At 67.1% G+C, this 57,671-nt stretch carries 46 protein-coding genes and 1 tRNA gene (2 of these 47 only partly in view); 16 read left to right on the top strand and 31 right to left on the bottom strand.

What is annotated here, in order from left to right; translation table 11 throughout:
• A protein-coding gene (locus tag O3305_RS06105) for a hypothetical protein (protein WP_269575589.1) crosses the window boundary here: on the top strand, positions 1 to 1,166 show its 3' portion. The gene continues 346 nt to the left of window position 1, outside the view; the window shows 1,166 of its 1,512 coding nt (coding positions 347–1,512); its start codon lies off the left edge, out of view; it ends in the stop codon at positions 1,164 to 1,166.
• A 254-nt stretch (positions 1,167 to 1,420) separates the two neighbouring features.
• Here O3305_RS06105 and O3305_RS06100 read toward each other — a convergent pair whose 3' ends face one another.
• Positions 1,421 to 2,137 carry a murein L,D-transpeptidase catalytic domain family protein gene (locus tag O3305_RS06100; RefSeq protein WP_269575588.1) on the bottom strand — a complete coding sequence of 239 codons (717 nt, stop codon included), beginning with the start codon at positions 2,135 to 2,137 and terminating at the stop codon, positions 1,421 to 1,423.
• Between the two features lie 263 nt (positions 2,138 to 2,400).
• On the opposite strand from O3305_RS06100, the gene O3305_RS06095 reads away from it, so the two are divergent.
• From O3305_RS06095 to mtnA, 5 genes are all read left to right on the top strand, one after another.
• Positions 2,401 to 3,111 (top strand): L,D-transpeptidase family protein, encoded by a 711-nt coding sequence (locus O3305_RS06095; protein WP_269575587.1) that lies wholly within the window; start codon positions 2,401 to 2,403, stop codon positions 3,109 to 3,111.
• A gap of 45 nt (positions 3,112 to 3,156) precedes the next feature.
• Positions 3,157 to 3,774, top strand: a complete 618-nt coding sequence (locus O3305_RS06090) for a methylthioribulose 1-phosphate dehydratase (RefSeq protein ID WP_269575586.1) — start codon at positions 3,157 to 3,159, stop codon at positions 3,772 to 3,774.
• Entirely contained in the window at positions 3,771 to 4,313 is a 543-nt protein-coding gene (locus O3305_RS06085) for a 1,2-dihydroxy-3-keto-5-methylthiopentene dioxygenase (RefSeq protein WP_353739223.1), read from the top strand. Before O3305_RS06090 ends, O3305_RS06085 begins: the two co-directional genes overlap by 4 nt.
• A gap of 118 nt (positions 4,314 to 4,431) precedes the next feature.
• Complete coding sequence (gene mtnC, locus O3305_RS06080; protein WP_269575584.1) at positions 4,432 to 5,061, top strand: acireductone synthase; 630 nt, start codon at positions 4,432 to 4,434, stop codon at positions 5,059 to 5,061.
• Positions 5,058 to 6,104: an S-methyl-5-thioribose-1-phosphate isomerase gene (gene mtnA, locus O3305_RS06075; RefSeq protein ID WP_269575583.1), complete on the top strand. Its 1,047-nt coding sequence runs from the start codon at positions 5,058 to 5,060 to the stop codon at positions 6,102 to 6,104. The genes mtnC and mtnA overlap by 4 nt, the downstream gene beginning before the upstream one ends.
• Before the next feature lie 31 nt (positions 6,105 to 6,135).
• Here mtnA and O3305_RS06070 read toward each other — a convergent pair whose 3' ends face one another.
• Complete coding sequence (locus tag O3305_RS06070) at positions 6,136 to 6,843, bottom strand: hypothetical protein (protein ID WP_184165378.1); 708 nt, start codon at positions 6,841 to 6,843, stop codon at positions 6,136 to 6,138.
• Between the two features lie 112 nt (positions 6,844 to 6,955).
• Positions 6,956 to 8,110 (bottom strand): aminotransferase, encoded by a 1,155-nt coding sequence (locus O3305_RS06065; RefSeq protein ID WP_269575582.1) that lies wholly within the window; start codon positions 8,108 to 8,110, stop codon positions 6,956 to 6,958.
• An 84-nt stretch (positions 8,111 to 8,194) separates the two neighbouring features.
• Here O3305_RS06065 and O3305_RS06060 point away from each other — a divergent pair, with 84 nt between their 5' ends.
• Positions 8,195 to 8,428, top strand: coding sequence for a hypothetical protein (locus O3305_RS06060; protein ID WP_269575581.1), 234 nt, complete (start codon positions 8,195 to 8,197; stop codon positions 8,426 to 8,428).
• Positions 8,429 to 8,638: 210 nt separating this feature from the next.
• Here O3305_RS06060 and O3305_RS06055 read toward each other — a convergent pair whose 3' ends face one another.
• From O3305_RS06055 to O3305_RS06010, 10 genes are all read right to left on the bottom strand, one after another.
• Positions 8,639 to 9,106, bottom strand: a complete 468-nt coding sequence (locus tag O3305_RS06055; protein ID WP_269575580.1) for a hypothetical protein — start codon at positions 9,104 to 9,106, stop codon at positions 8,639 to 8,641.
• A gap of 53 nt (positions 9,107 to 9,159) precedes the next feature.
• Entirely contained in the window at positions 9,160 to 10,002 is an 843-nt protein-coding gene (locus tag O3305_RS06050) for an NPP1 family protein (RefSeq protein ID WP_269575579.1), read from the bottom strand.
• A gap of 396 nt (positions 10,003 to 10,398) precedes the next feature.
• A complete protein-coding gene (locus O3305_RS06045) occupies positions 10,399 to 13,428 on the bottom strand; it encodes a TonB-dependent receptor domain-containing protein (RefSeq protein WP_269575578.1) in 3,030 nt (1,009 codons plus the stop codon).
• Between the two features lie 34 nt (positions 13,429 to 13,462).
• Positions 13,463 to 14,461 carry a glycosylasparaginase gene (locus O3305_RS06040; protein WP_269575577.1) on the bottom strand — a complete coding sequence of 333 codons (999 nt, stop codon included), beginning with the start codon at positions 14,459 to 14,461 and terminating at the stop codon, positions 13,463 to 13,465.
• Positions 14,462 to 14,732: 271 nt separating this feature from the next.
• Complete coding sequence (locus O3305_RS06035; protein ID WP_269575576.1) at positions 14,733 to 16,655, bottom strand: alpha-L-fucosidase; 1,923 nt, start codon at positions 16,653 to 16,655, stop codon at positions 14,733 to 14,735.
• Between the two features lie 14 nt (positions 16,656 to 16,669).
• Positions 16,670 to 18,994 (bottom strand): GH92 family glycosyl hydrolase, encoded by a 2,325-nt coding sequence (locus O3305_RS06030; protein ID WP_269575575.1) that lies wholly within the window; start codon positions 18,992 to 18,994, stop codon positions 16,670 to 16,672.
• Positions 18,991 to 20,415, bottom strand: a complete 1,425-nt coding sequence (locus O3305_RS06025) for a glycoside hydrolase family 125 protein (protein ID WP_269575574.1) — start codon at positions 20,413 to 20,415, stop codon at positions 18,991 to 18,993. Before O3305_RS06025 ends, O3305_RS06030 begins: the two co-directional genes overlap by 4 nt.
• Positions 20,415 to 22,988 carry a glycoside hydrolase family 3 C-terminal domain-containing protein gene (locus O3305_RS06020; RefSeq protein ID WP_269575573.1) on the bottom strand — a complete coding sequence of 858 codons (2,574 nt, stop codon included), beginning with the start codon at positions 22,986 to 22,988 and terminating at the stop codon, positions 20,415 to 20,417. The genes O3305_RS06025 and O3305_RS06020 overlap by 1 nt, the downstream gene beginning before the upstream one ends.
• Positions 22,989 to 25,574: a beta-mannosidase gene (locus O3305_RS06015; RefSeq protein ID WP_269575572.1), complete on the bottom strand. Its 2,586-nt coding sequence runs from the start codon at positions 25,572 to 25,574 to the stop codon at positions 22,989 to 22,991.
• Complete coding sequence (locus O3305_RS06010; protein ID WP_269575571.1) at positions 25,571 to 27,895, bottom strand: beta-N-acetylhexosaminidase; 2,325 nt, start codon at positions 27,893 to 27,895, stop codon at positions 25,571 to 25,573. The genes O3305_RS06015 and O3305_RS06010 overlap by 4 nt, the downstream gene beginning before the upstream one ends.
• Before the next feature lie 242 nt (positions 27,896 to 28,137).
• Here O3305_RS06010 and O3305_RS06005 point away from each other — a divergent pair, with 242 nt between their 5' ends.
• Both O3305_RS06005 and galA read left to right on the top strand, forming a co-directional pair.
• Positions 28,138 to 28,875 carry a GntR family transcriptional regulator gene (locus O3305_RS06005; RefSeq protein WP_269575570.1) on the top strand — a complete coding sequence of 246 codons (738 nt, stop codon included), beginning with the start codon at positions 28,138 to 28,140 and terminating at the stop codon, positions 28,873 to 28,875.
• Between the two features lie 58 nt (positions 28,876 to 28,933).
• Positions 28,934 to 31,846: a beta-galactosidase GalA gene (galA, locus tag O3305_RS06000; RefSeq protein ID WP_269575569.1), complete on the top strand. Its 2,913-nt coding sequence runs from the start codon at positions 28,934 to 28,936 to the stop codon at positions 31,844 to 31,846.
• A 134-nt stretch (positions 31,847 to 31,980) separates the two neighbouring features.
• Here galA and nagE read toward each other — a convergent pair whose 3' ends face one another.
• The 6 genes from nagE to O3305_RS05970 form a co-directional block, all read right to left on the bottom strand.
• Positions 31,981 to 33,690 carry an N-acetylglucosamine-specific PTS transporter subunit IIBC gene (nagE, locus tag O3305_RS05995; RefSeq protein WP_269575568.1) on the bottom strand — a complete coding sequence of 570 codons (1,710 nt, stop codon included), beginning with the start codon at positions 33,688 to 33,690 and terminating at the stop codon, positions 31,981 to 31,983.
• Positions 33,687 to 36,167 carry a phosphoenolpyruvate--protein phosphotransferase gene (gene ptsP, locus O3305_RS05990; protein WP_269576468.1) on the bottom strand — a complete coding sequence of 827 codons (2,481 nt, stop codon included), beginning with the start codon at positions 36,165 to 36,167 and terminating at the stop codon, positions 33,687 to 33,689. The genes nagE and ptsP overlap by 4 nt, the downstream gene beginning before the upstream one ends.
• An 83-nt stretch (positions 36,168 to 36,250) precedes the next feature.
• Positions 36,251 to 37,384, bottom strand: a complete 1,134-nt coding sequence (nagA, locus tag O3305_RS05985; protein WP_269575567.1) for an N-acetylglucosamine-6-phosphate deacetylase — start codon at positions 37,382 to 37,384, stop codon at positions 36,251 to 36,253.
• On the bottom strand, positions 37,381 to 38,427 hold the full coding sequence (locus O3305_RS05980; protein WP_269575566.1) for an SIS domain-containing protein: 1,047 nt from the start codon (positions 38,425 to 38,427) through the stop codon (positions 37,381 to 37,383). The genes nagA and O3305_RS05980 overlap by 4 nt, the downstream gene beginning before the upstream one ends.
• A gap of 37 nt (positions 38,428 to 38,464) precedes the next feature.
• On the bottom strand, positions 38,465 to 39,292 hold the full coding sequence (locus O3305_RS05975; RefSeq protein WP_269575565.1) for a copper homeostasis protein CutC: 828 nt from the start codon (positions 39,290 to 39,292) through the stop codon (positions 38,465 to 38,467).
• Positions 39,259 to 39,335: transfer RNA gene (locus tag O3305_RS05970), tRNA-Arg, on the bottom strand. Before O3305_RS05970 ends, O3305_RS05975 begins: the two co-directional genes overlap by 34 nt.
• A gap of 59 nt (positions 39,336 to 39,394) precedes the next feature.
• Between O3305_RS05970 and O3305_RS05965 the strand changes: the two genes are divergently transcribed.
• From O3305_RS05965 to O3305_RS05950, 4 genes are all read left to right on the top strand, one after another.
• A complete protein-coding gene (locus tag O3305_RS05965; protein WP_269575564.1) occupies positions 39,395 to 40,144 on the top strand; it encodes a queuosine precursor transporter in 750 nt (249 codons plus the stop codon).
• Between the two features lie 4 nt (positions 40,145 to 40,148).
• Complete coding sequence (locus O3305_RS05960; RefSeq protein WP_269575563.1) at positions 40,149 to 40,487, top strand: hypothetical protein; 339 nt, start codon at positions 40,149 to 40,151, stop codon at positions 40,485 to 40,487.
• Positions 40,488 to 40,542: 55 nt separating this feature from the next.
• The gene (locus O3305_RS05955) at positions 40,543 to 41,373 is read left to right on the top strand and encodes an alpha/beta hydrolase (RefSeq protein ID WP_269575562.1); all 831 of its coding nucleotides are present in this window, start codon (positions 40,543 to 40,545) and stop codon (positions 41,371 to 41,373) included.
• Positions 41,374 to 41,578: 205 nt separating this feature from the next.
• A complete protein-coding gene (locus O3305_RS05950) occupies positions 41,579 to 42,880 on the top strand; it encodes a methyl-accepting chemotaxis protein (protein ID WP_269575561.1) in 1,302 nt (433 codons plus the stop codon).
• A gap of 106 nt (positions 42,881 to 42,986) precedes the next feature.
• Here O3305_RS05950 and O3305_RS05945 read toward each other — a convergent pair whose 3' ends face one another.
• From O3305_RS05945 to O3305_RS05905, 9 genes are all read right to left on the bottom strand, one after another.
• On the bottom strand, positions 42,987 to 43,907 hold the full coding sequence (locus O3305_RS05945; RefSeq protein WP_269575560.1) for a hypothetical protein: 921 nt from the start codon (positions 43,905 to 43,907) through the stop codon (positions 42,987 to 42,989).
• Positions 43,907 to 44,323, bottom strand: coding sequence for a hypothetical protein (locus O3305_RS05940; protein ID WP_269575559.1), 417 nt, complete (start codon positions 44,321 to 44,323; stop codon positions 43,907 to 43,909). The genes O3305_RS05945 and O3305_RS05940 overlap by 1 nt, the downstream gene beginning before the upstream one ends.
• A 318-nt stretch (positions 44,324 to 44,641) precedes the next feature.
• Positions 44,642 to 45,307, bottom strand: a complete 666-nt coding sequence (gene purQ, locus O3305_RS05935) for a phosphoribosylformylglycinamidine synthase subunit PurQ (protein WP_269575558.1) — start codon at positions 45,305 to 45,307, stop codon at positions 44,642 to 44,644.
• The gene (purS, locus tag O3305_RS05930) at positions 45,304 to 45,534 is read right to left on the bottom strand and encodes a phosphoribosylformylglycinamidine synthase subunit PurS (RefSeq protein ID WP_184165456.1); all 231 of its coding nucleotides are present in this window, start codon (positions 45,532 to 45,534) and stop codon (positions 45,304 to 45,306) included. The genes purQ and purS overlap by 4 nt, the downstream gene beginning before the upstream one ends.
• Before the next feature lie 166 nt (positions 45,535 to 45,700).
• Positions 45,701 to 46,480, bottom strand: coding sequence for a phosphoribosylaminoimidazolesuccinocarboxamide synthase (gene purC, locus O3305_RS05925; RefSeq protein WP_184165459.1), 780 nt, complete (start codon positions 46,478 to 46,480; stop codon positions 45,701 to 45,703).
• Between the two features lie 104 nt (positions 46,481 to 46,584).
• Positions 46,585 to 47,553, bottom strand: coding sequence for a DUF4349 domain-containing protein (locus tag O3305_RS05920; RefSeq protein WP_269575557.1), 969 nt, complete (start codon positions 47,551 to 47,553; stop codon positions 46,585 to 46,587).
• Positions 47,554 to 47,751: 198 nt separating this feature from the next.
• Complete coding sequence (locus O3305_RS05915; RefSeq protein ID WP_269575556.1) at positions 47,752 to 48,633, bottom strand: DUF4349 domain-containing protein; 882 nt, start codon at positions 48,631 to 48,633, stop codon at positions 47,752 to 47,754.
• Between the two features lie 411 nt (positions 48,634 to 49,044).
• A complete protein-coding gene (locus O3305_RS05910; protein WP_269575555.1) occupies positions 49,045 to 49,962 on the bottom strand; it encodes a hypothetical protein in 918 nt (305 codons plus the stop codon).
• A gap of 173 nt (positions 49,963 to 50,135) precedes the next feature.
• A complete protein-coding gene (locus O3305_RS05905; RefSeq protein WP_269575554.1) occupies positions 50,136 to 50,456 on the bottom strand; it encodes a UrcA family protein in 321 nt (106 codons plus the stop codon).
• Between the two features lie 115 nt (positions 50,457 to 50,571).
• On the opposite strand from O3305_RS05905, the gene O3305_RS05900 reads away from it, so the two are divergent.
• Positions 50,572 to 51,507: a LysR substrate-binding domain-containing protein gene (locus tag O3305_RS05900; RefSeq protein WP_269575553.1), complete on the top strand. Its 936-nt coding sequence runs from the start codon at positions 50,572 to 50,574 to the stop codon at positions 51,505 to 51,507.
• A gap of 89 nt (positions 51,508 to 51,596) precedes the next feature.
• On the opposite strand, the gene O3305_RS05895 is transcribed toward O3305_RS05900, so the two are convergent.
• Positions 51,597 to 52,208 (bottom strand): outer membrane protein, encoded by a 612-nt coding sequence (locus O3305_RS05895; protein WP_269576467.1) that lies wholly within the window; start codon positions 52,206 to 52,208, stop codon positions 51,597 to 51,599.
• Between the two features lie 161 nt (positions 52,209 to 52,369).
• Complete coding sequence (locus tag O3305_RS05890) at positions 52,370 to 52,630, bottom strand: hypothetical protein (RefSeq protein ID WP_269575552.1); 261 nt, start codon at positions 52,628 to 52,630, stop codon at positions 52,370 to 52,372.
• 425 nt (positions 52,631 to 53,055) lie between these two features.
• Between O3305_RS05890 and parC the strand changes: the two genes are divergently transcribed.
• Together parC and O3305_RS05880 are read left to right on the top strand one after the other, a co-directional pair.
• Positions 53,056 to 55,296, top strand: a complete 2,241-nt coding sequence (parC, locus tag O3305_RS05885) for a DNA topoisomerase IV subunit A (protein ID WP_269575551.1) — start codon at positions 53,056 to 53,058, stop codon at positions 55,294 to 55,296.
• A 160-nt stretch (positions 55,297 to 55,456) separates the two neighbouring features.
• Positions 55,457 to 57,073, top strand: a complete 1,617-nt coding sequence (locus tag O3305_RS05880; RefSeq protein WP_269576466.1) for a putative bifunctional diguanylate cyclase/phosphodiesterase — start codon at positions 55,457 to 55,459, stop codon at positions 57,071 to 57,073.
• Here the strand turns inward: O3305_RS05880 and O3305_RS05875 are convergent.
• Positions 57,046 to 57,671: the 3' portion of a CCA tRNA nucleotidyltransferase gene (locus O3305_RS05875; RefSeq protein WP_269575550.1), read on the bottom strand. It continues 562 nt past the right edge of the window; the window shows 626 of its 1,188 coding nt (coding positions 563–1,188); the start codon falls outside the window, past its right edge; it ends in the stop codon at positions 57,046 to 57,048. The genes O3305_RS05880 and O3305_RS05875 overlap by 28 nt on opposite strands.

Genomic DNA, 57,671 nt, shown 5'->3' with positions numbered 1-57,671 from the left:
CGGGCCTGCTGTTCCTCGCCGCGACGATCGGCGACCTGCGCATCTCCAAATTCTGGCTCGAGCCCTGGACGACGACGATGTCGGCCGCCTTCATCTGGCTGGCCTTCGCCGAGGCTGCCGACATGATGTTCGGCGAGCGCCGCCGGCCCTGGCGGCTTGGCGCGCTGCTGATGGCGATCGCGCTGGTCCGCCCGGCCGATGTGGTGGTCAGCGCGGTGATCGGCGGCTTCGCGCTGTGGCGGCCGGTGCTGATCGAGAAGCGCTGGGGCGATCTGGCGAAGGGGTTGGGCGGGGCGGGGGCGGCGCTGCTGCCCTATGTGCTGCTGTACCTCGCAATCTATGGCCCGCGCCTTACCGACTATACGATCCTGTCAGGCGATTACGGCTTCGCCTTTGCCGATCTCGGCTGGAAGGCGAGCATCCTGCTCGTCGATCCCTCGCCCTGGTTCCCCGGCGAGACCGGGCTGCTGCGCGAGCTGCCCTGGCTGCTCACCGGCACGGCGGGCCTGATCCTCGGCGTGATGCGCCTCCAGGGGCCGACGCGCTGGCTGACGCTCTGCATGGTGCTGGTCGCCCTGATCTACACGACGATGATGCTCGCCTATGTCGATCTGGTTCCCAGCGGCATGTGGCGCTTCTTCAACGCGCACTACTTCAAATGGCTGTTCCCGATGGCGGCGCTGTTCACCTGGCTGCTGGTCCGTTGGCGCGATGCGCGCGGGATCGCGGTGGTGGTGGCGCTGGTGCTGCTCGCCAGCTTCCGCATCGTCCCGCGCCCGGCCGAGCCGCAGGAGCCGGCCAAGGCGATCGCCTTCGCCGCGCCGCAAGCGCCCTGGCAGGACATCTATTTCGCCCGCTCGGCGGTGGTCGATGCGAAGGGTGCACAGCGCAGCCCTGCCGATTATCACCAGCTGCCGATGGGCGACCGGGTGATGGCCATCGCCTTCAAGCGCCGGTTCGAGGGGGATGTGCTCTGGTACGGCGTCACGCCTGCCAGCGTCGCGACCTGGCCCAAGGGCAGCGGCAAGGCGGATGTGGTGCTGCCGGGTAGCTGGCCGCAAAGGCCGATCGCGCGCTACGCGACCAAGCTGACCTTCGGCTACCCATGCTGGGCGCCGCCCTTCCCATGCGGGACCGGGCCGGGGCCGGGACTGCCGAAGAACTAGGCGGTGTCGGCGTCCAACATCGGAGTTGGGACGACTCGTGAAAGTACACAAAGTACAGGCCAGGAGCGTGTTCTCGGGTGCCCTAAGTTGACATAGTTCCCGTATTGGCTGCGCATCTCGCAATATCCTTGCGTGCGCGCGATCCTATCTTTCCTACAAAGCAAGGAGCGGCCGGGACCGGGGTCCCGACCGCTCCAGCGAAACATGCGAAATCCTACATTGCAACGGGACAGGAGTGTCCCGGCAATGGGCGCTCAAACCTTGGCGGCGTAGATCATCCGGCCCGGGCCGAGGCGCTCGAACAGCTTGGCCAGCTCGTTCTCGCCTACCGCGAAGCAGCCCTGGCTGCGGCCGAGCTTGCCATGCTTGCCGATCATGTCGGCATTGGCATACCAGGCCGAGTGGACGACGATCGCACGATCGAGCGCGTTGTTGTTGGTCGGGTCGAGGCCGAGCAGGCGCTGCGAGTCGCCATGCTTGCCGACATAATAATCGGCGGTGAGGAACGCGCCTTCGCAGGTCGCTTCCGAATTCACTTCGTTCGAGAAGCGCTGGAGCATGCCGCTATGGCTCGGGTCCGAACCGATGCCGTGCGCGACGAGGAAGCGCTCGACCTGGCCGGTGCCGAGGTTGACGACATGGAAGCGCGGATTGTTCGACGAGGTGGCGAAATCGGCGATCGCGATGCGGTCATGCGAGGCGATGCGCATCGAATGGCGATTGAGCGCGGCGACCGCCTTCTTGAACAATTCGGGGCGGATGCCGTTCGGCACGCCCGGCACCTTGGCGACGGTTGCCAGTTCGGGTGCCTTGGGGATGGGCGGGACCGAGGAGGGGACCGGCACCGGCGCCGGTGCCATCGCGGTGTTGATCGTGCGCGAGGCGCAGGCCGAAACCACCGCACCGCTGGTCATCACCATCGCAGCCTTCAGCAAGGCGCGACGCGTCTGAATCGTATCGAGGCTATCCATCACTATCCAAAGAACCCGCTGCTTTACCCCTTGGGGGAATCTATATCAGACAGATGGTAAGCGGGGCGCTTAACATCTGTCCCAAGTTGCGCGGCTCGCCGCAACGCATGCCCGGTTCGCCGAAGCGGGGCGAAAATCCGGAACATTGCCAGCGATTTGCCCGCGTGAAATATCCGCGATTCGGCAGCGGAGCGAAATTAGGTTAATTTCGTTAAGGAATCGCCCTGAGCCGTCCTGGCTCACCGGATTCGGAGAGCTGTTTGATGCGTTCCGGCGCCCTTGCCGTCCTGCTGCTGGCCAGTGCCACGATCCTTCCCGCCATTCCCGCTACCGCGCAGGTCGCCGCGTCGGACACGATGCAGCTGGCCCCCGATGCGCTGCGCAACGGGCAATGGGCCTGGTACAAGGAGCCGCAGCTGATCAAGGCGAGCACCAATGACTGGGATCCCGTCTCGATCGTGGTCAGCATCCCGGACCAGCGGGCCTATGTCTATCGCGGCGGCAAGCTGGTCGGCGCCAGCACCGTCTCGACCGGATCGGACGGGCACGAGACGCCGACCGGCGCCTTCACCATCCTGCAGAAGAAGGTGTTTCACCGCTCGAACCTCTATTCGAACGCCCCGATGCCCTACATGCAGCGGCTGACCTGGGATGGGATCGCGCTCCATGCCGGCCGTCTGCCGGGCTATCCGGCCTCGCATGGCTGCATCCGCTTCCCCGCAGCCTTCGCCAAGCAGCTCTACGCGCTGACCGAGCTGGGCGGCGACGTGATGGTCACCGATGAGCCGGTGATCACGCCCGAGCGCTCCGGCCCCGCCACCCCGCTGCTGATGGCCGACGCCCGCAATCTGGGCGGCGAGGCGTTCAACATGGTGACGATGTCGGGGCCCGCGCCGCGCCCGCAGCCCGCGACCTTCGTCACCGGCCCGGCGCGCGAGATCGTCCAGCCGATCGGGCGACGAGGCTCGAAATAAATTCTGTAATGCGCGCGTAGCCTTGGATCGGCTAAGCGCGATTCCATGACGATGTCCTTCGAAGATGCCGCGACAGGCCTGGTCGAGGTCGGCCGCCGGCTCGACGCGCGCGGCTGGGCGCCCGCCACGGCCGGCAATTACTCGGTGCGGCTCGACGACGGCAGCATCGCCGTCACCGTGTCCGGCTGGCACAAGGGGCGACTGACGCCCGCGGGCGTGATGCGCGTCGATCTGGACGGCACCCCGCTCACCCCGGGCAAGCCCTCGGCCGAGACCGACCTGCATTTGGCGATCTACCGGCTGTTCCCCCATGTCGGCGCGGTGCTGCACGGGCACTCTCCCGAGGCCGTGGGCATGAGCCGGGCTGCCGCCGACGCCAGCGAATGGGTATTCGCCGGGCACGAGATGCTCAAGGTCTTCCCGGGCAACACCACGCATGAGGCCGAGATCCGCCTGCCGATCGTCGACAACAGCCAGGACATGGCGGTGATCGAGGAAGCGATCCGTCCCGCCTTGCTGGCGCCGAACGCCGCGCCTGCCTATCTTATCCGCAGCCATGGGCTCTATGCCTGGGGCAAGGACCTGGCCGAAGCCGAGCGCGTGCTGGAAGGCACCGAATGGCTGATCGCCGCCGAACTGGCCGAAAGGGCATGGAAACGATGACCCATCTCCGCATCTTCGACGAAGCGGGCGGCGCCCCGCTGACCGATACCCGCGACGCCGTTGCCATCGCCGCCGCACTCGCCCCGATCGGGGTGCGCTTCGAGCAATGGCCCTCGCGCCCGCTCGCCGCCGATGCCGGGCAGGACGAGGTGCTCGAGGCTTTCGCGCCCGAGGTCGAGCGGCTCAAGGCAGAGAATGGCTATCAGTCGGTCGACGTGATCCGCATGGTTCCCGATCACCCCGAAAAGGCGAACCTGCGCACCAAGTTCCTCTCCGAGCATCGCCATTCGGAGGATGAGGTCCGCTTCTTCGTGGAAGGCGAGGGGTTGTTCACCCTGCGCGAGGGCGAGAGGATCTACGCCGTGCTCTGCGAGGAGGGAGACCTGATCTCGGTTCCGGCCGGCACGCGCCACTGGTTCGACATGGGGCCTTCGCCTCGGTTTACCGCGATCCGCCTGTTCACCAATGCCGATGGCTGGATCGCCAACTTCACCGGCGACGCGATCGCGGACCGCTTTCCGCGGCACGAGCCGGCCTGACCTCTACACCGTCATCCCCGCGCAGGCGGGGATCCAGAGTCACGAAGGACATCGCTCTGCCACTCTGGATCCCCGCCTGCGCGGGGATGACGAAGGGAAGAGGGATGACGAGAGTATCATGAAACCCAAAGCCATTCTCCTCGACATCGAAGGCACGACGAGCAGCATCAGCTTCGTTGCCGCCGAGCTTTTCCCCTATGCACGCAAGCACTTGTCGGCATTTGTTGAAGCGAACCCCGAAGTCGCCGCACCGATCCTGGCGCAGGTGCCGGGGGACGATCCGGTCGCGACCCTGCTGCAGTGGATCGACGAGGACCGCAAGGAAACGCCGCTCAAGACGCTCCAGGGCCTGATCTGGGCGCAGGGCTATGCCGATGGCGAGCTCAAGGGCCATGTCTATCCCGACACGCCCGAGGCGCTGCGCCGCTGGACCGAGGCGGGGATCAAGGTGAACATCTATTCCTCGGGCTCGATCGCGGCGCAGAAGCTGATCTTCGGGCACTCGATCGCCGGGGACCTGACACCATTCCTGAGCGGCTATTTCGACACCACCACCGGCCCCAAGCGCGACAGCGATTCCTATACGAAGATCGTCGATGCCCTCGATCTCGCGCCGTCCGAACTGCTGTTCGTCTCCGACATGGTGGCGGAGGTCGATGCCGCGCATGAGGCGGGGCTCCAGGCATTGCTGATCGATCGCGCCGGTGGCGCGGCCGATGTCCATTCTCTCGCGGAAGTGCTCCCATGATCCTCGAAGGCCGTCCGACCCGCTCGATCCGTCGCACCGAAGACGGCAAGGGCGCGGTGATCCTCGACCAGCGCAAGCTGCCCTGGGACATCAAATGGGTCGAGCTGCGCGACGTCGATGCCGCCGCCGTGGCGATCCGCGAAATGTGGACGCGCGGCGCGCCGATGATCGGTGCGACGGCGGCCTACGGCTATGCGATGGCGCTGGCGGTCGATCCGGACGATGCGAGCCTGGCCGCTGCCTATGACAAGCTGTTCGAGACCCGCCCCACCGCGATCAACCTGCGCTGGGCGCTTGACGCGGTGCGCGCGGCGGTGGCCGATCTGCCCGAAGGCGAACGCGCCGAGGCAGCCTTCAAGCGGGCGGATGAAATCTGCGATGAGGATGCCGAACTTTGCCGCTCGATCGGTGAGCATGGGCTTGCGCTGTTCAAGCAGCTGCACGGGAAGAACCCGGATCGCCCGCTCAACATCCTGACCCATTGCAATGCCGGCTGGCTGGCGACGGTTGATTACGGCACCGCCACCGCGCCGATCTATCTCGCGCATGATGCGGGAATCCCGGTGCATGTATGGGTCGACGAGACCCGACCGCGCAATCAGGGCGCGCTGCTCACGGCGTTCGAGCTGCGCAACCACGGCGTGCCGCACACGGTGATCGCCGACAATGCCGGCGGGCTTCTGATGATGAAGGGGCAGGTGGATGCGGTGGTGGTCGGCACCGACCGCGTCACCCGCAACGGCGATGTCTGCAACAAGATCGGCACCTATCTGAAGGCGCTTGCGGCACACGACAATGACGTGCCCTTCTATGTTGCGCTGCCCTACACGACCTTCGACCCGAATACCGAAAGCGGCGCCGACATTCCGATCGAGGAGCGCAGCGCCGAGGAGTTGACCCGGCTCAGCGGGCCGCTGGCAAACGGGGAAATCGGCACTGTCCGGGTAACCGATTCCCCCGCCGCCAATCCAGCATTCGATGTAACTCCCGCACGCCTGGTGACGGGTTACATCACCGAGCGTGGGGTGCTGGACAGGATCTGACCCTGTCCCCCTTGGTATCCGCCGGACGCGCTTAGCGCGGCTCGGTCTTCACCGTCGTCGTAGTGGTCGTCGAGGCTGCCGGACGGGTGACGGTGGTGGTCGTCTTGCGGACCGGCTTCTTCACGACCTTGCGCGTCGTCGTGCGCGACGAGGAATAGGTGCGCGCCGGTTGGGTGGTCGTGGTCTCGATCGTGGTCGCTACCGGCTGGGCCGCCGCGGCACGCGCCGCTGCCGCATCCGCCGCAGCCGACTGGGCGGCTACCGCTGCCGCTTCGGCGCGCGCGTTCGCCGCGGCCGCGTCACTCTGCGCGGTCAGTGCCGCATCCTGCGCGGCTGCGCGCTGGCTGGCTTCCGCGGCGGCATCGGCCGAGGCATTGGCGGCTGCGGCCTGTGCATCGCGGCGCGCGTCCTGCTCGGCGGCGATCTGCGCGCCCTTGTTGCGTTCGGATTCGGCCAGCGCCGCATCGGCGAGACCCGAAGCGCGGCGTGCCTCGTTGATCGTCGAATCGCGGTGGTCGCGTGCCAGCTGGTCCTTGGCGGTGCGCAGCGATTCTTCGGCGCGCGCATAGGCGTCCGGGGCATATTTGTCGGCGCCGGCGGTCTGGGCGGCTTCCACCTTGGCCGTCGCTTCGGCAACGGCGGTGCGCGCGCGGTCGATCCGGCTCTGGGCCAGCGACGGCGTCGCGATCAGGATCGCGGCAACCGCAGCGCCGCGCATCAGGAACTTCATGTTACGCATGATACAACTCCACTTGTCCCGCGGCCCGGCGAACGTGCCGGAAACGCGGCGAGTTGCGCGCGTCACGGTGAAGCGGGTGCTTCCGCCGATGAAACGAAGGTGCGCCGAGTCGTCAGGCCAGCCGGTCGCGTGCCTCGGCGATGCGGGCGATGGCCGCGTCGAGCGTCGCGTCTTCCTTGACGAAACAGAAGCGCAGCACGTTGGTGACGGCATCCTCGGCATAGAAAGCCGAGACCGGGATCGAGGCGACGCCGGCCTCGTCGATCAGCTTGTTGGCGAAGCTGACATCGTCGAGCGCGATGCCCGAGGCGGTGAGATCGATCGACAGGAAATAGGTCGCGGCGCTCGGCAACACGGCGAAGCCTGCGCCCTCCAGCCCGGTGCGCAATCGGTCGCGTCCGGCCTGGAAGCGGTGGCGTGCTTCCTGCACCCAGGCATCCTGGGTGGCGAGGCCTTCGGCAACCGCCCATTGCAGGTTAGGCGGGGTGGTGAAGGTGAGGAACTGGTGCGCTTTCGAAAGCACGCGGGCGATCGCCGGCGCCGCGCACATCCAGCCGACCTTGAAGCCGGTCAGCGCGAAGATCTTGCCGGCCGAACCGATCTTCACGGTACGCTCGCGCATGCCGGGGAAGCCGATCAGCGGCAGATGGCGCGCGCCGTCGAAGGTCACATGCTCCCAGACCTCGTCGCAGATCGCGATCAGGTCATGGCTCACGCAGAAGTCCGCCAGCATCGCCAGCTCGTCGGCGCTGCACATCGTCGCGGCGGGGTTGAGCGGGTTGTTGAGGATCAGCACGCGCGTCTTGCTGGAGACGGCGGCTTCCAGCGCTGCCTTGTCGATCTTCCATTCGGGCGGGCTCAGCCGCACGAACTTCGGCACGCCGCCGGCCTGGCGGATCAGTGGGACATAGGCGTCGTAGAGCGGCTGGAAGCAGATCACCTCGTCGCCGGGCGAGACGCAGGCGAAGATCGCCGCCGCCAGCGCCTCGGTCGCGCCCGAGGTTACCACCACTTCCTCCGCCGCCAGGTTGAGCCCCTGGTGGCGCGCATAATGGTCCGCCACCGCGCCGCGCAGCTCGGGCAGGCCGATCATCGGCGGGTATTGGTTCGACTTCTCGATCACCGCCCTGGCCGCGGCTTCGAGAACCGCTTCCGGCCCGCGGCCGTCGGCAAAGCCCTGGCCCAGGTTGATCGCCCCCGTCTCACGTGCGCGAGCGGACATTGCTTCGAAGATGGTGGTGCCGAGCTGGGCGTAGAGCGGGTTCATGGCCCGAGCTTGTGGCCGCTTGCATCTTTGGGTGCAACCGCCGCATTAGCCTCGCGTTCAGCCTAGCGCCAATAAGGGAAGATCATGACTAAGACCCCGCCCAAGCCGCAGGAAGCAAAGCCGCCTTATCCGATCGAGGAGGCGCCGCACGATCATCACGACGAGGGCAGCGAGGCGCTCCAGGCGGTGAAGGACATCGTCGAGGCCAAGAAGCGCTGGAAGCCCGATGCCAAGCAGATCGGCATGGGCGCCGCGATCGGCATCGGTTCGGCCGCGATCGTCGCGGGCCTGCTCTATTGGCGTGGCGGCAAGAAATAATCTTCCGGGCGACGAACCTGATTCGTCGCCCAATCCTCCGCCTCCGTCGCACCCGGCTCGCCCGGGTGCACGCATCCGGCCACAGCCTCTGCATGCCGTTTCGACCTGAACCCGACAGTTGGGGCGGCATACATCCCTGTGCCGGTGCGGATCGACGCCCAACCCGGTGCCTGACGGACGCCTCGCTTGCGGGGCGTCCGTCCTGGATCGCTAGGAAGCCGGCGGTTGTGCCGGCACCACGTCCGCGCGGATATGGAACAGGTTGCTCTCGATCTCGTCCATATGGACCGGTCCGGGCATGCGATACCCGTCCGCCTCGACCAGCCTGGCCAGCCCGCCCAGCAGCATTTCCTGCCGCACCTTGAGGAACTCGTCGCCGGTAGGCGGCGGTATCGTCGCGGTGACGGCGCAGCCCTTCGCGTCGCAGGAGAAGTCCACCTTCTCGAGCAGCGGATAGGCCTGGCGGACATGCGCGATCACCTTGTCCGGCGGCGTCGGCAGGCTCGTCGGGGCAACAGGTGCGGGGGAGGGGCTTTCTGTTGCGGCGGGGGTAGTGACGACCACCGCGCCCGTGCTGGGCATCGGGGTGCTCTCGGCGCCCCGCTGGGTAAACCAGAAGCCGCCGATCGCGACGATCAGCGCCGTGCCGCCGAGCAGCGGCAGATATTTCGAAGCCATTTGTATCTCGCCGAAAGGTCCGCCCCATGCCGATGGCACGGGGCGGCGCAGGGTCAGCAGATGGTCGAGCCGGTCGGGCAGCCCGGCGAGTTCGCGCCCGAATCGGTGTTCGGATCGAAGCCCGGCGTGATGCTCGAGTTCACCGTCGCGGCGAGGACGCTCGAGAAGCGCGAGTCCTTCAGGTCGAAATTGCCGCTGCCGAAATTATAGTTCGAGATGGCGTTGCGGACGCTGGCCGAGGGGTAGCCGTTCCAGCTCACCAGCGGCTGGATCAGCCACTGGCCGGTGCCGTTTTCGGGCGGCTCGTCGCCATTGTCGGTCTTCGAGAAGCGCCAAAGGTGCGAGAAACCCCAGGTTTCGTAGTGATAGACCATCTTCACGTGCTGGCCGCTGGTGTCGCTCTGGAAGCGCAGCTGCCCGCCGCTGGTCGCGCGGGTTTCCCAGCCGCCGTGGTTGCCGCGGGTTACGCCGACCACGGTGCTGCTTGTGCCCTGGTCGGTGGTCCACACGATCACCGATTCCCAGTCATAGGCGTGCGAGAAATCCGACTGCCAGAAATAGCTGTAGACGCGGGCGCAATAGCCGTTGTTGCAGCGGGCGCGGACATAGACGTTGCTCGTCGTGCGGTAGCTCGCGTTGCGGCACGAGGCCGGCGGCAGCGTGGCGTAGGTCGAGGCGCCGGCGCTGATCGCGCCCGATGCATTGACCGCCGGCACGTTGAAGCAGACGTCGGTGTCGAAATCGATCGCCGGCTGGAAGCGCTTGTCGAGCGCGGTCGCCAGCTCGGGCAGCGGCGCCACCGGTGCGGGCCAACCCTGCGCCTGTGCGGCTTCGGGTAGCAGGATCGTCAGTGTGCCGAGGGCGGCAATGGCCAGTGTTTTGAATTGGCTCTTCATACAATCTCCCAATGCAAGAAAATATGGAGTGAAGTTGCGCCAAATCGCCTTCGCAATTATAGTTGCGAAGTATTTTATTCTATACTTTTAGCGAATCGCGCATGATTTAATTCGCGCGATACTGTGAAACTAATGTTTCAATATTCATATTGCGTTTCTGGTAAGGATATTATTCGTTGGTCCATTCTTTCTGGAAGACGGGTTCCGGTGGTCTGGTCGCGCAATGCCTCGATCCTTCCGCCGGGCGTCCATGGCCTCGAAGGGAAGACGGAAGGTCGGCGATATCCGGACAATTTTTTCGGCGGAGGCGCCATCGAGGCCGGGTGCGCGACGGGCAAATAAAAGGGCCCGCCTTCCGGAGAAGGCGGGCCCTGAGGTTCTAGCGAAGGGCTAGTTTTAGAAGTTGACCGTCGTGCTGAAGGCGATCTGGCGGCCGAGCGAGTCGTACCGGGCCGAGATCGTGTTCGCGCGCGACAGGCCGATGTCATACGAGTTCGGCATGACCGGCGGCGTCTTGTCGAGGATGTTGTTCGCCGCGATCCGGAACGAGAAGCTCTTCTCGACGCGGAAGTTCAGCGACAGATCGAAGTAATCATACGCGTCGATCCGGTAGAAGGTCTTGCGCACCGTGCTCGCATCCGCGCCGAGGCTGGCCTCGCCCGAGTTCGAGGTACGGGTCAGCGGACCCAGGTGGCGCCAGTTCAGCGACATGCTGAAGAACTGGTCCGGCGTGGTGTAGGTGCCACGCAGGTTGTGCGTCCACTTGGCGATGAACTGGCCGCAGCCGGCGCCGCCATAATAGCCAACGCAGTTACGCTCCGCGAGGAACGACGCGTCCTGCGCGCCAGCCAGCGTGGTCAGCGTGCCGGCGAAGTCGAAGTCCAGGCGACCGATGTTGCCACCGAGCGGCAGCGCATACTGGCCCTGGAAGTCCCAGCCATGCGACTTGCTCTTGTAGTAGTTGGTCGTGCCCTGGCGGATGAAGCCAGTGGTCGGGTTGGTCGTCGGGTTGCTCGACAGCGTGCCGTCCGCGTTACGCACGAACATGCTGCAGAAGAACGGATCGGCGGTCTGCTGGCAGCCCTGCGAGAAGTAGGCGTAGTCGTTGTAGCCGATCGACTGGTTCAGATCGATCAGGAAGCGATCGGCCGAAACCACCAGGCCCGGGAGGAAGCGCGGCTTCAGCACCACACCGAAGGTCTTGGTGTAGGCGGTTTCCGGATCCACGGTGAACCCGCCGGCGCGATAGGTGCAGCCAACATCGGTCGGGCAGAGCAGGGTGGCGCTGCCGTAGAGGTTGTCGGCCAGGCCGGTTGCGCGGCACGCTTCGCGCGATGCCGTCGGGGCGCCATAGACATTGACCGGGCGACCCGTGACCGGATCGATCGACGTGCTGACGACGGTCGGCGCGCAGATATCGTTATAGGCGGTGGTGATCCGGCCATAGCTGGTGTTCGAGCCCTGGAAGGACTCCACCACGGTCGGAGCGCGCTGGGCGCGGTTGATCGAGGCGCGGAACGTGATGTCCTCGACCGGAGCCCAGATCGCCTCGGCCTTCCAGGTCGAGAAGGTGTCCGGGTTGCTGCTGTACTTCGACAGACGATACGCACCGTTCACCTGGAGCAGGTCGGCGAAAGCCTTGTGCTGGGCGATCGGAACCTGGAGCTCGACGTTACCTTCCCAGACGTGCTGGGCGAGATAGCGGTCCGCGTCGTCGCTGACCGACTCGCGCCAGATCGCATCGGCGTGGCTCTTGAGCTGGTCTTCGCGATATTCGGCGCCGAACGCGATCGCCACGCCTTCGTCCGCCCACGGGCTCTTGATGCCGTAGGTGCCGAGATCGCCCTGGATGGTGGCGATGCCGTTGTAGAGCGTGTTGGTCGTGGTCGAGGTGCCGTAGGTGCCCGCGATCAGGTAGTTGTACAGCGCGGTGTTGTTCGTCGCCGAATTGGCGCTGAACGGATCGAAGGGCACGCAGCCGTTGGCGACGTCGTTGACGCAGCTGATCGTGCCGTTGTTGTTGACGACGTTCAGGGCGTTGTTGACGCGCGCATAGAGCGGGCCGGCCCAGCTGGTGTCCATCTGGTTGCGCGCATAGACGCCGCCGACATCGTAGCTCCAGCCCTTGGCGAACTCGCCGCGGACGCCGCCGGTGATGCGCAGGCCTTCATTGGTGTAGCGGTCCTCGAGATCGGGAACGCTGGTCATGCGGTAGCGCAGTTCGATCGGCACGAAGGTGCTGGTGCCTGCCGCGGTGCCGCAGATCGCGGTCGCCTGGGCGGCCGACATGTACGGGTTGTTGCAGCGGACCTGGTAGGGGCCGTCCGCATAGGCGGTCGAGCTGTAGACGCGGGCCGGATAGACGTTCGCCGACTTGTCGCGGAACCACATCGCGTTGGCATAGACTTCCGCCGCGTCCGAGATCTTGAACGAAGCGAAGCCGCCGGCATTCCAGCGCTCGTTCTTGCGCTGGAACGAGTAGCCGTCATACGGGTTCGCGGCCAGGGCCGACGAATAGGGCACGAAGGTGCGGGTGCCGTTCGGGTTGTTCAGATAGGCGTTGCCGGCGTTCGGGCCGCTCTGCGGCGAGACATAGCCATAGCCGGTGTAGCTCGAGATCGAGCAGCTGAGCGGGCCGTCCTTGGTGCCTTCGACGAGCTGGCAGCCCGAAGTCTCGCGCGCGCTGTAGGGAACGAGGTTCGCCTTGCGGTAATCGACATAGGCCGACACGTGCATGCGATCGTCGAAGAACTTCTTGCCGGCGGTAAGCGACAGGTCGACGCGGCCACCATCGGTGCTCAGGCCCTGGGCGGGCTGGGCGAAGCCGTAGTTCTTGGCAACCTGCGAGACGAGGCCCGGCTTGTTGTCGTGCGCGTAGAAATTGTAGTTCGCGTTCGCCTGGATGCCTTCGAAATTGTTGTCCAGGATGAAGTTGACCACGCCGGCGACGGCGTCCGAACCGTAGACGGCCGAGGCGCCGCCGGTCAGCACGTCGACGCGCGAGACGAGCGCGGTCGGGATCATGTTGGCGTCGAGGCCGTTCATCGTGCCGAGGCGCTTGCCATCGACCAGGATGAGGGTGCGCTCGAAGCCGAGGTTACGCAGCTTGATGCGCTGGCGGCCGTCCGAATCCTGATAGTTCTGCTGGCTGTCCGGCGCGACCGACGGAATGCGGTTCAGCACTTCTTCGATGTTCACGGCTGCCTGGGCGCGGATCGCTTCCGAGGTGACCGAGGTGATCGGCGACGCGGCGGCGGCGTTCGGACGCGTGATGCGGCTGCCCGTGACGACGATGGCGCCGTTGTCCTGGGCGTCGGCGGTCGAGACCGACGTGGTATCCTGCTCGGCTTCCTGCGCCATGGCAGGCGCGGCGAGCAGTACCGCAAAGCAAGTTGAACTCAGCAACAGGGCATTAAGCTTCTTCATTACATCCCCCTTGGAATCAGGAAATTGTTTCGGGTTATTTGGTGGCCGCAGGCTTTTTTAAGCTCTCAGCGGGCCGCACTTGGGTTCGTCCCTCAAGGTCGGTTACTGCGAAGGTGAAGCCGGGCTGCAGCGCGAAGGCGCCGATCTCGCCGCGGTCGTTGATCGCCAGGAAGCCGACCTGGGCGTCGCGCACCGCGTCGCCGCGGAGCTTGGCAATATGGAGCACGGCTTCGCGGCACGCCGCCTGGGGCGACATGCCGGCGCGCATCGACGCGACCACGCGTGCCGAGCCGGCGATCCGGGTGACTTCCTCGCCGACCCCGGTCGCGGTCGCGGCGCCGACGCCGGCCTCCACGAACAGACCCGAGCCGCATTGCGGCGAATCGCCGACGCGGCCACGAAGCTTGAACGCCATGCCCGAGGTGGTGCAGGCACCGGCAAGGCGGCCATCGGGACCGCAGGCGACGATGCCGATCGTGTCGTGATCCAGCGCGGTACCGCGCATGTTCTCGCTATTGGCGATCGGCTTGTACTTCGCCGTCTTGAGCCATTCGCGCCACGCAGCCTCAGCCTCGGGGGTAAGCAGCTTGGTGCGCTCGAATCCCTCCGAAATGGCGAATTGCCGTGCGCCTTCGCCGACCAGGAAAGTGTGTGGCGTCTTTTCCATCACCCGGCGCGCGACCGAGATCGGATGCATGAAATCCTCTAGCGCCGCGACGGCGCCGACATTGCCGCGATCGTCCATCAGGATCGCATCGAGCGTCACGTGACCGTCGCGATCGGGATAGCCGCTATAGCCGACCGAATGATTCTCGGGATCAGCCTCGGGAACGCGGGCGCCGGCCTCGACCGCATCAAGCAGGCTGTTGGTCTTCTTCCACTGGGCAAAGGCAGCGGCATTGGCGGCCGCGCCAAAATCCCAGGTCGAAACGATGAGGGCGCGGTTACCAGGCTTGGCGACGACGGGCGCCGCCGCGGCGAGCGTAGCGCCGCCGATACCCAATGCCATTGCTCTCCGACGCGTAGTTTCCATCGATGCCAACCCTGAATGCGAGCGCTAACATGCGACCGCGAATGGTTCGGATCGTCACCAGGACGTCCTAGCCTTGTCGTATGGTTGTCATAGGTGGAATATCACTTCAATACCAAAATCGACTTTGGTGCTATCGATCCGATAAATAGCACATCGCCGTTGCAAAATTGCGTCACTCGCCATCACGAGCCGCGGGAAATGACAGGCTAACCAGCTAATTCCGATGGGGATTTCCCTCCCGGGTGCATGGCCCGGGAGGGGATCGTTGCGCTCAGCGTGCGGGCAGGAATCCCCCGATTCCGGCGATTGCCAGCCGGCCGGCCGGAACAGCGGTCTCGACAAAGGTCAGGCGCAGATAGCGCGCGGTACGCGCACGGGCGAAATTGATGCGCTGAGTGGATAGCGCATAGGCGATGTTGGAGAACTCGCCGGATGCTGCCGGTTCCCAATTGGTACCATCGGCGCTGGTTTCCGCCACGTAACCGCGCGGCGGAGCAGCGCCGGTCATCACCTGGCGCGAAGGCGTGAGGCTGAAGCCGGCCAGGTCGGTCGATCCGCCGAGATCGACGGTGACGTGTGCCGGAGCGCCGGGCCTGGGGCTCGACTGGACCCAGATCGTGCCGGCCTCATTGTCGAGCAACCGTTCGGCATTGGGCGCGCTGGCATCGACGACGCGCCACTTGGTTACATCGAGCACCGTCGGGTCGGTCGATACGATTGCGGACACCGGGACGGGCGCGACCGAGGCGAACAGCGCGAACTCGCTGATCGCCGGGCAGGCCGGTGCCTCGAGGATGCGCAGGCGCACACGGCGCGGGGCGATCGGGGCGGGCAGGCGGATCACGCGCTGTGCCGAGATGCATTCATGCTCGGCCAGCGTCTTCCAGGTACCGTCGATCTCGGCATCGACCGCGAAGCGGGTCACGCGCACGCCGAGCGGTAGATATTCGCGCAGCCGGATCACGTCGAAGCGGGTGCCGGGCTTGAGGTCGAGCGTCAGGGTCGGCGTGGCCGCCTGGTCGGGCGTGGTCCAATAGGTCTCGCGATTGCCATCGAGTACGCGCGCGGGGGCGAAGCCCGGGCGGCTGGTGCTGGCATGCGCCACCGCGCCCTTGGCCAGATCCCTGGCGAGGGTCGCGCGGATCGCGTCGCCATAGGATTTGAGGATCTTGAAATCCTGGTCGGGAATGCGTCCGCGGCGATCAGGGGGGATGTTGAGGTTCAGATTGGTCCCACGACCCACCGACTCATCGTAGAGGCGGATCAGCCGTTCGGGGCTCTTCACCTTGGAGTCCTCGTCCGAATGGTAGAACCAGCCCGGGCGGATCGACACGTCGGTTTCCGCCGGCCACCAGATCGCGCCACCGCGCACGCCGGCATTGCCGTTCTTCTGGTCATAGGGCTCATTCGGCATGGTCGGCCAGCAGGGATCGCCGGCGACGCCGTCCTCATTGCCCACCCAGCGGATGTCCGCGCCGAGCGGATCAAAGGTGCAGGCGTTGGGCTGGAGCTTGTGGACCAAAGCGACGATCGACGGCCAGTCATAATAGCGCGGCGCATCGATCTTCCGGGCTTCGCGCGCGCCGCCATAATAGCCGTCGCCGCCATTGGCGCCGTCGAACCATACTTCGAACAGGTCGCCATAGCGGGTGCACAGCTCGGTCAGCTGGGCGCGGTAATAGGTGACATAGGCCGGGCGGCCATATTCGGCATGGTTGCGGTCCCAGGGCGACAGATAGAGGCCGAAGGGCAACTTCGCGCGCTTGCAGGCGTCGGCCATCTCGCGGACGATATCGCCCTTGCCCTCCTTGTAGGGGCTGTTGCGGATGCAATGCTCGGTGAGCAAAGTCGGCCACAGGCAGAAGCCGTCATGATGCTTGGCGGTGAGGATCAGCCCCTCGAGCCCACCGGCCTTGACCGCGGCGACGATCTGATCGGCATCGAAGTCGCTGGGATTGAACAGCTTCGGGCTCTCGTCGCCAAAGCCCCATTCCTTGTCGGTGAAGGTGTTGATCGAGAAATGGACGAAGGCGTATTGCTCGCGCCCCTGCCAGCGCCACTGGCGCGGGCTCGGCGTCGCGCCGAAGGGCTTGGGGGTGTTGGCAGGCGCTGCGCTGGCCTGCGCGGGAACGGCAGGCAGCGCGCCGGCGGCAAGGCCGGTGGCGAGCAGGGTGCGCCGGGACAGTTCGGTCATCAATCTCTCCAGGATCAGGCGGGGCTGCGGCCGAAGGACGGCGGCCGGTCAGCGCGCGCGCGGCCAAAGGCGCGGTTGGGTTTGGCGGACATGGTGAAACGAAGCGTGCCGCCAGCGGCCAGGTCGTGGTGCGAGATCCAGCTCTTGCGCCACGGGCGGCCGTTCCAGGTCACCGCGGCAACATAGGGGGTGTCGGCGCGGTTGCCCGGCGCCTCGACCACCAGCTTGCGGCCCTTGCCCAGCTGCAGCTCGGCGCGCTCGAACAGCGGCGAGCCGAAGACATAGACGGCCTCGACCGGATCGACCGGATAGAAGCCGAGCGACGACAGCACGAACCACGCGCTCATCTGGCCGCAATCGTCATTGCCGATGATGCCGTCGGGATCGTTCTTGTACATCTCGGTGCACAGGCGGCGGATCATCGCCTGCGTCTTCCAGGGCGCGCCGACATAGCTGTAGAGATAGGCGGCGTGCTGGTCCGGCTCGTTGCCATGGGCGTATTGGCCGACCAGCCCCGAAATGTCGGGCGGTGCATTGTCGGGCAGGGTCGAGGGCGCGGTGAACAGCGCGTCCAGCTTTGCCTCATACGCCGCATCGCCGCCCATATGCGCGATCATGCCGTAGATGTCGTGCTGGTTGAGGAAGGTCGCCTGCCAGCCATTCGCCTCGGTATAGTCGCGCCACCAGGGCTTGGGCATGTGGCCGAGCTGGACGGGATCATAGTCCTTCCACCACTGGCCATTCTCGAAGCGGGGGCGGGCGAAGCCGATCTTGCCGTCGATGACGTTGCGCCAGTTGCCCGAGCGCTTGTGCAGCCGCTCGGCATCGTCCGCCGCGCCGGCAACGCGCGCGAGGTGCGACGAGGCCCAGTCGTCATAAGCATATTCCTGGGTCCGGCTGACGCTCTCGAACACCTTGTCCGCCGGGACATAGCCGAGCTTGTCGTACAGGTCGCGGCCAAGGCTGTTGTCCTTGTCCGGCGCGGTGAAGTCGAAGCTGCGCTTGCGGATCGCCGGCCAGGCGGCGGCATAGTCGGCGGGAATGCCCTTGGCATGTGCCTCGGCGAGCGGGACGACGCCGTGCCAGCCGATCATTGTTCCGGTTTCCTTGCCCTGCAGCGGCCAGACCAGCGGGCCGAAGCGCGACTGGGCGGTCTGGCGGATCATGTCGTCGATCAGCAGTTTGGTCTGCTCGGGCGCGACCAAAGTGAGCAGTGGGTGCAGCGCGCGATAAGTGTCCCACAGCGAATAGGTGCTGAACGCCGCGCCGCCGGCGGGCACGGTCTGCGTCTTGCCGTCCATGCCGGGATAGCGGCCATCGACGTCCGACACGAGCGTAGGTGCGAGCTGGGCGTGGTAGAGCGCGGAGGAGAGGATCGTGCGCTGGTCCGGCGTGCCGCCCTCGACTTTCACGCTGCCGAGCGACTTGCTCCACAGCTTGGCGGCATCGCGGCGGACCCGGTCGAAATCCCAATGCTTCGCCTCGGCGACGAGATTGGCGCGGGCGCCATCGGCATCGACGGCGGAAATGCCGCAGCGGATGACAAGCGGCGCGCTGCCGGCATCGTCATAATGGAGCACGGCCTTGAGCCGCTTGCCCGCAACGCGGGTCGCGCCTGCCGGCTGGGTAGCGTCATCGTCGCCGATGAAGGTGATGCGATCGGGCTTCCGCGACAGTTGCATCGCGAAGAAGATCCGCCGCCCCTTGGCCCAGCGGAACACGCGGCGCGTGCCGCTGAGCGTGCCGTCCGCGGCAAGTTCGAGCAGCGCTTCGTCAACGAGCGGCGGCGAGTCCGACTTGTCGAGGATCAGGTGCGACAGGTCGATCAGCACATGGCCCTTGCCCGCCGGGAACCGATAGCGGTGCCAGCCGGTGCGCTCGGTAACGGTCAGCTCGGCCTGGACGCCGGTTTCCAGCGCGACCCGGTAATAGCCCGGCTCGGCATGCTCGGCCGAGAAGCGCTGACGATAGCCGGCATCGGGGTTCTCGATCGTGCCGGGCTGGAGTTGCACCGGACCTGCCGACGGCACCACGAGTACGTCGAGCATGTCGCCGATGCCGGTGCCGGAAAGGTGGGTGTGCGAGAAGCCGAGGATCGAGGTGTCGGTCTTGTAATAGCCCGAGCAGGTTTCCCAGCGCTCGACGCCGGTGTCCGGGCTCAACTGGACCATGCCAAAGGGCAGGGTGGCACCGGGATAGGTATGGCCGGTGCCACCGGTGCCGATGAACAGGTTGGGCTTGACCGGCACGGCCGGCAGGCGGGCATGTGCCGGAAGCGCGGCAGTGGCGGCGAGGCCGAGGCCGGTGGAAGCGAGGAGTTGACGACGCGTAGGGTTCACAGCGTTTCTGCCAGCAATTGAGGACGGGTATCGGCGAGGTGGACGATGAGTTCGCCGAACAGGCCATTGGCCCAGGCGAACCACTCGCGGGTGAATTTCGAGGGATCGTCCTGGTCGACTGCCTCATGGATGAAGCCGGTGCCGCCATCGCTGTCGCGGATCATGCGCAGGCACTGGCGGATCGTCGCGTCGTCCGACGAGGTCAGCGCACGCATCACCAGCGACATCGGCCAGACCTGGCCGAGGCCGACATGCGGCCCACCGATGCCTTCGACGACCTTGCCGCGCGACCAATAGGGGTTGTTGTCGCTCCACGCCGCAGCCGCGGTGCGCTGGAACAGCGGATCGTCCGCCTTCAGGCAGCCGAGATAGGCGAGCGCCGAGAGCGACGGCACATTGGCGTCGTCCATGAACAGCGTGTTGCCGAAGCCATCGACTTCGAACGGGATCACTTCGCTGCCATCGGGCAGGCGCATCCGGGCATATTTGCGCAGCGCCGCATCGACTTCGTCGGCCAGTGCGACGGCGTCGTTGGCCAGGGCTGCATCCCCGCGTGCGGCATTGGCGACCACGGCGAGCTCGCGCAGTGCTGTGACCGCGAAATAGTTGGACGGGATCAGGAACGGATAGACACAGGCATCGTCCGAGGGACGGAAACCCGAATGGATCAGTCCCACCGGTTTGGTCGGCGCGCCATAGCCATCGAGCATCAGGCTTTCTGTCGGGATCGGGCTCTTGCGCTGGAAGCGGTAGGGCCCCTTGCCGTCTTTGCGCTGCTGCTCGCGGAAAGTCGCGACGCTCAGGCGCGCCGCTTCGGCCCAGCGAGCATCGAACGGCGTCTTGTCGCCGGTCGCCTGCCAGTATCCGTGCGCGAGGCGCATCGGATAGCAGAGCGAGTCGATCTCCCACTTCCGTTCGGCGACGCCGGGCTTGAGCGGGAAGCGATCGTCGAGCGACCAGCTCAGATTGGTCATCGCCGCGGGATCTTCCATATACGCATTGGCATAGGGATCGATCAGGATCGAGCGCGACTGGCGGGCGATCAGGCCGTGATAGAGCCGGCGCAGATCCGCATCCTGCTTGGCGAGATGCAGGTACGGCTTCACCTGGGCGGAGCTGTCGCGCAGCCACAGCGCGTTGATGTCGCCGGTGCGCACGAACGCATCGGGTGCGCCGTCGATCGTGCGCATCGCCACGGTGGTATCGAGCGTGTTCGGATAGCAATTGCCGAACATCCAGCGCAGCTTGGTGTCGCCGATCTTCTTCGAGACGCGAACGATCTCGCGCTCGACCGACTTGCTGACGAATTTACGCTCGGTCGGGGCAGGGCGCTTGCTGGTGAAGCCGGTCGCCTTCTGGGCGAAGGCAGGCGTGGTGGTGAGGGCGAGCCCGGCACCGATCACGGTACGGCGGTCCATCATCACTTGGGCAGCTCCTGTGCTTCGCCGGTCAAGGTGAAGTCGGTCCATTGCCCCGGCGCAGTCCCCGGCTGGCCACCGCCGACCCACAGGCGATAGGCGCCCGGAACCACCTGGCGCGTGCCGTCGCGCGACACAGAGCTGATGCTGCGCGGATCTAGGCTGAAGCGCAGCGTTCCCGCTTTGCCCGGCTTGAGCGACACGCGCTGGAAGCCGACCAGCTCGCGCTGGAGCACCGGCGTGGTCATGCCGGTGCCGCGCGCCTTGCTCGCCGGCGGCACCAGATAGGCCTGGACCACTTCTTCGCCCGGCCGCGCGCCGCTGTTGCGCACCCGCACGGTGACTTCGACCGGGGCTGCGGTGCTGCCCGCCTTGGCGGTCAGCTGGTCATAGGCGAAGCTGGTGTAGCTCAGCCCGTGGCCGAACCCCCAGAGCGGCGTGCCGGTGAAGAAGCGATAGGTGCGCTCCTTCATGCCGTAATCGATGAACGTCGGCAGGTCGGATGCCGATTTGTAGAAGGTCACCGGCAGGCGGCCCGACGGGTTGTTGAGCCCGGCAAGCGTCTCGGCGATCGCGATTCCGCCGCTCTCGCCCGGATACCAGGCGGCGAGTATCGCATCAGCGAGCGACGGGTCGATCGAGACCGCGCTGCCGCTGGTCAGCACCACCACCACCGGCTTGCCGGTGTCGCGCAGCGCCTGGAGCAGGCGCTGCTGGGCGAAGGGCAGGGTGATCTCGGTACGGTCACCGCCGACGAAGCCGGGCACGGTTACCTGCAGCGCTTCGCCTTCCAGATCGGGCGACAGGCCGAGCACTGCGACGACGACGTCGGAGTCCTTCGCGGCGGTCACCGCCTGCGCGAGCAGCGGCTCGGCGGGCGGAAGCCACATCAGGCGCAGGCCCTCATCCTCGCCGGCATGATCGATTTCCATGCGGAACGCATGGCGCTTGCCGTCGCTGGTGAAGGGCAGTTCCACCCGACCCTTGCCGAGCAGGCCCTCGTGCAGCGGCTTGCCGTCGATCCACAGCCGCACGCTGTCATGCGTCTTGCAGTCCTTCCAGCAGGCCGGGATGTCGATCGCCAGCGTGTAGCGGCCCGGGCCCGGTGGCACGATCTCGCCCGACCAGCGGACCGCGAAGCCCTTGGGATCGAGCTGCGGCAGCGGGGCGACGCGGGTATAGTTGAAGTCGATCCGGCGATCCTGGCGCGTGGCGACGGGCGTGCCGGTCACGGTCGGGCTGGCGAAATACTCGGCCTTGAGCCCGGGCTTGCCATCGGCGGCGAACGCCGTCTCCGGCATCACGACGGGCGCGCCGTCGGCGAGCACCGAGCCCTGGGCGTAGACGACATTGGCCGCGCCGAACTGGCGGCGGATGCCGTCGAGCGGCGTCACCGGGTTCTGGGCGGTGCCGTGATAATTGCCTTCGAGCACGCCGAGATCATCGGCATCGGCGCCGATCACCGCGATGCGGCTGCCGGGCTTGAGCGGCAGGCGATCGGCATCGTTCTTGAGCAGCACGATCGCCTTGCGCGCGGCATCCAACGCCAGCGCGCGGTGGGCGGGCGTGCCGACTTCGCTCGGCTTGATCCGGCTCCACGGGCTGGTCGCGCTGAAGATCGTGCCCAGCGCCTGGCGTGCCGAAAGCGAGCGGGTGAGCGCGGTGTCGATCTCGGCTTCGGTCACCAGACCGCGCTTCACCGCCTGGGGCAGCGCGGCATAGGTGGTACCGCAATTGAAGTCGTTGCCGCCCTTGATCGCCGCGGCCGAAGCTGCCGCTGCGTCGAGCTTGTAATGGTGGAACATGTGGATGTTGGCGACGGCGTCGCAGTCCGAGACGGTGAAGCCGTTGAAGCCCCAGTCCTTGCGCAGCCGCGTGTTCATCAGGTCGGACAGCGCGCAGGCCGGGGTGCCGTGGATAGAGTTGTACGCGCACATCAGCGAGCGCGCCTTGCCCTCGGTCACGGCCAGCCGGAACGCGGGGAGATAGGTCGATTCCAGGTCCTGCGGGCTCGGGTCGACATCGAACCCGTCGCGCCCCGCTTCCGGTCCGCTATGCACCGCGAAGTGCTTCGGAGTGGCGATCACCTTGGGATATTTGGGGTCCGGACCCTGCAGACCCTGGATGAAGGCGACGCCGAGATGGCCGGTGAGATACGGGTCCTCGCCATAGGTTTCCTGGCCACGGCCCCAGCGCGGATCGCGGAAGATGTTGATGTTGGGCGACCAGATCGTCAGCCCTTCATAGATGCGCCGGTTGGCGCCCAGCGGCTTGGCGTTGAACTTGGCGCGGGCTTCGGTGGCGACGACATCGCCGACCTTGTGCATCAGGTTCACGTCCCAGGTCGCGGCAAGGCCGATCGCCTGGGGGAAGACAGTGGCATAGCCGTTGCGGGCGAGGCCGTGCAGGCCCTCGTTCCACCAGTCATAGGCTGGCAGGTCCGCCTCGGCATCGGCTGGTGCGGTGCTCTGGAGCTGGGCCGCCTTCTGCTCGACCGTCATCGTCGCGATCGCGCGGGCAACGGCATCGGCATCCGGATCGGGCTCGGCAGCGGCGAGAAGCAGGAACGGAATCATTTACTTGGTCCCCAGGGTACGCAGGGTGAGGGCGCTTTGCAGCGCTTCGGCAGAGGCATCCGATCGCACTTCGATCGTGATGCTCTCGCCGGGCAGCAGGTCGAAGCCGTCGTCGCTCGGGTGCGCGGCGACGGTGCCGAAATCGAGCATGACGGCGCGGGCGAGTGCGCCGGCGGTGATCGTCACCCGCTTGCCGTCCCAGCGGGTGCTGAGGCCGGGGGCGGGATAGGCCATGTCCTTGGGCAAGGCGCGCTCGACGATCGTCCGCGAGACTTGGCGGCCGCCGATCAGCAACTCGGCGACGGCATAGCTCGCCTCCGGCGCGGCACCGGCGAACAGGTCCGCATCTGCGATGCTGGCGGCTTCCTGCGCGCCGAGCGGGGTGAGCGAAACCTTGTCGCCGCGCTCGCCCAGCGGCTTGCCCGACATGTCGAAGGCACGGATCCGCCATTCGGCGGCGATCGGGGTGGCCGCATCCGAAACCAGCGCGACGCGGGTGGCGCCGTCCTTGTGCTCGGTCACGATCGCCTGGGGCGCGAAGAAGCGCTTGGCGGCGTACTGGAGCAGCTTCCACTGGCCGTCATAGCTGATGCTCGCCCAGGAAATGGCGGGCCAGGTGTCGTTAAGCTGCCAGTAGAGTGAGCCGAGCGTTACCGGGCGGCAGGCGCGGTGGTGGCGCGCGGCCATGTCGATCGCCTGCATCTGGTTGACCTGGGTCAGGTACACCGTATCGGCAAAGTCCTTCGCCGGGCGCAGCCGCTGGTCGAGATAGAGTTGGAGCCGGGCATTGCCTTCGCCCGAGAGGAAGCGCTGGTGCGCCTTGAGCACCGGGCTTTCCAGCGTGAACGGTCCGTCGCCCGCGAAGTCGCGGATCGTCGACAGGCCCGGCATGCTCTGGAAGCCATATTCGGACATGAAGCGCGGGCAGCTGTCGAGATAGCGCTCGACCGGCTTGGAGCCCGACCAGACGTCCCAGAAATGGCGGTCGCCATCCTTGTCGGTGTCCGTCGGCGCCTCATAATCGGTGGCCGGCGAGTTGTTCCAATAGGGCGTGCCGGGCGCGCGGGTGATCACCGCGTCGCGCAGCACGCGATCGAACAGCACGGCCATGCCGACGCCGATCCGCTCCTGCTCGTCGGCGCCGACGCGCTTCTTGAACGCCTTGCGATCGGACCAGTTCTCCCAGCCGGCCAGGATCTCGTTGCCGCCCGACCAGGCGATCACCGAAGGATGCGGCTGGAGCCGCTCGACCTGCTCCTCGGCCTCGACGCGGACATTGTCGCGGAACTCGGCATCCGGGGGCGTGACCGAGCCGCCGAACATGAAGTCCTGCCAGATCATCAGGCCGAGCTCGTCGGCGATCTCGTAGAAGGCGTCGTCGAGATAATAGCCGCCGCCCCAGACGCGGATCATGTTCATGTTCGTATCGCGCGCGCTCTGCAGCACCTGCTGCATCTGGGCGCGCGGCACGCGGCTGGGGAACATGTCGAACGGGATCAGGTTCGCGCCCTTGGCGAAGATCGGAATGCCGTTGACCTTGAAGCCGAAGCTGCCGTCCTTGCGGATCAGCTCGACGGTGCGCAGCCCGGTCTTGTGGCTGACGCTGTCCGCCTTGCCGTCACGATCGGAGAGCTGGCCCGACACATCGTACATCGTCTGCGCGCCATAGCCGACCGGCCACCAGCGGCGCGGCGAGGCGATGGTGAGCGGCACGCTGACTTCGTTGATGCCGGGCGCCACGGTGACGCTGCGCGACACCGTCTGCTTCTTGCCGTCGGGGCCGGTGAGGGTGGTGCGCAGGGTCAGCTTGGTGCTGGCGCCGGCGACGATCCGGTAGCGGGCGACCAGCCGGGCCTCGGCATCGTTCAGCGCTTCCTGATCGACGCGCATATTGTCGATCCGGGCATTGTCCCATGTCTCGATCCGTGCGGGGCGCCAGATGCCGATATTGACCAGGCGGGGACCCCAGTCCCAGCTGTAATGGTATTTGGGCTTGCGGATGTACGGCGAGGTCTGCTTGCCCTTGGGCTCGTCGCCGAACTCGGAATCATATTCGCCGGGCAGCGTATTGGCCTGGGCGAGCACCATCGGCTGGAGCGTGCGGATCGGCGAGGCGATCGCGATCACCAGCTCGTTGCGACCGAGCTTGAGCGCCGACTTCGCATCGATCCGCCAGCGGCGATGCGCATTGGCGGTGGTGAGCAGCTTCTGGCCGTTGAGCGACACGGTGGCGAAGGTATCGAGCCCGTCGAACACCAGGTCGATATGATCGCGCTTGAGCATTTCCGGGGTGACCTCGATCACCTTGCGGAACTGCCAGTTGGTGAGGCCCGCCCATTGGATCGGTGCCTGGTTGATCCCCTTGAACGGATCGGGCGCGCGACCCGAGGCGATCAGATCCTGCTGGACGCTGCCGGGCACCTTCGCGGCGAACCAGCTCGCTTCCCGGGGATGGGTCTTCGCGGCTTCGGCATCGGCGGGATCGATGCGCACTTCCCAGGCGCCGTCGAGCGACACCGTATCGCGCGGGCCGGCCCAGGCAGCGGTGCTGGCGAGGAGCAGCGGCAGGAGCAGTGCGCGCTTCACTTGGCGGCTCCCTCGGTCAGCACGACCTTCTCGACGGTATAGAAGGGGGCGGATGCCGGCGAAGTGAACTGGAAGCAAAGGTCGTCCTCTCCCTGCATCTCGGGAAACGTGCCCGAGAAGCTGAACTGGGTGGGCGCCGTCGCGGGATCGGGCAGCGCGAAGCTGCCGATCACGATCGGCTTGATGCTCTTGTCGGTGGCAGCAGCGGTGCAGCGCGCGGTGATCACCAGCTCGCCATGCATCGTTGCCGGATAGGGATCGCGACGCTTGCCGGTGTCGTGCGCCAGGCCCCAGTGCCGCGCCAGCCGCGCCACGCTGACGGTGAAGCCCCGGGCGATGTCGAGCGGCGCTGCCGGATAGGCCGTGCAGGTGTTGAACAGGTCGACATTGTAGACCGGTGTATTGGCGATCGCGTCCGGCGTGAGCGGCACGCGAAGATAGAGCGAGCCCCCCGGACATGCGGTCATCTCGGAGGTGGTGCGCGTCAGCAGCGCGGCGCGGCTGGTGTCGAAGGCGCGGGACGCGGCGGTGGCATTGCCGCTCTTGTCGAACGCGGCGGCGCGGATCGTGAGGCCCGGCTTGAGCGTCAGCGGCGCCTTGTAGGCCGGCGACTTGGCGGTGGGTTCGCGCCCGTCGAGCGTGTAACGGATCGTGCCGTACGGCGCCTGGGTGGCCAGCGCGACAGTCGCCTTGTTCGCACGCAGCGCATCGCCACGGCTGCCCTGAAGCTGGTAGCCGACCGCGAAGGCGCCGTCAGCCACTTCCATCCCCGAGCGGCGCCAGCGGGCGATCTGCGGCTGGACGCGATCGAGGAAGCCGGTGAAATCGCGGCGATCCTTGGCCGACCAGGTCATCTCGGCGATCGCCGCGGCGCGTGGGAAATAGGCGTGCTGCACCTGTTGCGGGGTGATCAGATACTCGCTCCAGGCATTGCCCTGCGCGCCGAGCACATGCTTGGCCTTCTCCGCGTCGATCCCGGCCGGAACCGGCTCGTAGCGATAGATCTTCTCGAGCGACTGCACCGCGAGCCGGCCGTTCAACTCGTCGGGAAGGTTGCTCTGCAGCTGGTCGAGATAGAGCAGGGGGGCCGGGCTCAGCACCACATCATGCCCCTGGTTGGCGGCTTCCACCGCGCCCTTCTCGCCGCGCCACGACATGACCGATGCCGAGGCGGGCAGGCCGCCCTCCAGGATCTCGTCCCAGCCGATCAGGCGGCGGCCCTTGCCGGCGAGATAGGTGCCGAACTGCTCGATCATCCAGCTCTGCAACTGGTTCTCGGTCTTGAGGCCGAGCGCCTTGATCTGCGCCTGCACCTTGGGCGAGCGCTCCCACTGGTCTTTGATCGCCTCGTCGCCGCCCAGATGGATATAGGTGCTCGGGAAGACCTCGATCAGCTCGTCGATCACGTCCTTGATGAACGCGATGCCTTCGGGCGCCGGGTTGAACAGATAGGGCATCACGCCCCAGTCGTGCCCGACGCCGGGCGCGTCGGCGAAGACGCTGAATTCGGGATAGGCGGCCGCGAGCGCCTGGGCATGGCCGGGCAGGTCGATCTCGGGGACGATCGTCACGCCACGTTCGGCGGCATAGGCGACCAGCGCCTTGAGCTGCTCCTGCGTGTAGAAGCCGCCATGCTTCGAGCCGACCGGACCGCCGCTCGACGGCGGCGTGCGCCAGCCGCCGATTTCGGTGAGCTTCGGGTAGCGCTTGACCTCGAAGCGCCAGCCCTGGTCGTCGGTAAGGTGCAGGTGCAGCGTGTTGAGCTTCACCGACGCCATCTGGTCGACGACCTTGTATACTTCCTCGATCGGCTGGAAATGGCGTGCGACGTCCATCAGCAGCCCGCGCCAGCGGAAGCGCGGCGCATCCTCGATGGTCGCGCTGCGAACCAGGACGGACTTGCCGAAGGCGCGATCGGGGCTGAGCAACTGGGAAAGCGTCATCGCGCCATAAAGCAGGCCGCGATCGCCGGAGGCTGCGATGCGGATGCTCCTGGCATCGACGGTGAGGCGATAGGCTTCCTCACCCGCCACGGCGTCGTCGCGGACCAGCTGGATCGCGGCGGTGTTCGGCTGCGGTGCGAGCGTGATGCCGCGCTCGATCTTCACATGCGCCGCGAGAAGCTTCGCGGCGGCCGCGGCGCCGGCATCCCCTTCCGGAAATCCGATCGCGGCGCCGTCGCGCACCGTGTATCCGCCGGTGCCGAGCGTGACCGACGCGGGGAGGGGCGTGATCGGCAGTTCCTGCGCAAACGATGCCGGGCTCGCCAGCAGCGCTGCCCAGGCCAGATGTCGTGCTCGCCGAACTCCAGATTTGCCCATGCATTCCTCCCGCTCATGACATTGGCTGAGGGGGGCGGTGTAACCAATATAAGTCCTGTGGCACAATAGGGTCTTGTCGCAGCTTCCCCATGCAAGGGCATTGCGCTCGCAGACAAGCGCGCGAAATATTGATATTGTAAGGGTTACCAATATAAATCCACAGCATGCCGTTGCCGAGGCAGGGCTGGTGCGTTAGCTTCATGGCTAACGGAGTGCGCAGGGGGCACGCCCGGGGAGGATTGATGGGATTTTCGGAACAGTTAGGGCGTTTTCGCGAGGACAACCCGTCCCCGCTCTACCTCCAGCTGCAGCAGCTCATTCGCGAAGGCATCGGATCGAACGTGCTCAGCCAGGGGGACGCGATCCCGCCTGAGCGGGATCTTGCCACCGAATATGACGTGTCGCGCATCACCGTGCGCAAGGCAATCGGCGGGCTGGTCGAGGAAGGGCTGCTCACCCGGCGTCGGGGCGCCGGCACTTTCGTTGCCGGGCGCGTCGAGAAGAGCTTCTCCAAGCTTTCGTCCTTTACCGAGGATATGGCGGCGCGCGGGCGCAAGGCCAGCAGCAGCTGGGTTTCGCGCGCGCCGGGTCAGGTAAATCCGGAAGAAGCGATGATGCTGGGGCTGTCTCCGGGCGCGCCGGTGCTGCGTTTCGCGCGCATCCGCTATGCCGATGACGAGCCGATGGCGCTCGAATTCTCGACGATCGCCGGCTATTGCCTGCCGTCCGTCGATGCCGTTGAGGACTCGCTCTACAGCGCGCTGGACAAGGTGGGTAACCGCCCGGTGCGCGCGCTCCAGCGGCTGCGCGCGGTGCCGTTCGGGGCCGAGCATGCCAAGATGCTGGGCGTCGATGCGGGCCATGCCGGCCTGCTTATCGAGCGCCGCGCCTTCCTGCGAGACGGTCGTCCGGCCGAGGTCACTCGCTCCTATTATCGTGGCGACGCCTATGACTTCGTGGCTGAGCTGAGCGACATCTAGCCCTTCTTTCCTTGCCATTCGGGTCGCGCGGTGCAGCGGCCTCAGTCGGAGTATCGTCATGGATCGTCGTCAACTCCTGAAAGGGAGCGTCGGCGTCGGCGCTCTGCTGGCGGTTCCCATGGCGGAAGCCGGAGCGGCGCCGGTTGCCGGGGCGAAGGGGGAAGGTGACGGTTTCCCGATGCCGCGCCCGCTGAACGGCGTGGCACCACGCCTGCCCGAGGGCGATCCCTCGCGCACTCTGCTCGAACTCGGCTGGCGCTTCCATGAAGGCGATGTCCCGACGCCCGAGCCGCAGGGGCATCACGAGACCTATCTCAGCGTCAAGGCGGGCAACGCGCTGGGCGCTGCGGCGACCGGTTATGACGACAGCGACTGGCGCGAGGTGCGGCTGCCACATGACTGGGCTGCGGCCCAGCCTTTCGTCGAGACCGCCAATGTCTCGCAGGGCTATCGCCCGCGCGGGATCGGCTGGTATCGCCGCACGCTGCGCCTCGATCCGGCGGACAAGGGCAAGACGCTCGAGCTGCATTTCGACGGCATCGCCACCAATGCGACGATCTGGATCAACGGCAGCACCGTCGCGCACAACTGGTCGAGCTACAACAGCGTCTATGTCGATCTGACGCCCTTCGCGCGCTTCGGCGAAGAGACCAATGTGATCGCGATCCGCGTCGATGCCGATGCCAAGGAAGGCTGGTGGTACGAAGGCGCCGGCCTCTATCGCCATGCCTGGCTGGTTCGGCGTCCGCCCGTGGCGATCGTCAGCGACGGCGTGCACTGCGACCCGCGCCAGATCGACGGGCGCTGGCAGGTGCCGGTGACCGTGACCCTGGCCAATGTCGCGCGCGAGGCCGCGGCTGTGGTGGTCGAAGCGGTACTGCTCGACCCCGATGGCCGCGAAGTCGCGCGTGGCGAGGTCAAGGCAAGCGTGCCGGTGCTGGATCGCGCGGAAGCGGTGCTGCTGCTCGACGCGGGAGCGCCGCGCCTGTGGTCTGTCGAGAACCCGACGCTCTACGCGGTGCGGACGCGGGTACTGCGGGACGGTGCGGCGATCGATGAGCGGCGCACCGCGATCGGCTTCCGCACGATCCGCTTCGATGCGAACCAGGGGCTGTTCGTCAACGACAAGCACGTCAAATTGAAGGGCGTGTGCCTCCACCAGGACCATGCCGGTGTCGGCGTCGCAGTGCCGGATTCGCTGCATCGCTGGCGGCTCGAGCGGCTCAAGGACATGGGCTGCAACGCGATCCGCATGTCGCACAACGCACCCACCGCCGAACTGCTCGACTGGTGTGACCGGATGGGCTTCCTCGTCATGGACGAGAACCGCCTGTTCAACCCCGCGCCCGACTATATGGCCCAGCTCGAATGGCTGGTGCGGCGCGATCGCAACCATCCGAGCGTGATCCTCTGGTCGGTGTTCAACGAGGAGCCGATGCAGGGCACCGGCGCCGGCGTCGAGATGGTCCGGCGGATGATCGCGGCGGTGAAGAAGCTAGATGGCAGCCGTCCTGTGACCGGGGCGATGAACGGGTCGTTCTACAACGAGGTCAGCGTCGCCGGCGAGTTCGACGTGATGGGCTTCAACTACTACCAGGCCGATTACGACAAATACCACAAGCTGCACCCGAACCAGCCGATCACCAGCTCGGAAGACACCAGCGCCTATGAGACGCGTGGTGCCTTTGCCAGCGATCCGGCCGGGCACGTCATCACCTCCTACGATACCGAGGCGACGAGCTGGGGGGCTACGCATCGCGATACCTGGAAGAACATCGCCGAGCGGCCCTTCGTTGCCGGCGGGTTTGTGTGGACCGGGTTTGACTATCATGGCGAGCCGACGCCCTATGCTTGGCCGACGATCGCCAGCTTCTTCGGCATCCTCGACCTGTGCGGCTTCCCCAAGACCGCGTTCGACATCCACCGCGCCCACTGGATCGACGACCAGGATGTCGTCGCCATCGCGCCGCACTGGACCTGGCCGGGCAAGGAGGGCGAGGCGATCAAGGTGTTCGTCAGCTGCAATGCCGAGACCATCGCGCTGCGGCTGAACGGGCGGGAGCTGGGGGTGCAGAAGGTCGATCGCATCATGGGCAATGAATGGAGCGTGCCCTATGCGCCCGGCCGGCTCGAGGCGATCGCCATGCGGGGGGGCAAGGTTGTTGCCCGGGCCGTCAAGGAAACCGCGGGGAAGGCCGTTGCCCTGCGGCTTACGCCTGCCCGCAGCCTGATGGCCGGGGATGACGAGGAATGCCAGGCGATCACGATCGACGCCGTGGATTCCAAAGGCCGGCATGTGCCGACCGCCAATTTCATGACCCGGTTCACCGTCCAGGGTGCCACGATCCTTGGCGTCGGCAATGGCGATCCCAACAGCCATGAGGCGGAGCAGGTTTTGCCCAACTCCGGGTCGCGATCCCTGTTCAACGGGCTGGCCCAGATCCTGATCCGGGCCAATGCCGGACCCGGAAAAATTGGTCTCCGCGCGGAAGCGGAGGGATTCGAACCTGCCTCGCTGAGTATCGCGAGAACCGACGTAAAGCCGCGCCCGCAGGTGGCTGTGGTGCGCCAGGTGCAGGACCTGCGGGAGTGGCGGCGGTCGCCGCTGCTGGCCGCGCGGCCCGAGCCCTCGCTGGCGCCGGCGGATGGGGACAATAACAGCTGGGACTTTGTCCGCAGCGGCGTGTCGACCCCGGCCGAGCAGCCGGGCTGGCGGGTCTATCGCACCCGCTTCACGCCGTGGAAGCGCGTTGCCGGCGAAGGCGGGACGATCGCGTTCGAGAACATCGGCGGCAAGGCGGAGCTCTGGGTCGACGGCAAGCTGCTGGCGACCAAGGCCGGATCCGCGCCGGGCCCGCTGAACGCGACGCTGCCGGCCGGGCAGGGCGCGCGGATCGTGGCGCTGCTGGTGGAAGGTGCCGCGAATGCGCCTTCCGGGCTGCTGGGCGCGGTGGCGATCACGCCGCGCTGAGGCTTCCGACGGAATCAAGGAGCGGCCGGTTTTGATGCCGGCCGCTCCAGGGAAGCAGGTGAAATCCTACATTTCAACTAGCTCCGGGGCATAGAAACCCTGGGCCCCGGCTTTCGCCGGGGAGCGGAGGGGTTCTACGCCGCCACCAGCGCCTTTGCGCCATCGGGCGCGAGGAGCAGATGGACCACGCCTTCCGACGGGTGCGCGACCGAGCGGACGCCGAGTGCCGCCAGCGCCGGCTCGCCGGCCTTGGCCGGTTCGCACAGCTCGACGCGCAGGCGCGAGCCGAGCAGGCGGGCGCCAAGGACATTGTCCGCGCCGCCCAGCGCCGCCAGCGCGGCCGGGGTCAGCACGGTCTGCCCGGACAGCGCCGCGACCGGCGCGGCAGCGGTAACGACACCGCCCATCGCCAGCGCATCGCGGATCTCCACCGCGACCGAGTCCGCGATCGGGCCGAGCACGACCTGCAGCGCATTGGCCGAGGGACGGATCACGCCGCGCGCACCGAGCGCCTTGAGCGCGGCCTCATCGACCTGGGCCTGGTCCTTGACCATCAGGCGCAGGCGGGTGGTGCAGGCATCGACGCTGGTGATGTTCGCGCCGCCACCCAATGCCGCGGCGAAGTCGGCACCGCGCACGCCGGTGGTGGCGACGGACGCGGACGCCACCGCAGCCTCGGGCTCGCGGCCCGGGGTCTGCAGGTTGAAGCGGCGGATCACGAAGCTGAAGATGCCGTAGTAGAGCGCGAAATAGACGATGCCGACCGGGATCAGCAGCAACGGGTTGGTCGCCTTGCCGAAGTTCAGCACGTAATCGAACAGGCCGGCCGAGAAGCCGAAGCCGAGCTTCACGTTCAGCAGGTCCATCACCACCATCGCGATGCCGGTGAGCACCGCGTGCACCGCGAACAGCGCCGGCGCGAGGAACATGAAGCTGAACTCGATCGGCTCGGTAACGCCGGTGAGCGCCGAGGTGAGCGCGAGGCTGAACAGCATGCCGCCCACGGCCTTGCGCCGCTCCGGACGCGCTGCGCGGTACATGGCGAGGCAGGCGGCGGGCAGGCCGAACATCATCACCGGGAAGAAGCCGGCCATGAACGATCCGGCAGTCGGATCCCCGGCGAAGAAGCGGCGCAGATCGCCGTTCGCGCCGTGGAAATCACCCTGCACGAACCAGAACACATTGTTGAAGATGTGGTGGAGGCCGGTGACGAGCAGCAGGCGGTTGATCAGGCCGAACAGGAACAGGCCGATCTCGCCCGCGCCCGTGATGCCGTGACCAAGCCCGTCGATCCCGGCGCTCAGCTGGGCGAAGCACAGGCCGATCAGGCCGGCGATGAGGACGCCAGCAAAGCCGCTGACGATCGGCACGAAGCGGCGACCGCCGAAAAAGGCGAGATATTCCGGTAGCTTGATCGTCGAGAAGCGGTTGTAGAAATTGCCGCCGATCAGGCCCGACAGGATGCCGATCGGCACGTCGAGCCGCGCGATCGCCTTGGCCTTCCACGTAGCGGTAGTCAGCTCGAGCAGCGGGCCGTCCATGCCGGCGGTGACGTCGGCCGGAACGGTGAGCAGCACCTTGGCGGCTTCGGTGGCGACCAGGAAGCAGGTGATGCCGGCCAGCGGCGCGGCGCCGTTGCCGTCGCGGGCATAGCCGGTGGCGACGCCGATCGCGAAAAGCAGGCCGAGGTGCGAGAAGAGCGCATCGCCGGCGGCGCTGATGAAGGCGATGTCGAGCAGGTCGGGCTGGCCGAGGCGCAGCAGCAGGCCGGCGACCGGCAGCACTGCGATCGGCAGCATCAGGGCGCGGCCCAGCGGCTGGAGGAGTTCGAGGATCGACTTCATGCGGTGAACTCCCGGGCAAGAGCGCGGACATCGGCGGCGGTTGCGCAGGCAAGCGCGGCCTGGGCATGGGCTCGGACGGCGTCGAGCTTGAGCTCGGACACCAGCGCCTTGATCTCGGGGACGATGGCGGCGGTGGCGGACAGTTCCGTCACGCCGAGGCCGATCAGGATCGGCACCGCCAGCGGGTCGGACGCGAGCCCGCCGCACACGCCGGTCCAGCGGCCCCGGCTTGCGGCACCCTTGCAGGTGTCGGCGATCAGGCGCAGCACGGCGGGATGGAGCCCGTCGATCGCGCTCGCCACGCTCGCATTGCCGCGATCCATCGCCAGGGCATATTGGGTGAGATCGTTGGTGCCGATCGAGAGGAAATCCGCCTCGGCGGCGAGCAGATCGGCGGTGACCGCCGCTGCCGGGGTCTCGACCATCACGCCCAGCTCGACCTTTTCGGTGATACCGAGCTCGGCGCGCACGCGATCGAGGATTTCGCGGACGCGGCGCAGCTCATCAACCCCGGCGATCATCGGAATCATGATCCGGCACTGGCCGATCGGCTGGACGCGCAGGATCGCGCGGATCTGGTCTTCCAGCAGCTGCGGATGGGCGAAGCCGACGCGGATGCCGCGCAGGCCGAGCGCCGGGTTCTCCTCCGCCGGGATCGGCAGATAGGGCGCGGGCTTGTCGCCGCCGACATCGAGCAGGCGGACGATCAGCGGGCAGCCGGCAAGCGTATCGGCGATCGCCTGATAGTCGGCGGCCTGTTCATCGACGCTCGGCGCGGTCTCGCGGTCGAGGAACAGGAATTCGGTGCGCAGCAGCCCCGAACCCTCGGCACCATTGGCGATGGCGATCCGGGCATCGGCCTGCGAGCCGAGATTGGCGAACACTTCGATGCGGGTGCCGTCGGCCATGTGGCAGGGCCGGGCGGCGGCGGCGAGCGCCACGGCACGGCGCGCGGCACGTTCGGCGACTTCGCGGCGGGCTTCCTCCAGCGCGGCCTCGGCAGGCGCGACCTGGAGCCGGGCGAGGCCGGCATCGAGGATCAGCGGCGTGTTCTCCGCGATCTGGCGCAGCACCGGGCCGAGCGAGACGAGCATCGGCAGGCCGATATTCGCGGCCAGGATCGCGGCATGCGAAGTCGGGCCGCCGCGCTCGACGCAGAGGCCGATCACCTGGCGCGGATCGATCGCGGTCACCTGCGACGGAAGCAGGTCATCGGCGATCAGGATGGTGTTCGGCGGGAAGGTGAGCGGGGCTTCCTCGGCGCCGGAAAGGGCGAGCAGCACGCGGCGTTCGAGATCGCGCAGATCGTCGGCACGCTCGGCGAGGCGCGCGTCGCCCGATGCGGCGAGCGCTTCGACCTGCGGCGCGATCGCGGCGCGCCAGGCGATGCTGGCGCTGGCGCCATCCTGGATGGCCTTGGCGGCGCCGGCGCGAAGGTCGGCATCGCCGAGCATCGCGCGGTGCGCTTCGATGATCGCGCGCTGCGGGCCGGCGGCATGGCCGATCTCGGCATCGAGGCGCGCGGTGAGGCTGGCGCAGGCGGCGTCGAGCCGGGCCTGTTCCTCGGCCGCGCCCTTGCTGGTCGTGTCGACCTGGATCTCGGGCAGGCGGAAGCGGCGGGCCTGGCCCACGGCGAGGCCGGGAGCGGCGGTGACGCCGGTGAGGATGCCGTCGGCGGGGAGGGTGGCCGGAGCCTGTACGACGGGAGCTGCCGGCGCGGCGACGGGGGCGGGGCCATGGCCCTTCTCGCCCATGCCGCTTTCGATCAGGGCGGCCAGCGCCGCGGCCGTGGCGGCGGCGTCCGGGCCGGTGGCGAGGATCTGGATCTCGTCGCCATAGCCGATCGCCAGCGTGAGCAGGCCGACCGGGCTGCGCGCATTGGCGCTGCGCTGCTGCTTGGTGATGGTGACATCGGCGGCATGCTCGCCGAGCAGATCGCGGATGCGCGCGGCGGGGCGGGCGTGGATGCCGTGCGCGAGCGGCACGATGATCGTGCGCTCGACGGTCTCGCCGCTAGCCTTGATGGTTTCGGCTGCAGTGCCAGCCTGGGGTTCGAGCGCGAAGATCGCGTCGCCGACCTGGACCGGGCCGTCCGCGCGGCTGCGGACCAGCGCGAAGCCGGGGGTCTCGAGCAGCAGCACCGGGGTGATCGTCGACGGGGCGGCGCAGGCGATCGCATCGAGATCGAAGCGGATCAGCGGCGCGCCGGCCGCGACATGGTCCCCGACGGCGACGCAGGGGCTGAAGCCCTCGCCCTTCAGCGCCACGGTGTCGAGGCCGATATGCATCAGGATCTCGGCACCCTGGGCGGTGCGGATCGTCACGGCATGGCCGCTGGGCTGAAGCACCGTGACTTCGCCGCCGCACGGGGCGTGGAGGCAGTCCCCGGTGGGATCGATCGCGACGCCGTCCCCCAGCATGCGCTGGGCGAAGACGGGATCGGGAACCTCGTCCAGGCCGGACAGCCAGCCGGCCAGCGGAGACACGATGGCGATGCGCCCCGCGAGAGTTTCGTCGAGCGGCGGCGGCGAGTGCGTGGGCAGGGCTTGTCTCCCGGAGATCAGGCGATGCGGTTGCCAGCGATCCAGGTGCCCGCGGGCATCAGGTCGCTGGTGAGCTGGACCCAGTCGGCGACGAGGCCAGGGGCAAGTGCCCCACGCTCGTCGCCCAGGCCCAGGAAGGCGGCAGGACTGGTCGCGGCCATCATCGCGGCATCGGCATGCGACAGGCCGATGCGGTTGACAGCATTGCGGAAGGCGCCGGCCATGTCGAGCGACGAACCGGCAAGCGTGCCGTCTTCGCCCAGGCAGCGCCCGCCTTCCACCAGGATGCGGCGGCCGTGCAGGTCGAACTCGGCCACGTCCGCGCCGACGCAAGGCATCGCGTCGGTGACCAGCAGGAACCGATCGAGCGGGCGCGCGCGCATCGCGATGCGGACGGGGGCGTCGTGCACGTGGAAGCCGTCGAGGATCAGGCCGCAATAGATGGCCTGATCCTCGATCGAGGCGCCGACCACGCCGGGGGCGCGGTGGAGCAGCGGCGACATCGCGTTGTAGAGGTGGGTGACGCCGGTCATGCCCGCGGCGATCGCCGCCCTGGCGGTGTCATAGTCCGCGTCGCTATGGCCGATGCTGAGGATCACGCCGGCCTTGTGGAGCGTGGCGATATCCTCGAGCGAGACCATCTCGGGCGCGAGCGTGAGCATCACCTTGCCGCGGCGCGGGCGGGTGAGCAAGGCGAGGAAGTCCGCGTCGAGGCGACGGAACTTGTCGGCGTCGTGGATGCCCTTGCGGGTGACGCTGATGACCGGGCCTTCGATATGGACGCCGATGACGCCGGGCACGCCGGCTTCGATCGCCGCGTCGGTCGCGTCGAGCGCGCGGGCGACGATCTCGGGCGTGTCGCTGATCAGCGTCGGCAGGAAGGCGGTGGTGCCGTAGCGCGCATGCGCCCGGCCGATCGCCGCGATGCCTTCGACATCGGGCGAATCGTTGAACAGCACGCCGGCGCCGCCATTGACCTGGGTGTCGATGAAGCCGGGGACGATCCAGCCGCCGTCGAGGTTGATGGCGGTATCGGCCGCGGCATCGGGCGTGATGCCGGCGATGCGGCCGTCGATGACCTCGATGGCTGCCTGTTCCAATATGCCGCCGGGCGTGACGATATGCCCGTTGGTGAAGGCGAACACGGTCATCGCGTCTCGGTCACCTTCTTGAGGTAGAGCGGGCGATCGGGATCATGGCCGCGTGCCAGCGAGAGCGCATTGGCCATCGGATAGAAGCTCTGGACCATCAGGATCGGCTCGATCGCGGGATGGCCGGGGATGCCGGGCAGGCTGCCGCTCGCCTTGGCGTCGGCCAGGCAGATGCGGGCGCCGCGCGACGCGAACTCGGTGGCGGCTTCGCGGACGCTGTCGCCGGCGGTGTCCGAGGTGGCGAAGGCGAGAATCGGGAAGCCCGGGCCGACGATCGCCATCGGGCCGTGGCGGACCTCGGCGGCGCTGAACGCCTCGGCATGGAGGCCGCAGGTTTCCTTGAACTTGAGCGCGGCTTCCTGGGCGATGCCGAAGCTGTAGCCGCGGCCGATGACGAACAGGTTGTTCGCGTCGCGGAAGGCCTGGACGGCGTCGCTCCAGTCGAGGTCGCGGGCGGTTTCGAGCTGGGCGGGCAGGGTGTCGAGCGCGGCGCGCAGGGCGTCGTCCTCGGCCCATTCGGCGACCAGCGCGACGAAGGCGGCGAGCGCGGTGATGTAGGACTTGGTCGCGGCGACCGAGCGCTCGGGGCCGGCCTTGAGGCCGATCAGCGTGTCGGCCATCTCGGCGAGCGGCGAGGTCTCGTCGTTGACGAAGGCGACGACATGCGCGCCGGCTGCCTGGTGGGCGCGGACGGTGGCGAGCAGGTCGGGGCTGCGGCCGCTCTGCGAGATCGCGATGCACAGCGCCGAGCCGGGCGTGACCGGTGCGGCGAACACCGAGGCCACGGAGGGCGCGGCGGAGGCGACGGGGATGCCGATCAGCGTCTCGATCAGATATTTGCCGTAGCTGGCGGCATGGTCGGACGAGCCGCGGGCGCAGGTGACGATGCGCGCGGGCGGGTTGGCCCGTAGCCGCTCGGCCAGCGCGGCGAAGCTTGCCTGGTTCGCGGCGACCAGCCGGCGCACGGCCTCGGGCGCCTCGGCCGCTTCGGACTCCATCAGCGTGACGGTCGTCGTCGTCGTCAGGTGTTCGTCAGCCGCCATCATACCCCCGCTTACTATCGAAGCGGGCAGTGATAAGTCATATATTGGTACTGTTCAAGGTTCTATAGTCGGCAAGGATGCGGCGCAGCGCGGCGACCTTTTCCGGGTCGGTGTGCAGGCCGGGGCCGGTCTGGAAGCCGAAGCGCTGCTCGGCCTCGCCGGGCGTGCCGCCGGGGCTGCGGCACGAGGCGTGGATCTCGGGCACGCCGGTGGCGAGGATGGCACGGGCATTGGTCGCGTCAATCCCGCTGCCGGCGAGGATGCGGATGCGGCCCTCGGCCTGGCGGGCGAGGGCGGCGAGCGTGTCGAGCGCATCGGCGGCGCGGGGCGCGCAGCCCGAGGTGAGGATCCGGTCGAAGCCCAGCGCGATCGCGGTCTCCAGCGCTTCGAGCGGATCGGGGACGAGATCGAAGGCGCGGTGGAGAGTGAGGCTGAGCGTGCGCCCGGCCTTCGCACCTTCGGCACGGGCATGGGCGACCCAGGATGCGAGCAGTTCGGCGTCGAGTCGGTAGTCGGCGGCGCTGGCGCCGATCACCACGCCGGCCAGCCCGGCCTCGGCGGCGAGGCGGATGTCGTCGGCGACCATCGCGGCTTCGGCCGGGCCATAGCAGAAGTCGCCGTCGCGCGGGCGGCAGAGCAGGTGCGACGGAATCGGCGCGGCGGCGGCGCGGGTGACCAGCGAGAGAGGCGGAGTGAGCCCGCCCACGGCCAGCGCGGCACAAAGCTCGAGCCGGTCCGCCCCGCCTTCGATGGCGGCGTCGATCCCGGCGAGCGTGTCGATGCAGATTTCGAGCATGAAGACTTCCGGAGGACGGGCGAAGAACAGGAAATTGGCGCGCCCGGCTGGATTCGAACCAGCGACCACGAGCTTAGAAGGCACGTGCTCTATCCAACTGAGCTACGGACGCGCGCCGGGGCTCCCTAGCGTGGATTGCGCGGCAGCGGAACCGGGATCATAAATGCCGCCATGAGCCAGGGGGAAGGGAAGCCGGCGCAGGTCGCCGCAAACACGCTGCGCGGCGGGCATTTCCGCTATTACGACTTCGTGATGGCCGCGTTCGTCGCGATCATCCTGCTGTCGAACGTGCTTGGCGCGGGCAAGGTCTCGCAGATCTGGCTGCCGGTCTACAACGACTATTGGCCGTTCGGCGCGGGCATCCTGTTCTTCCCCGTCTCCTATGTGATCGGCGACGTGCTGACCGAAGTCTATGGCTATGCCCGCGCCCGCCGGGTGATCTGGGCCGGTACCGGCGCGGTGCTGTTCATGGCGCTGATGTCGTGGGTGGTCGTGGCACTTCCGCCGGCGCCGAGCTGGGGCAACCAGGCCGCGTACGAGACGATCTTCGGCCAGGTGCCGCGCATCGTCCTCGCCTCGGTCTGCGCCTTCTGGGCCGGCGAGTTCGTCAATTCCTATGTCCTCGCCCGCATGAAGATCTGGACCGGCGGCAGGATGCTGTGGAGCCGCACGATCGGCTCGACCATCGCGGGCGAGGGGATCGACAGCCTGATCTTCTACCCGCTCGCCTTCCTGGGCGCCGAGGGCTGGACCACCGCCCTGGTCATCCAGGTGCTCTTCACCCAATGGGCGCTCAAGGTCGCCTGGGAAGTGATCCTCACGCCGGTCACCTATCTCGTCGTCGGCTTCCTCAAGCGCCGCGAGGGCGTCGACGTGTTCGACGAAGGCACCGACTTCACCCCCTTCGCCACCCGGGTGTAAGGCGATGAGCCCGCTGCAATCGACCAAGTTCTGGCTGATCCAGCATGTCGGGCTCGCCAAGGATGCACTCCACATCTATGTCGGGCTCACGCTGTTCCTGGGCGCGGCGCTGGCCTTTCGCTGGCCGTTGCGGAGCTGGAAGCCGCTGGCCGTGGTGTTTGCCGTGGCGCTGCTGGGTGAGGCCTGGGATCTGCGCGACAGCCTGATCTACCGCACCCGTATCGACCTGTGGGGCAATTGGCACGACATCTGGAACACGATGTTCTGGCCCGCGATGCTGGTGCTCCTTGCCCGCACCACCAGGATCTTCGAGACACCTGCGAATACCCGAAGGAGTAGCTGACGCAGCCCGACAACGCTGGCATCCTCCGCGCGTAATTCTCTGAGGAGGGCAGAGCATGACCGCGACCACGGAAGAAACTTTCGGCAGCACCGGCCACGTCAACATCTTCTTCCGCTCCTGGCTGCCCGAGGGCGAGCCGCGGGCGGTGGTGGTGATCTGCCACGGGGTGAACTCGCATGGCGGCCAGCATGAATGGACCGCGCAACGCTTCGTCGAGAAGGGCTATGCCGCCTATGCGCTCGACCTGCGCGGGCGCGGCCGTTCGGACGGCGAGCGCTTCTATGTCGAGAAGATCTCCGACTATGTCGACGATGTCGCCGGTACGATCGCCATCGCCAAGTCGCGCCATCCGGGGAAGAAGGTCTTCCTGCTCGGCCACAGCGCCGGCGGCGTCACGTCCTGCACCTATACGCTCGACAACCAGGAGGAACTGGCCGGCTTCATCTGCGAGAGCTTCGCCTTCCAGGTGCCCGCGCCCGGCTTCGCGCTCGCCGCGATCAAGGGGCTTAGCCATGTCGCGCCGCATCTCGGCGTGCTCAAGCTGAAGAACGAGGATTTCTCGCGCGATCCCGAATGGGTCGCGAAGCTCAACGCCGATCCGTACATCAAGGATGAGGTCCAGCCCGCCGCGACCGTGGCCGCGCTGGTCCGCGCCGATGAGCGGATGCGCAAGGAATTCGATACGATCACGATTCCGGTGATGATCCTGCACGGCACCGAGGACCATGCCACGGTCTGCCACGGCAGCGAGTTCTTCTACGAACATGCCGGATCGAGCGACAAGACGCTCAAGATCTATCAGGGCCATTACCATGACTTGCTTGCCGATCTTGGCAAGGAAAGCGTGATGGCGGACATACTCGAATGGGTCGAGGCGCGAACGTAACGATCAACTTTGCGTAATTTATGTAATTGTACGCAAAGGCAAAAATTATTGTTACGTATATTGCCGAAGCGGCGTTTCCCGTGACTGGGCTCTCTATAATGCTCCGAGGTAGCAACATTTTGTTGCAAGATCTGAGGGAGTGCCCATGCACTGGTTCGTCGCTAACGCGCCCATCCGCCGTAAGCTGCTAGTAGCGTTCGGCTCCATGACGGCGCTCGTCGCGCTCACGCCGCTGACGCTGCTGCTGTTCCCCGCGCTTGCCCTGGCCGTCGGCATCGCCACCATCGTGGCTGCCGCGGGCATGAGCGTCTGGTATCGCAAGGCGATCGCCGATCCCTATGTCACCACCGTGGTGCGCATGGAGGCGCTTGCCGCCGGCGATCTCGCCAGCGCGATCCAGTTCACCGAATATCAGGACTGCGTGGGCCGCCTGACCAAGGCGATGTTCACCTTCCGCGATGCCGCCGCGGCGCAGATCCGCCAGAATGAGGAAGCCGAGCGTCACGGCGAGATCGTGCGCGGCATGACCAGCAATCTCGAGCGGCTCGCCCAGGGCGACCTGACCGCCGACATCATCGAGGAATATCCGGCTACCTATGCGAAGCTGCGCGACAATTTCAACGCGGCGCTCGCGTCGCTGCGCGCGCTGCTCGGCACGGTGACCGAGAGCACCATTGCCATCCGCACCGGCTCGGGCGAGATCGCCCAGGCCTCGGAGAGCCTGGCCCGCCGGACCGAAGCCAATGCCGCCAGCCTGGAGCAGACCACGGCAGCGATCAGCCAGATGGATCAGCGCCTGAAGGGCACCGCCGAAGCCGCCAACCGCACCGTGGAGCGTGCCGATGGCGCGACCGCGACGGTCTCTGACGGCCGCCAGGTCGTCGACGAGGCGGTGCAGGCGATGAACCGCGTCAATGACAGCGCCAAGGGCATCGACAGCGTGATCGAGGGCCTCGACAAGATCGCCTTCCAGACCCGGGTGCTGGCGATGAACGCCGCCGTCGAAGCCGGCCGCGCCGGCGAGGCGGGCCGTGGCTTCGCGGTCGTCGCCGATCTCGTCTCCGCGCTTGCGATGCGCGCCGAGGAAGAAGCCGGCCGCGCCCGCGAACAGCTCACCGCGACCCAGGTCGACATCGTCGCCGCGGTGGCGATGGTCGAGAAGGTCGATGGGGCGCTGGCGCATATCGCCGAGGATGTCAGCGGCGTGCACGAGCTGCTCAACCAGATGGCGACCGACAATCGCGCCCAGTCGACGGTGATCAGCGAGATCAGCTCGGCGATCGGCACGATGGACCAGTCGACCCAGCAGAATGCCGCGATGGTCGAGGAAACCTCGGCCGCGGCGCGTAATCTCACCGTCGAGATCTCGGCACTGGCCGAGCAGGCTTCGCGCTTCCGCACCACCGGCGCCGCGACCACGGTCTCGGGCGGGCGCCCGATCTCCTTCCCGGCGCGGGGGCTGGCTGCGTCGTCGGACGCGCTGGCCGGGGAGCATGCGTACAACTGATTTGCGACCCCGCGATTGGGCGCGGGGCGGCATCACGGTTCGTCACGGGGTGAGGCGGTCGCGGGGGCTATCCGCGGCCGCCTCCTTCGTTGGGGCGGGCTCGCCGTCATCGCCGGCCTTGCCATGGCGGGGCTGTGCCAAGGGCACCGCAGGATCCCAGCGTCTTGAGGCAGGACTGCCCTCGGGTCACGTTGGCCGTGCAGCGGCCCCAGAGTTCCGGCATCGCGGAGCGCAAGCTCGGCTGCTGGCGGGCGAGCGGGCCCGCGACGCATGCGAATTTGCGATCGTCCATCTCCGACAGCTGGGCGCGATACCAGAGCGCATCCGCGAGCAGCGTGCGCCCTTCGGCATGGAAATGGGCGGCGAGCGGCCGGGCGAAGTAAGAAGGAAAGTCATAGGCGGCGGACTCGCCCGCTGCGAGAAAGCCGGGAGGGTCGGCGAACAGGAAGTCCCGCGTCCGCGTGAAGCAGGGCAGGGCGGTTATCTCGTTCCATTCGAGCAGGTCCTGCGGCGCGCCCTGGATGAGGGATCGCCGGAAGCCGATCCAGGCGTAGAGTTCGAAAATTCTGGTCGTCACGGAATCGTCGTCGCCGCGGAAGCGATGGGCTTCGATGGCGCAGACCGTGGTGAGATGCCGGCGGACTTCGGTTGCCGCGCGGGCCAGGGTGCCGGCGAAATCCTCGGGCGCGGCGCTGCGCAGCCTGACCACCACCTGGTTATAGGCCGAGACGGCCTCGCGAATGGGTTGCGCCTCCTCGCCATAGCCCAGGAGGGTAAGGGCGGGGAGTTCAAAGCCGCCGAGATGTTCGAGCGGGACTTTCTCGGTCCCGCACTGGCGCCGGGCTTCCGGCCCGGCCGGAACGTGGCAATTGCCCTTGGACGCGCTGGCGGCGGAGCGGGGCCTGGCGCTTGCCTCGGCCGAGCGATTGCCCTGGCTGGTCCCCTGCGGCGCGCCGCATGCCGACATCGCCAGCAGGAGGAGGCCGATGCCGGCCAGGCGCTTTCGGGGGATGCGCGGGATGCGCATTACCGCATCCGCTTGCGCAGCGCGCGATAGCGTTCCCGCGCTTCGGGGAGGCCGGGTTCCGCCGGGCCGGAATCATAGGGCATGACCTGGCCGCCCTTGGACCCGACATTCGGCGTGTAGATCCACAGCGTGCCGCCCCGCGACTGCCCGGCCTGGCGGTACAGGTACAGGGCTGTCGGCCAGTCGCGGGGCGCGACGACGCCCTCCTCGAGCAGGATGCCGAGCGTGAGTTGCGATTGCTTGTCGCCGCTGTGCGCGGCGTTGGCGAGACTGCGGACGATGGGGTTCGGTGCGGTGGTCAGCGCCTCGATGCCCTGTGGCCCGCGCGTGCAGCCGCCGGCCATCCACAAGGACAGGCCGCCGGCTATCGCCAATGCGCTGCGCCGGGCCCATGAAACCAGGATTGTCGGCTGCACCCCGTCCACCCCTTTCAATGTTCTCGTTCGCGGTCGCCAAAGAAACGACATCGATTGCCCGCCATGAGATTCGGGCGATCATTTGTCGCACTATGGTCCGCACACGCACGGGCAGCAATGGCGGGATGGGGGTTCAGTCCGCTGTTCGGTGCGTGACTTGACCGCTTCAGTGCGCGGCGCCGGAATTGCCTCCGCGGCTCCCACGCGCATCCGGCCGGGAAGACCCGGGAGCACAAGCGGCGAGGCATGGGAGCGCTGGCCCCCGGGCTTTCGCCGGGGAGCGGGGCGTCGTCCGGATTGGAGACCCGGAGGTGCGGCTTACGCCACGGCCTCGAGCAGGCCCTCGAACAGGCGGCGGCCGTCGGTGCCGCCATGCGCGGCTTCGATGCGGCGCTCGGGATGCGGCATCATGCCGAGCACATTGCCGGCCTTGTTGAGCACGCCGGCGATGTTGCGGGCCGAGCCGTTGATGTCGGCGGCATAGCGGAAGGCGACCCGGCCTTCGCCCTCGATCCGGTCGAGCGTCTCGGCATCGGCGAAATAGTTGCCGTCGTGATGCGCCACCGGGATCGTGATCTGCTCGCCCGAGCGATAGCCCGAGGTGAAGATCGACTGCGAATTGTCGACCGTCAGCGGCACGTCGCGGCAGACGAAGTTGAGGCCCGAGTTGCGCATCAGCGCGCCGGGCAGCAGCCCGGTCTCGGTGAGGACCTGGAAGCCGTTGCAGATGCCGATCACCGGCATGCCCTTGTCGGCTGCCTCGATCACGGCCTTCACCACCGGCGAGCGCGCGGCGATGGCGCCGCAGCGGAGATAGTCGCCGTACGAGAAGCCGCCGGGCAGGGCGATCAGGCCGATACCCTGGGGCAGCTCGGTCTCGCCGTGCCACACCATGGCGGGCTTCACGCCCGTCACCGCTTCCAGCGCGACTGCGATGTCGCGATCGCAGTTGGAGCCCGGAAAGACGATGACCGCGGTCTTCACAGCTTTTCCACCCGGTAGTTTTCGATGACGGTGTTGGCGAGCAGCTTGCGGCACATCTCGTCGATGGCCTCGTCGCTGGTGCCGTCTGCGAGCACGAGCTCGAAGATCTTGCCGGCGCGGACGTCTTCGACGCCGTCAAAGCCGAGGCCGCCAAGGGCGTGCTGGATGGCCTTGCCCTGGGGGTCGAGCACGCCGTTCTTCAAGGTGACGATGATGCGGAGCTTCATGGGCAGCGCCTATGGCCTCGTCCGTTCGTCGCTGCAAGGCGAAAGCGTGTCTTTTTAGACAGCTTCCCCGGCGAAAGCCGGGCCCCGGGGCCGAAGGCGACGGACATGGAAACCCTGGGCCCCGGCTTTCGCCGGGGACCAGCAGTTTCCAGTAGTGGAGGAAGGCTTACTTGCCCCGGCGCTTCCGGTGGCTTTCGAGGTCGAGCACGGCCGAGTCCTCGCCTTCCGGGAACAGGCCCAGGCGGCGTGCGACTTCCTGATAGGCTTCGACTTCGCCGCCCAGGTCGCGGCGGAAGCGATCCTTGTCGAGCTTCTCGCCGGTGGTCATGTCCCACAGGCGGCAGCCGTCCGGGCTGATCTCGTCGGCCAGGATGATGCGCGAATAGTCGTTGTCCCAGATCCGGCCGAACTCGAGCTTGAAGTCGACCAGGCGGATGCCGATGCCGGCGAACAGGCCCGAGAGGAAGTCGTTCACGCGGATGGCCATGTCGGCCATGTCGTGCAGCTCTTCCTGGCTCGCCCAGCCGAAGCAGAGGATATGCTCGTCGGTGACCAGCGGATCGCCGAGCGCATCGTCCTTGTAGTAATATTCGATGATCGTGCGCGGCAGCGGGGTGCCTTCCTCGATGCCGAGCTTCTTCGCCAGGCTGCCGGCGACGACGTTGCGCACCACGACTTCGATCGGGACGATCTCGACCTGGCGGATCAGCTGCTCGCGCATGTTGAGGCGGCGGATGAAGTGAGTCGGGATGCCGATGCCGGCGAGCAGCGTGAAGACGTGCTCGGAGATCCGGTTGTTGAGGACGCCCTTGCCGTTGATCGTGCCCTTTTTCTGGGCATTGAAGGCGGTCGCGTCGTCCTTGAAATACTGGATCAGCGTGCCGGGTTCGGGACCCTCGTAGAGGATCTTTGCCTTACCTTCGTAGATCTGCCGGCGGCGTGCCATCGGGTGCGTTTTCCCCTGGAAAGTCATTGCCCCGGCGGCGCGGGGAATCCGCGAGCCTGCCGGGGCGAGAGGCGGCCTATAACGAAACGGGGGTGCGCGCGCAATCATGCATCCTCGTTAACGGGACCCAATCCGGCATGGCGCCAGCGGCGCAGCAGCGGGCGGGCGGTGAACAGCGCCAGCGCGGCGAGCAGCGCCCAGGGCGCGAGGTAGATGACGAGCAGCAACAGGGTACGCCCGGTGCCGGTCACCGCGGCGCCGGACTGGGCGATCGCGTCGCCGACCTGGCCGAAAAAGCCCTGCCGCGTCGGCGCCGCCACCGGTGCGGTGACCGGGGCATAGCTGATCGAGAAGTCCGAATAGGCGACGCGGCGGCGCAGCGCGCCGAGCCAGCCCTTTGCCTGGTCCAGCTCCTCCTGCGCCTGGGCGACGCTGCGCTCGGCCTCGACCAGCTCGCCGACCTTGCCCTGGCGGCCGCGCAGCATGTCGGTGAGTCGCGCGACCAGGATCTCGCGCTGGCGCAGGCGCGCGTCGGTATCGACCAGATCCTTGGAGACGTCCTCCGCCGAGATCTGGGTATCGACCGCGCGGCCGCCGGCCTTGCCCACCGCGGCGGTGAGGTCGGTCGAGACCTGCTGGGCGATCACGCTGGCGACGCGCAGCTTGAGATGCGCGCTCTGGGTGCCGTCATCGCCGCTCGCGCGCTGCATCGCGACGAGCTGGCAGCGCGGGCCGAGCCGGTTGCACAGGTCGATATGCGCCTGCTGCGCACCGGCGATCGCCGCGGCGGGCAGGCGATAGCCCAGGGTGAAGCTGTACGCGATCTGCGGCACCGCGACCGGGATGGCAGCGGCGCCGACGCCGTCGCCGGTCGGTTCGACCGCCGGGGCTGGGGCGGGATAGTTGTAGCTCATGTTCATTGCCGGGGCGGGCGATCCCGAGCGATCCAGTAGTGCCGGCCGGGCCGGCGATTCCGCGACATCATAGGTATTGAGCGTCACGCGGCGCGACGTCGAGTTCAGCAATATCGCGCAGGTGATCGCCACCAGCAGCGCCGCCAATCCCCCGCTCACGACAAGGACCCGTCGCTTCGGCCTGAGCATCGCATCTCCCCTCTATTGTTAAATGATATAACATCACATAATCGGGGCAAAAACAAGCGGGGCAGTTTTCGCTGCCCCGCTTGCCTCCCTAGAAACCCTGTCGAGACCTGGTGGTTCGGTCGGGCCGTGCCGGTTGAGAACCGGCCGTTTCCGCCGGGTCGGGCCGCGTCAGGCCGCTTCGGCGGGCTTGGCGCGCTTGCGGCGAACCAGCAGCACTACCGGAATGGCGAGCAGCACCCAGGGGAGCAGATAGATCGCCAGCGTCAACAGCGCGCGGACGCCGATCAGGAAGCTGGCGAAGGAGCCCTGGCCCGCCTCGGTGAGCTGCCCGGCGACGCTGCCGGAGTTGGTTGCCGGCGCGATCGCCGAATAGCGGATCTCGAAGTCCGACATCGCGACCCGGCCCTGCAGCTCGCTCAGCCAGCCCTTGGCCTGGTCGAGCTCTTCCTGCGCCGAGGCGACGCTGCGCTCGGCCTCGACAAGTTCAGAGACCTTGCCCGAGCGGGTGCGCAGCACTTCGGTCAGCCGCGCCACGAGCAGCTCGCGCTGGGCGATCCGCGCCTTGGTATCGACGATCTGCTTGGAGACGTCGTCGGTGGCGACCTTGGTCCCCGTCGCGCGGCCGCCCGCATCGCCCGCGACCTTGCCCAGTGCGTCGGAGAAACGATGCGCTTCGCTGGTGACGACGCGCAGCTTCGTCAGGGCGTCGCCGGATTTGTCCTGGCTGTCGTCACGCTCGAAGGCGAGCAGCTGGCAGCGCGCCGGACCCATGTCCTCGCACAGCCGGCGGTGCGCATCCTGAACCGAGGCGAGCCGGTCGCCGGGCAGGAGGTAGCCGAGCGAATAGCTGTAGGCGAGCTGGGGCAGGCTGACCTTCACCTTCTCGGCCTGATCCTGCTTGCCGGCGCCCTTGGCGTCGCTCGCCGGCGCGTCCGCCGACTCGAACATCTGGGCGGCACTGTCGTCCGCGCGGGTGGTCTGGCTGTTCTCGGCAGCCGAACAAGCCGCCAGGGTGCCGGCCAGCAGAAGCACTGGAACAAGACGCTTCATAATCCCTCCTTGCCACAATCTGGCCATAATCCATCATAGGGGTGGGATTTATGTCAAGACACAATTTAGCCTTAATTTGGGCGAGATTGTGGCGAGTGGTGCGCTGGCGTGGGTTTCGGCTCTGGAGTGGGAGCGAAGGAATGCGTCCCACGTCACCCCCGCGCAGGCGGGGGCTCCAGGGTTTACGAGGGTGTCGCTTAGTGACTCTGGATCCCTGCCTGCGCGGGGATGACGGGAATAGGGGAAGGGCTTGCGCCGAGCCTTGGGGCCTGTCGGCAGTCAGGCGGAAATTCGAAGCTGTTCCCCGGCGAAGGCCGGGGCCCAGGGTCACAAGCGGAACGGCAGAGAAACCCTGGGCCCCGGCTTTCGCCGGGGAGCGTAGAGGTCTGGGAGCAGGAGGGGCGCTACCCCCTAGGCGTGATGATCCTCTTCGTCGCGGGAGAACCAGCGCTGGATCAGGTTGCGATTGTCGGCACGGGGGCGGGTGTCGTGCCCGTCATGGCCGTCATGATAGCCGTCGTCATAGCCTTCCGCGCGGCGCGGTTCGGGATCGGAGCCGATCGCGCGGCCATGGATGATCCAGCGCAGCACCAGCACCACCGCGAGCATCAGCAGGCACCACGGCCCGATGCTGGCGAGCAGCTGGACGAGCTGGGCGACCGAATTCTCGAGCGTCTGCCCCGCGGTCTGGAAATTCGCCTCGGACGAGCCGAGCCCGCTCAGCGCGCCGCTCGATTCATAGGTGAACAGCATCGGCACATTGGCGAGGGTCTGGCCCTGGCTGGCCTCGACCTCGGCGATCACCGCCAGCGCGTTCTGCAGCCGGGCCGCGCGCGCCTGGGCGTCGGGCGTGGTGCTCGACCTGGCATTCTGGAGCTGGTCCTGCAGCCGCTTGACCACCGCCACGCTGCGCGCGGTCGCGGTCGAGTCGGCGCCGGTGATCTCGGTATCGGTCAGCACGCCATAGGAAGCGGCGACATTCTTGGTGACCGCATCGCCGAACTGGCGCGCGATCGAGGGATCGATGCGTACGGTGAGCACCGCGCGGGTCTTGTTCCCGTCGTCCACCCGGTAGCGCATCGCCAGGATGCGGCAGCGCGCCGGGCCGATCCGGTCGCAGGCATCGGCATTGGACTGGAGGACGCCCTTCACCTTGGCGCCGGGCAGGCGATAGGCATAGCGATAGTCGAAGCCGGTGCCGGTGGAGGCGAATGCCTCGGCATTGGCGGACGATGCGAAGTCCGACTTGTCCTTGCCGTCCGCGGAGCGATTGATGTCATCGCAGCCCGCGAGCAGCGCGAACGCCGCCAGTGCCCAAACGAATCGCATGGGTTCCTCCCTGTTCCTTCACGAAGGAGTAACCATAATTTCGTGACAGGCCCAACCCGCCTGGATCGCGCCGGTCATCCCTTTTCGGGATCGCGCCGATCGATATCAGCAATGCTTATGGGTGGCGGGCGGCGTTGCACTGCCGCCCGCCTCTTCGTGTTCCGAGGGATCAATCAGGGAACAGCGGAGATCCGGACCGGCGCCGCGCTGCGCGCCACCGCCTGCTCGCGCGCCGTGGCGATCGCGCGCCGGGCCTCGGCCTGGCAGCGCAGCGATTCCGGCGCGGGATTGATGAAGCCGGGGCGCACCTTGCCGCAGACTTCGTCGAGCGCGCGGGCAATCCGGCGGTCGAGCGCCTTGCGATCGGCGGCACGGGAAAGGTCGAGATCGGCGTAGCTGACACGCGCGATATTGGTGCGGTCCTGCGCCTTCGCGGCCAGCGGGATCAGCGCCGGGGAAAGGATCAGGGCGAGCGGGATGAGCATCTTCAGCATGGCTTGGTTCCTTTGGATGCGCGCCATGTTCGGCACCCCCTCCATCTGCGCCCGAAGCCGCGCCGGGACCAACTAATCCTTGGCCAACAGGCATAAGCTGTGCTTGTATATGGAAATGCGCCGCCTTCCGCCTCTCGCCGCCGTTCGCGTCTTCGAAGCCGCCGCGCGCCACGGCAATTACACGCGTGCCGCCGAGGAACTGGGCATGACCCAGGCTGCAGTGAGCTATCAGATGAAGCTGCTCGAGGAGCGGCTGGGCGTGGCGCTGTTCGCACGCAGCGGCCGCGGCATCGCGCTCACCGAGGTCGGACAGCGGATCGCGCCCCAGCTCACCGGCGCGTTCGATGCGATGGGCAAGGCCTTCGCATCGATCCATGCCGAGACCGAGAGCGTGATCAGCATCACCGCGCCGCGCACGCTCGCCACCAACTGGCTGGCGAGCCGCCTGGGCTCGTTCCAGCTCGCCCGGCCCGACCTGGCGGTGCGCCTCCATGTCGGCGACGAGATGATCGACCTGCTCGCCGGCGAGGCGGATATCGCGCTGCGCGGCGCGCCCGGGCCGATGCCGGGCCATTGCTGCCACTTCCTGATGCGGATGCCGGTCACGCCGATGGCCAGCCCGGCTTTCCTGGCCAAGCATCCGCCGGTGCGCACGCCGCAGGACCTGCTCGAGCTGCCGCGGCTTACCTATCGCGACGATTGGTGGGACTTGTGGTTCGCGGCCGCGCTGGGCGAGGCGCCCGATACCAGCCAGATGCCCGGGCTGCGCTTCGATTCGCAGATCCTCGACGGCAATGCCGCGATCGCGGGGCACGGCTTCGCGATCCTCAGCCCGCCTTTATGGCAGCCGGCGATCGATGCCGGCCAGCTCGTCCAGCCGCTGCCGCAGGTGGCGCATTACCGCAATGCCTTCTGGCTGATGTATGCCGAGAGCAAGCGCAACCAGCCCAAGATCCGCGCCTTTCGCGACTGGCTGCTGGCCGAAGTGAAGCTCTCGCTGCGCGACGATCGCTGGGGGGCGGGGGTGCCGCCCGAGGGGGTGCAGGCCTGACGCTTTCAGTTCCCGGGCGAAGGCCGGGGAACCGCTTGCTGACGGAACAGGGGGACGGGGACAAGCCGTCCCCCTGCCGGCGTCACGCCTTAGAAGCGCACGCCGATGCCGGTGAGCAGCTGGTGGCGATCGTTCTTGAGGTTCCCGACATCGCTGTAGCTGGTGTAGCGATATTCGGCCTTGGCATAGACGTTCGAGGTGAGCTTCTGCTCAAGGCCTGCGCCGAGCCGCAGTCCGTCGGACTTCCTGTCGAAGGACGGGCCGGCGCTGCTCGCGATATTGTAGCTCTGGCTGGCCCAGCCGACCTTGCCGTAGATCAGCGTCTTCGGGCTCAGCGCATAACCAAGGCGGCCGGAGACATCGATGTCGCGGCCGGCGCTGACCTTGTAGCTGTTGGGGTCGCCGGGCGGGAAGGGGCCGACCTTGGTGTTGCCGGCGACCATCCAGCCGATACCGGCTTCCACGCCGAGCGTGACACGCTTGCCGACCGCTACGTCGAATCCCGCGGCGCCGCCGGCACGCATGCCGGTCAGTTCCTGGCCGGCAATAGCGTCATCGCCGCTCTGGTCGAGGCCGATCGTTGCTTCGACGCGCGGGCCGGCAAAGGCCTTGGCCGGCGCCTGTTCGGTTTCCTGAGCAAAGGCAGTGTTCGCGCCGGCGAGGCAAGTCGCGGCGGCGAGTATCAGGATCGAGTTACGCATGTTGCTCACTTTCGTTCAAATTCCCCTGTGTTTCGGGGACGGAACGACGATGATGATCCCGCAATGATCCGTGAGAATTTGTAATGCTGCGGTGAGATTTTGCGAGAAAATGCGAAATGCGGCAGGGTTCGTGTTTTAATACTGACTCTATTGTGGCGATTTCAGGATTTTATGGCGGATTTGCCTTTTTTTATTGCTGCGGCGGAGGGCGATTTATGCAGCCGCCCTCCGCCGCGCGCGCCCCGGATATCCATCCCGAGCTCTTCCTCGTTGGTCTGGTCATAGCCGATCGTGGCTTCGATGCGGGGGGCGGTGAAGGGATTCCGGCCGGTGTCCCGGGGTTCGGCGCTGTCCTGGGCGGCGGCGGTGGAGGCGCCGAAGGCAGTGAGGGCGAGGGCAGTGAGCAGGAGGGGCTTGCGCATGGAATATCCTTGTTCTGGAGCGACGTCCCGCGTCTGGCCCGAACACGGAGGTGCTTCCGGTCGCCCGCAGAAACCTGCGACCAGGGTCGACCGGCATGCGACCGGGGCCGCCCGCGCCTGGTGCATGCGGAGCGAAATAGATTGTGCCGCGGGCTGGAAAAGTTGGAAATGTTCTGCTTTGGTTCCGGAATGCCTGTCTGCTCCGAACCCTGGCTTCGATCATCGGCTTCGTTGCCGCTCCCGCGTGTGCGTGGGGATTCAAGGGATTCAACATTTTTTGGCGAGGGATTCGGCAAAAGCGTGGAAAATTCGTGGTTTAGGGATTCAACCAATCGGTTGAGCATCGAAATGCCCGACGACATGGTTGAATGTCGCCGCCACCCGGCTTGGCGCTTTGGCTTTGCTGCTGCTATCCGGGGTGGGAAATGAGCCTAGACACCGATCTCCAAGACCCCGGCGCGCCTTCCGATGTCCCCTTCGACAGCGCGCTTTCCGAGCGCTACCTGGTCTATGCGCTCTCGACGATTACTGCGCGCTCGCTGCCCGATGTCCGCGACGGGCTGAAGCCGGTCCACCGCCGCCTGCTCTGGGCGATGCGGTTGCTGCGGCTCGATCCCGCGAGTGGCTACAAGAAGTGCGCCCGCGTCGTCGGCGACGTGATCGGTAAATACCATCCGCACGGCGATCAGTCGGTCTATGACGCGATGGTCCGCCTCGCCCAGACCTTTGCTCTCAGATACCCGCTGGTCGACGGCCAGGGCAATTTCGGCAATATCGACGGCGATAACGCTGCGGCCTATCGCTACACCGAGGCACGGCTCACCCAGGTCGCCATCGACCTGATGGATGGGCTCGACGAGAATGCCGTCGATTTCCGCCCCACGTACAACGGGGAAGACGAGGAGCCGGAGCTTTTCCCGGGCCTGTTCCCGAATCTGCTCGCCAATGGCGCCGCCGGCATCGCCGTCGGCATGGCGACGAGCATCCCGCCGCACAACGCTGCCGAGCTGATGAATGCCGCGGTGGCGCTGATCGACAATCCCCAGGCGAACGTCCTCGACTATGTCCAGGGCCCGGATTTCCCGACCGGCGGCATCATCGTCGATAGCCCGGCGGCGATCGCCGAGGCCTATAATACCGGCCGCGGCGGCTTCCGGGTGCGGGCGAAGATCGAGAAGGTCACCGAGAAGGGCGGGGGCTGGCACCTTGTCGTCTCGGAGATCCCCTACGGCGTCCAGAAGGGCAAGCTGATCGAGGGGATCGCCGATCTCATCAACGAGAAGAAGCTGCCGATCCTTGGCGATGTCCGCGACGAGAGTGCCGAGGATATCCGCATCGTGCTCGAGCCGCGCAGCCGCACGGTGGTGGCCGAGGACCTGATCAACAGCCTCTACCGCCTCTCGGACCTCGAGACGCGCGTGCCGCTCAACCTCAACGTGCTCGACAAGCATCGCACCCCGCGGGTGATGAGCCTGCAGGAAGCCTTGCTCGGCTGGATCGAGCACCAGTTCGTGGTGCTGCGCCGCAAGTCCGAGCACCGCGTCGCGAAGATCACCGACCGGCTGGAGCTGGTCGGCGGCTATATCATCGCCTTCCTCAACCTCGACCGGGTGATCGAGATCATCCGCACCGAGGATGAGCCCAAGCCGGTGATGATGGCCGAGTTCGAGCTGACCGACCGCCAGGCCGAAGCGATCCTCAACATGCGTCTGCGCTCCTTGCGCAAGCTCGAGGAGATGGAGCTCAAGCGCGAGCGTGACGCGCTGGAGAAGGAAAAGGCCGATCTGGAGACGCTGCTCTCCTCCGATGCGCGCCAGCGCACCCGGATGAAGCGCGACCTTGCCAAGATGATCGAGCGCTACGGGACGGAGACGGTGCTCGGCAAGCGCCGCACCGTGGTCGAGGAAGCCGCCCCGGCGCGCGAGATCCCGCTGGAAGCAATGATCGAGCGCGAGCCGATCACGGTGATCCTGTCGGCGCGCGGCTGGATCCGCGCGATGAAGGGGCATGTCGAGGATCTGTCGGGCGAAGCGCTGAAGTTCAAGGAAGGCGATGCTGCCTATCTCGCCTTCCATGCCCAGACCACCGACAAGCTGCTCCTCGCCGCCGATAATGGCCGTTTCTACACGCTGGGCGCGGACAAGCTGCCCGGCGGGCGCGGGTTCGGCGAGCCGGTGCGGCTGATGATCGACCTGGAAGGCGAGCGGAACATCGTTGCGCTGCTGCCGTCCAGCCTCGCACCGAAGCTGCTGGTCGCCGCCGATGACGGGCGCGGCTTCGTCGTGAAGGTCGAGGATGTGATCGCCGAGACCCGCAAGGGCAAGCAGGTGGTGACGCCGCGTGCGGGTGCGCATCTCAAGCTGGTCCGGCCGATCGGGGCCGAGGACGATGCGGTGGCGGCGGTTGGCGACAATCGCAAGCTGCTGGTCTTCCCGCTCTCCGAAGTGGCGGAGCTTGGGCGCGGCCAGGGCGTTCAGTTGCAGCGCTACCGCGACGGTGGCCTGAGCGACGTGCGGACGTTCAGGATGGTCGATGGCCTGAGCTGGGCGATGGGCGGCGAGAGCGGCCGGACGCGGACGGAAAGCGACCTCTCGCCCTGGCGCGCTACACGCGGCGCGGCGGGGCGGATGGCGCCCAATGGCTTCCCGCGGGACAATCGTTTCTGACCCGCGGATAAAAGTCTGTTGTTTCAGGTGGTTTTAACCAATCGGGGCTAGGCCGGTCACGATGGTGTTCGCCAGAGCAAAGAAGAAACGAGTCGAGGCACCGCTGCCCCCGCCGCAGCCGGCGGACCCGCTTGTCTTCGGCCCGGGCGTCTCCGCGATGATGCTGGACATGCTGCCCGTGCCCGCGGCGATCATCGAATTGCAGGAAGACGGCTTCGTCTTCGACGCGGTCAACCGCCCGTTCCGCCTCGCCGGGCTCGGCACCATCGCCAGCGAGTCGCCGCTGATTCGGCTGCTCGGTCCGCGGCTCAAGAAGTTCGTCGAATCGAACGAGATGCAGTGCGAGATCGGCTGGCAGTTCGGCGACGAAGTCGATGCCCGCCACTTCCGGGTCATCATGGCCAAGCGTGCCGACCGTCGCTCCGCGCCGCGCTGCATGGTCACGCTGATCGACCACACTTCGGAACTGCGCACCGAATACAGCCTGCGCCGCGAGATGGCGACGGACAGCCTGACCGGCCTGCCCAACCGCGCCGGGTTCTCCGACGCGCTCGAGCATGCGATCACGCCGGAGAATGCCCGTGATTTCGCGGTGCTGGTGGTCAATCTCGACCGGTTCAGCCGCGTCAACGCCTGCATGGGCGGCCTGGCCGGCGACGAGCTGCTCATCACCGTGGCACGCCGGGTCAAGGGCGCGCTGCGCAGCCGCGACACGCTGGCCCGGATGGGCGGCGACGAGTTCGGCGTGCTGCTGACCCTCGACGAGGGGCCGGGCGACGCGCTCCATGTCGCCAAGCGCATCCAGGCGGCGCTGGCCAACCCGTTCCGCCTCTCCGACTTCGAGATCCGGGTCGATTGCTCGATCGGCATCGCGCTCGGCGCCGACAATGACGGCGATCCCGAGGATCTGGTGCGCAACGCCCAGTTCGCCGTGAAGCGCGCCAAGAAGAGCGGCCGCACCGAGATCTACCAGACCCACACCTTCGACATCGCCCGCGAGCAGTTCGGCATCGAGACCGAGTTGCGCCGGGCGATCGAGAACGGGCAGATGACGCTGTGCTACCAGCCGATCTGCGACCTCGCGAGCGGCCGGATCACGTCGTTCGAGGCGCTGGCCCGCTGGACGACCGAGGACGGCGTCCGCCTGTCGCCCAATGATTTCATCCCTGTCGCCGAGGAATCGGGCCTGATCATCCCGCTCGGCCGCTGGGCGATGGAAGAGGCGGCGCAGACCATCGCGGCCTGGGACCGTACCGCGGGCGGCGATTGCGGCGTCAAGGTCGCGGTCAACCTCTCGGCGATCCAGCTCCAGCGCGATCACATCCCGGCAATGGTCAAGAACGCGCTCGACCGGCACGGCGTGGACGGCAGGCGCCTGACGCTGGAGCTTACCGAGAGCGCGATCGTCACCGATCCGGACCGCATCGCCCAGACGATGAACGCGCTGAAGGACCTCGGCGCCACGCTGGCGATGGATGATTTCGGCACCGGCTATTCGAACCTCGCCTATCTCCAGAAGCTGCCGATCGACCTGCTCAAGATCGACCGCAGCTTCGTCTCCGGGATGCTGGCCGATCGCGACAAGGTCGCCATCGTCCGCGCGATCCTCAGCCTTGCCCAGGCCCTGGGCATGCAGACCACGGCCGAGGGCATCGAGACCAACGAACTGGCCCAGACGCTGGCGGCGCTGGGCTGCACCTATGGCCAGGGCTTCCTCTATTCGCGCGCGCTCGAGCGCGACGATGCCTATCAGTTGCTGACCGAACGCAACGCCTGAGCCACGGCTTCATCGGCCAGCGCCGATACGCGCTGCTCGTCCGGAAAGCCCTCGTCTATCCAGCGCCGCTCAACTTCCTTCATCAGCCGCGCCACTTCCGGCCCGGCCTTCACCCCCCGTGAGACGATCGCACCGCCGCCCAGCGGGAAACGGGGCGGCTGCCAGTCGCGGATTCCCAGCGCATCGGCGAGGGGACGATCGGACAGCAGCAACTGGTCGAGCGCCGTCACGACGCCCGTACGATAGGCCAGGGGGCGGGGCTCGTCTTCTGGCGCAATCACTGCCGCGGCCAGGCGCTTGCGCTGGACGTTGGACAGCTTGAGCCGGGCAGCGATCAGTTCGGCAAGCATGGGGTCGGCCGGGATCAGCGATGCCAGGCGTCGGATCGCGCTTGGTGCGACTCCAGCTTCGGTCTCGCGCGCGGCGAGGTGGGCGAAACGATTGGCGGACGTGATTTCCGGCAGCACCGACAGGAAGATGCCGCGCTCGATCATCAGCGCCACGACACGGACCGCGTCCCTGGCGACGAGCAGCTTGAGCAGTTCATCGGCGATGCGTTCTCGGCTGAGTGCCATCAGGTCGTTGGCGCGATCGGTGC

This window comes from Sphingomonas sp. NIBR02145, from assembly GCF_027359115.1.
GTDB classification, from domain to species: domain Bacteria; phylum Pseudomonadota; class Alphaproteobacteria; order Sphingomonadales; family Sphingomonadaceae; genus Sphingomonas; species Sphingomonas kyeonggiensis_A.
The sequence above is the reverse complement of the archived record's forward strand: the minus strand, read 5'-3'. Positions and strand labels throughout refer to the sequence as shown.

Excerpts from the sequence above, each read along its gene's own strand:
- O3305_RS06100 (WP_269575588.1), bottom strand. The coding sequence starts at position 2,137 with ATGGATAGCCTCGATACGATTCAGACGCGTCGCGCCTTGCTGAAGGCT.
- O3305_RS06095 (WP_269575587.1), top strand. The coding sequence starts at position 2,401 with ATGCGTTCCGGCGCCCTTGCCGTCCTGCTGCTGGCCAGTGCCACGATC.
- O3305_RS06090 (WP_269575586.1), top strand. The coding sequence starts at position 3,157 with ATGACGATGTCCTTCGAAGATGCCGCGACAGGCCTGGTCGAGGTCGGC.
- O3305_RS06085 (WP_353739223.1), top strand. The coding sequence starts at position 3,771 with ATGACCCATCTCCGCATCTTCGACGAAGCGGGCGGCGCCCCGCTGACC.
- mtnC (WP_269575584.1), top strand. The coding sequence starts at position 4,432 with ATGAAACCCAAAGCCATTCTCCTCGACATCGAAGGCACGACGAGCAGC.
- mtnA (WP_269575583.1), top strand. The coding sequence starts at position 5,058 with ATGATCCTCGAAGGCCGTCCGACCCGCTCGATCCGTCGCACCGAAGAC.
- O3305_RS06070 (WP_184165378.1), bottom strand. The coding sequence starts at position 6,843 with ATGCGTAACATGAAGTTCCTGATGCGCGGCGCTGCGGTTGCCGCGATC.
- O3305_RS06065 (WP_269575582.1), bottom strand. The coding sequence starts at position 8,110 with ATGAACCCGCTCTACGCCCAGCTCGGCACCACCATCTTCGAAGCAATG.
- O3305_RS06060 (WP_269575581.1), top strand. The coding sequence starts at position 8,195 with ATGACTAAGACCCCGCCCAAGCCGCAGGAAGCAAAGCCGCCTTATCCG.
- O3305_RS06055 (WP_269575580.1), bottom strand. The coding sequence starts at position 9,106 with ATGGCTTCGAAATATCTGCCGCTGCTCGGCGGCACGGCGCTGATCGTC.
- O3305_RS06050 (WP_269575579.1), bottom strand. The coding sequence starts at position 10,002 with ATGAAGAGCCAATTCAAAACACTGGCCATTGCCGCCCTCGGCACACTG.
- O3305_RS06045 (WP_269575578.1), bottom strand. The coding sequence starts at position 13,428 with ATGAAGAAGCTTAATGCCCTGTTGCTGAGTTCAACTTGCTTTGCGGTA.
- O3305_RS06040 (WP_269575577.1), bottom strand. The coding sequence starts at position 14,461 with ATGGAAACTACGCGTCGGAGAGCAATGGCATTGGGTATCGGCGGCGCT.
- O3305_RS06035 (WP_269575576.1), bottom strand. The coding sequence starts at position 16,655 with ATGACCGAACTGTCCCGGCGCACCCTGCTCGCCACCGGCCTTGCCGCC.
- O3305_RS06025 (WP_269575574.1), bottom strand. The coding sequence starts at position 20,415 with ATGATGGACCGCCGTACCGTGATCGGTGCCGGGCTCGCCCTCACCACC.
- O3305_RS06020 (WP_269575573.1), bottom strand. The coding sequence starts at position 22,988 with ATGATTCCGTTCCTGCTTCTCGCCGCTGCCGAGCCCGATCCGGATGCC.
- O3305_RS06010 (WP_269575571.1), bottom strand. The coding sequence starts at position 27,895 with ATGGGCAAATCTGGAGTTCGGCGAGCACGACATCTGGCCTGGGCAGCG.
- O3305_RS06005 (WP_269575570.1), top strand. The coding sequence starts at position 28,138 with ATGGGATTTTCGGAACAGTTAGGGCGTTTTCGCGAGGACAACCCGTCC.
- galA (WP_269575569.1), top strand. The coding sequence starts at position 28,934 with ATGGATCGTCGTCAACTCCTGAAAGGGAGCGTCGGCGTCGGCGCTCTG.
- nagE (WP_269575568.1), bottom strand. The coding sequence starts at position 33,690 with ATGAAGTCGATCCTCGAACTCCTCCAGCCGCTGGGCCGCGCCCTGATG.
- nagA (WP_269575567.1), bottom strand. The coding sequence starts at position 37,384 with ATGACCGTGTTCGCCTTCACCAACGGGCATATCGTCACGCCCGGCGGC.
- O3305_RS05980 (WP_269575566.1), bottom strand. The coding sequence starts at position 38,427 with ATGGCGGCTGACGAACACCTGACGACGACGACGACCGTCACGCTGATG.
- O3305_RS05965 (WP_269575564.1), top strand. The coding sequence starts at position 39,395 with ATGAGCCAGGGGGAAGGGAAGCCGGCGCAGGTCGCCGCAAACACGCTG.
- O3305_RS05960 (WP_269575563.1), top strand. The coding sequence starts at position 40,149 with ATGAGCCCGCTGCAATCGACCAAGTTCTGGCTGATCCAGCATGTCGGG.
- O3305_RS05955 (WP_269575562.1), top strand. The coding sequence starts at position 40,543 with ATGACCGCGACCACGGAAGAAACTTTCGGCAGCACCGGCCACGTCAAC.
- O3305_RS05950 (WP_269575561.1), top strand. The coding sequence starts at position 41,579 with ATGACGGCGCTCGTCGCGCTCACGCCGCTGACGCTGCTGCTGTTCCCC.
- O3305_RS05945 (WP_269575560.1), bottom strand. The coding sequence starts at position 43,907 with ATGCGCATCCCGCGCATCCCCCGAAAGCGCCTGGCCGGCATCGGCCTC.
- purS (WP_184165456.1), bottom strand. The coding sequence starts at position 45,534 with ATGAAGCTCCGCATCATCGTCACCTTGAAGAACGGCGTGCTCGACCCC.
- purC (WP_184165459.1), bottom strand. The coding sequence starts at position 46,480 with ATGGCACGCCGCCGGCAGATCTACGAAGGTAAGGCAAAGATCCTCTAC.
- O3305_RS05915 (WP_269575556.1), bottom strand. The coding sequence starts at position 48,633 with ATGAAGCGTCTTGTTCCAGTGCTTCTGCTGGCCGGCACCCTGGCGGCT.
- O3305_RS05910 (WP_269575555.1), bottom strand. The coding sequence starts at position 49,962 with ATGCGATTCGTTTGGGCACTGGCGGCGTTCGCGCTGCTCGCGGGCTGC.
- O3305_RS05905 (WP_269575554.1), bottom strand. The coding sequence starts at position 50,456 with ATGCTGAAGATGCTCATCCCGCTCGCCCTGATCCTTTCCCCGGCGCTG.
- O3305_RS05900 (WP_269575553.1), top strand. The coding sequence starts at position 50,572 with ATGCGCCGCCTTCCGCCTCTCGCCGCCGTTCGCGTCTTCGAAGCCGCC.
- O3305_RS05895 (WP_269576467.1), bottom strand. The coding sequence starts at position 52,208 with ATGCGTAACTCGATCCTGATACTCGCCGCCGCGACTTGCCTCGCCGGC.
- O3305_RS05890 (WP_269575552.1), bottom strand. The coding sequence starts at position 52,630 with ATGCGCAAGCCCCTCCTGCTCACTGCCCTCGCCCTCACTGCCTTCGGC.
- parC (WP_269575551.1), top strand. The coding sequence starts at position 53,056 with ATGAGCCTAGACACCGATCTCCAAGACCCCGGCGCGCCTTCCGATGTC.
- O3305_RS05880 (WP_269576466.1), top strand. The coding sequence starts at position 55,457 with ATGCTGGACATGCTGCCCGTGCCCGCGGCGATCATCGAATTGCAGGAA.